Annotated in this window: 53 protein-coding genes (1 of these 53 only partly in view); 41 read left to right on the top strand and 12 right to left on the bottom strand. The window is 70.7% G+C overall.

Going from position 1 to position 57,671, the window contains the following annotated elements; all coding sequences use genetic code 11:
* Positions 1-25: 25 nt before the first annotated feature.
* Both pdxY and RWH43_RS14240 read right to left on the bottom strand, forming a co-directional pair.
* Positions 26-877 (bottom strand): pyridoxal kinase PdxY, encoded by an 852-nt coding sequence (pdxY, locus tag RWH43_RS14245; protein ID WP_144833516.1) that lies wholly within the window; start codon positions 875-877, stop codon positions 26-28.
* Positions 874-2,214: an aminotransferase class I/II-fold pyridoxal phosphate-dependent enzyme gene (locus RWH43_RS14240; protein WP_144833514.1), complete on the bottom strand. Its 1,341-nt coding sequence runs from the start codon at positions 2,212-2,214 to the stop codon at positions 874-876. The genes pdxY and RWH43_RS14240 overlap by 4 nt, the downstream gene beginning before the upstream one ends.
* 119 nt (positions 2,215-2,333) lie before the next feature.
* Between RWH43_RS14240 and pdxS the strand changes: the two genes are divergently transcribed.
* The 10 genes from pdxS (at position 2,334) to RWH43_RS14190 (ending at position 12,535) form a co-directional block, all read left to right on the top strand.
* Complete coding sequence (gene pdxS / locus RWH43_RS14235; RefSeq protein WP_316001787.1) at positions 2,334-3,218, top strand: pyridoxal 5'-phosphate synthase lyase subunit PdxS; 885 nt, start codon at positions 2,334-2,336, stop codon at positions 3,216-3,218.
* Positions 3,208-3,828 carry a pyridoxal 5'-phosphate synthase glutaminase subunit PdxT gene (gene pdxT, locus RWH43_RS14230; protein ID WP_316001786.1) on the top strand — a complete coding sequence of 207 codons (621 nt, stop codon included), beginning with the start codon at positions 3,208-3,210 and terminating at the stop codon, positions 3,826-3,828. Before pdxS ends, pdxT begins: the two co-directional genes overlap by 11 nt.
* A 10-nt stretch (positions 3,829-3,838) precedes the next feature.
* Complete coding sequence (locus RWH43_RS14225) at positions 3,839-4,597, top strand: YebC/PmpR family DNA-binding transcriptional regulator (RefSeq protein WP_144833508.1); 759 nt, start codon at positions 3,839-3,841, stop codon at positions 4,595-4,597.
* A gap of 48 nt (positions 4,598-4,645) precedes the next feature.
* On the top strand, positions 4,646-5,248 hold the full coding sequence (gene ruvC, locus RWH43_RS14220) for a crossover junction endodeoxyribonuclease RuvC (RefSeq protein ID WP_316001785.1): 603 nt from the start codon (positions 4,646-4,648) through the stop codon (positions 5,246-5,248).
* 9 nt (positions 5,249-5,257) lie between these two features.
* Entirely contained in the window at positions 5,258-5,878 is a 621-nt protein-coding gene (ruvA, locus tag RWH43_RS14215; protein WP_144833504.1) for a Holliday junction branch migration protein RuvA, read from the top strand.
* Positions 5,871-6,917, top strand: coding sequence for a Holliday junction branch migration DNA helicase RuvB (gene ruvB, locus RWH43_RS14210; RefSeq protein ID WP_144833502.1), 1,047 nt, complete (start codon positions 5,871-5,873; stop codon positions 6,915-6,917). The genes ruvA and ruvB overlap by 8 nt, the downstream gene beginning before the upstream one ends.
* 93 nt (positions 6,918-7,010) lie before the next feature.
* Entirely contained in the window at positions 7,011-7,466 is a 456-nt protein-coding gene (locus RWH43_RS14205) for a preprotein translocase subunit YajC (protein WP_144833501.1), read from the top strand.
* A 47-nt stretch (positions 7,467-7,513) separates the two neighbouring features.
* Positions 7,514-9,223: a protein translocase subunit SecD gene (secD, locus tag RWH43_RS14200; RefSeq protein ID WP_316001784.1), complete on the top strand. Its 1,710-nt coding sequence runs from the start codon at positions 7,514-7,516 to the stop codon at positions 9,221-9,223.
* Complete coding sequence (gene secF, locus RWH43_RS14195; RefSeq protein WP_144833497.1) at positions 9,223-10,209, top strand: protein translocase subunit SecF; 987 nt, start codon at positions 9,223-9,225, stop codon at positions 10,207-10,209. The genes secD and secF overlap by 1 nt, the downstream gene beginning before the upstream one ends.
* A gap of 76 nt (positions 10,210-10,285) precedes the next feature.
* Positions 10,286-12,535: a RelA/SpoT family protein gene (locus tag RWH43_RS14190; RefSeq protein WP_144833495.1), complete on the top strand. Its 2,250-nt coding sequence runs from the start codon at positions 10,286-10,288 to the stop codon at positions 12,533-12,535.
* A 99-nt stretch (positions 12,536-12,634) separates the two neighbouring features.
* Here RWH43_RS14190 and RWH43_RS14185 read toward each other — a convergent pair whose 3' ends face one another.
* From RWH43_RS14185 to RWH43_RS14175, 3 genes are all read right to left on the bottom strand, one after another.
* The gene (locus RWH43_RS14185) at positions 12,635-13,198 is read right to left on the bottom strand and encodes a type IV toxin-antitoxin system AbiEi family antitoxin (RefSeq protein WP_230704632.1); all 564 of its coding nucleotides are present in this window, start codon (positions 13,196-13,198) and stop codon (positions 12,635-12,637) included.
* A 78-nt stretch (positions 13,199-13,276) separates the two neighbouring features.
* Positions 13,277-14,986 carry a DUF349 domain-containing protein gene (locus RWH43_RS14180; protein ID WP_316001783.1) on the bottom strand — a complete coding sequence of 570 codons (1,710 nt, stop codon included), beginning with the start codon at positions 14,984-14,986 and terminating at the stop codon, positions 13,277-13,279.
* A gap of 81 nt (positions 14,987-15,067) precedes the next feature.
* Positions 15,068-15,361, bottom strand: a complete 294-nt coding sequence (locus tag RWH43_RS14175) for a dioxygenase (protein ID WP_437127392.1) — start codon at positions 15,359-15,361, stop codon at positions 15,068-15,070.
* Positions 15,362-15,487: 126 nt separating this feature from the next.
* On the opposite strand from RWH43_RS14175, the gene RWH43_RS14170 reads away from it, so the two are divergent.
* The 11 genes from RWH43_RS14170 to RWH43_RS14120 all read left to right on the top strand — a co-directional run bounded on the left by RWH43_RS14170 (position 15,488) and on the right by RWH43_RS14120 (position 27,961).
* Positions 15,488-16,903 carry a replication-associated recombination protein A gene (locus tag RWH43_RS14170; protein WP_230704631.1) on the top strand — a complete coding sequence of 472 codons (1,416 nt, stop codon included), beginning with the start codon at positions 15,488-15,490 and terminating at the stop codon, positions 16,901-16,903.
* A gap of 188 nt (positions 16,904-17,091) precedes the next feature.
* Positions 17,092-17,721 (top strand): 30S ribosomal protein S4, encoded by a 630-nt coding sequence (rpsD, locus tag RWH43_RS14165; protein ID WP_144833486.1) that lies wholly within the window; start codon positions 17,092-17,094, stop codon positions 17,719-17,721.
* A gap of 569 nt (positions 17,722-18,290) precedes the next feature.
* Positions 18,291-18,578, top strand: coding sequence for an ATPase (locus RWH43_RS14160; protein ID WP_230704630.1), 288 nt, complete (start codon positions 18,291-18,293; stop codon positions 18,576-18,578).
* A gap of 63 nt (positions 18,579-18,641) precedes the next feature.
* Positions 18,642-21,311: an alanine--tRNA ligase gene (alaS, locus tag RWH43_RS14155; protein WP_316001781.1), complete on the top strand. Its 2,670-nt coding sequence runs from the start codon at positions 18,642-18,644 to the stop codon at positions 21,309-21,311.
* Positions 21,308-21,781 (top strand): Holliday junction resolvase RuvX, encoded by a 474-nt coding sequence (gene ruvX / locus RWH43_RS14150; RefSeq protein WP_144833482.1) that lies wholly within the window; start codon positions 21,308-21,310, stop codon positions 21,779-21,781. The genes alaS and ruvX overlap by 4 nt, the downstream gene beginning before the upstream one ends.
* Before the next feature lie 2 nt (positions 21,782-21,783).
* Positions 21,784-23,595, top strand: a complete 1,812-nt coding sequence (gene mltG / locus RWH43_RS14145) for an endolytic transglycosylase MltG (RefSeq protein WP_316001780.1) — start codon at positions 21,784-21,786, stop codon at positions 23,593-23,595.
* Positions 23,589-24,425: a shikimate dehydrogenase gene (locus tag RWH43_RS14140; protein ID WP_316001779.1), complete on the top strand. Its 837-nt coding sequence runs from the start codon at positions 23,589-23,591 to the stop codon at positions 24,423-24,425. The genes mltG and RWH43_RS14140 overlap by 7 nt, the downstream gene beginning before the upstream one ends.
* Positions 24,426-24,429: 4 nt before the next feature.
* Positions 24,430-25,656 carry a chorismate synthase gene (gene aroC / locus RWH43_RS14135; RefSeq protein ID WP_316001778.1) on the top strand — a complete coding sequence of 409 codons (1,227 nt, stop codon included), beginning with the start codon at positions 24,430-24,432 and terminating at the stop codon, positions 25,654-25,656.
* A 172-nt stretch (positions 25,657-25,828) separates the two neighbouring features.
* A complete protein-coding gene (locus tag RWH43_RS14130) occupies positions 25,829-26,317 on the top strand; it encodes a shikimate kinase (RefSeq protein WP_144833783.1) in 489 nt (162 codons plus the stop codon).
* Positions 26,314-27,390 (top strand): 3-dehydroquinate synthase, encoded by a 1,077-nt coding sequence (gene aroB, locus RWH43_RS14125; protein ID WP_316001777.1) that lies wholly within the window; start codon positions 26,314-26,316, stop codon positions 27,388-27,390. Before RWH43_RS14130 ends, aroB begins: the two co-directional genes overlap by 4 nt.
* Before the next feature lie 34 nt (positions 27,391-27,424).
* Positions 27,425-27,961, top strand: coding sequence for a GNAT family N-acetyltransferase (locus tag RWH43_RS14120; protein WP_316001776.1), 537 nt, complete (start codon positions 27,425-27,427; stop codon positions 27,959-27,961).
* An 82-nt stretch (positions 27,962-28,043) separates the two neighbouring features.
* On the opposite strand, the gene RWH43_RS14115 is transcribed toward RWH43_RS14120, so the two are convergent.
* Both RWH43_RS14115 and RWH43_RS14110 read right to left on the bottom strand, forming a co-directional pair.
* Positions 28,044-29,363: an MFS transporter gene (locus RWH43_RS14115; RefSeq protein WP_144833470.1), complete on the bottom strand. Its 1,320-nt coding sequence runs from the start codon at positions 29,361-29,363 to the stop codon at positions 28,044-28,046.
* Positions 29,364-29,376: 13 nt separating this feature from the next.
* Positions 29,377-30,282, bottom strand: a complete 906-nt coding sequence (locus tag RWH43_RS14110; protein ID WP_230704625.1) for a shikimate dehydrogenase — start codon at positions 30,280-30,282, stop codon at positions 29,377-29,379.
* A gap of 121 nt (positions 30,283-30,403) precedes the next feature.
* Between RWH43_RS14110 and RWH43_RS14105 the strand changes: the two genes are divergently transcribed.
* Entirely contained in the window at positions 30,404-31,507 is a 1,104-nt protein-coding gene (locus RWH43_RS14105; protein WP_316001775.1) for a hypothetical protein, read from the top strand.
* A 24-nt stretch (positions 31,508-31,531) separates the two neighbouring features.
* Here RWH43_RS14105 and RWH43_RS14100 read toward each other — a convergent pair whose 3' ends face one another.
* Positions 31,532-32,164: a TetR/AcrR family transcriptional regulator gene (locus tag RWH43_RS14100; protein WP_154096656.1), complete on the bottom strand. Its 633-nt coding sequence runs from the start codon at positions 32,162-32,164 to the stop codon at positions 31,532-31,534.
* A gap of 63 nt (positions 32,165-32,227) precedes the next feature.
* Here RWH43_RS14100 and RWH43_RS14095 point away from each other — a divergent pair, with 63 nt between their 5' ends.
* From RWH43_RS14095 to RWH43_RS14075, 5 genes are all read left to right on the top strand, one after another.
* Positions 32,228-34,039 carry a sugar phosphate isomerase/epimerase and 4-hydroxyphenylpyruvate domain-containing protein gene (locus tag RWH43_RS14095; RefSeq protein ID WP_316001774.1) on the top strand — a complete coding sequence of 604 codons (1,812 nt, stop codon included), beginning with the start codon at positions 32,228-32,230 and terminating at the stop codon, positions 34,037-34,039.
* Positions 34,040-34,052: 13 nt separating this feature from the next.
* Positions 34,053-34,511: a type II 3-dehydroquinate dehydratase gene (locus RWH43_RS14090; protein WP_144833460.1), complete on the top strand. Its 459-nt coding sequence runs from the start codon at positions 34,053-34,055 to the stop codon at positions 34,509-34,511.
* A gap of 73 nt (positions 34,512-34,584) precedes the next feature.
* Positions 34,585-35,145: an elongation factor P gene (gene efp / locus RWH43_RS14085; protein ID WP_144833458.1), complete on the top strand. Its 561-nt coding sequence runs from the start codon at positions 34,585-34,587 to the stop codon at positions 35,143-35,145.
* Between the two features lie 2 nt (positions 35,146-35,147).
* The gene (gene nusB, locus RWH43_RS14080) at positions 35,148-35,558 is read left to right on the top strand and encodes a transcription antitermination factor NusB (RefSeq protein ID WP_144833456.1); all 411 of its coding nucleotides are present in this window, start codon (positions 35,148-35,150) and stop codon (positions 35,556-35,558) included.
* Positions 35,559-35,880: 322 nt separating this feature from the next.
* Entirely contained in the window at positions 35,881-38,826 is a 2,946-nt protein-coding gene (locus RWH43_RS14075) for a DEAD/DEAH box helicase (RefSeq protein WP_316001773.1), read from the top strand.
* Positions 38,827-38,839: 13 nt separating this feature from the next.
* On the opposite strand, the gene RWH43_RS14070 is transcribed toward RWH43_RS14075, so the two are convergent.
* From RWH43_RS14070 to RWH43_RS14060, 3 genes are all read right to left on the bottom strand, one after another.
* Complete coding sequence (locus RWH43_RS14070; protein ID WP_186325524.1) at positions 38,840-39,355, bottom strand: hypothetical protein; 516 nt, start codon at positions 39,353-39,355, stop codon at positions 38,840-38,842.
* Between the two features lie 36 nt (positions 39,356-39,391).
* Positions 39,392-39,838: a DUF2207 domain-containing protein gene (locus RWH43_RS14065; RefSeq protein WP_144833451.1), complete on the bottom strand. Its 447-nt coding sequence runs from the start codon at positions 39,836-39,838 to the stop codon at positions 39,392-39,394.
* A 207-nt stretch (positions 39,839-40,045) separates the two neighbouring features.
* Positions 40,046-40,441: a tautomerase family protein gene (locus tag RWH43_RS14060; protein ID WP_144833449.1), complete on the bottom strand. Its 396-nt coding sequence runs from the start codon at positions 40,439-40,441 to the stop codon at positions 40,046-40,048.
* A gap of 157 nt (positions 40,442-40,598) precedes the next feature.
* Here RWH43_RS14060 and RWH43_RS14055 point away from each other — a divergent pair, with 157 nt between their 5' ends.
* From RWH43_RS14055 to RWH43_RS14045, 3 genes are all read left to right on the top strand, one after another.
* Positions 40,599-42,161: a Rieske 2Fe-2S domain-containing protein gene (locus tag RWH43_RS14055; RefSeq protein WP_230704621.1), complete on the top strand. Its 1,563-nt coding sequence runs from the start codon at positions 40,599-40,601 to the stop codon at positions 42,159-42,161.
* Positions 42,162-42,164: 3 nt separating this feature from the next.
* Positions 42,165-42,560, top strand: a complete 396-nt coding sequence (locus RWH43_RS14050; RefSeq protein ID WP_316001772.1) for a VOC family protein — start codon at positions 42,165-42,167, stop codon at positions 42,558-42,560.
* A gap of 197 nt (positions 42,561-42,757) precedes the next feature.
* Entirely contained in the window at positions 42,758-43,195 is a 438-nt protein-coding gene (locus tag RWH43_RS14045; RefSeq protein WP_316001771.1) for a hypothetical protein, read from the top strand.
* 254 nt (positions 43,196-43,449) lie between these two features.
* Here the strand turns inward: RWH43_RS14045 and RWH43_RS14040 are convergent, their stop codons facing one another.
* On the bottom strand, positions 43,450-44,988 hold the full coding sequence (locus RWH43_RS14040; RefSeq protein ID WP_316001770.1) for an HNH endonuclease signature motif containing protein: 1,539 nt from the start codon (positions 44,986-44,988) through the stop codon (positions 43,450-43,452).
* 155 nt (positions 44,989-45,143) lie between these two features.
* Between RWH43_RS14040 and pyrR the strand changes: the two genes are divergently transcribed.
* From pyrR to RWH43_RS13985, 11 genes are all read left to right on the top strand, one after another.
* On the top strand, positions 45,144-45,674 hold the full coding sequence (gene pyrR, locus RWH43_RS14035; RefSeq protein ID WP_144784955.1) for a bifunctional pyr operon transcriptional regulator/uracil phosphoribosyltransferase PyrR: 531 nt from the start codon (positions 45,144-45,146) through the stop codon (positions 45,672-45,674).
* The gene (locus RWH43_RS14030; RefSeq protein ID WP_316001769.1) at positions 45,671-46,639 is read left to right on the top strand and encodes an aspartate carbamoyltransferase catalytic subunit; all 969 of its coding nucleotides are present in this window, start codon (positions 45,671-45,673) and stop codon (positions 46,637-46,639) included. The genes pyrR and RWH43_RS14030 overlap by 4 nt, the downstream gene beginning before the upstream one ends.
* Positions 46,636-47,958 (top strand): dihydroorotase, encoded by a 1,323-nt coding sequence (locus RWH43_RS14025; protein ID WP_316001768.1) that lies wholly within the window; start codon positions 46,636-46,638, stop codon positions 47,956-47,958. The genes RWH43_RS14030 and RWH43_RS14025 overlap by 4 nt, the downstream gene beginning before the upstream one ends.
* A complete protein-coding gene (locus RWH43_RS14020; RefSeq protein ID WP_186316624.1) occupies positions 47,955-48,455 on the top strand; it encodes a PH-like domain-containing protein in 501 nt (166 codons plus the stop codon). Before RWH43_RS14025 ends, RWH43_RS14020 begins: the two co-directional genes overlap by 4 nt.
* Positions 48,452-49,684 carry a glutamine-hydrolyzing carbamoyl-phosphate synthase small subunit gene (carA, locus tag RWH43_RS14015; protein ID WP_316001767.1) on the top strand — a complete coding sequence of 411 codons (1,233 nt, stop codon included), beginning with the start codon at positions 48,452-48,454 and terminating at the stop codon, positions 49,682-49,684. Before RWH43_RS14020 ends, carA begins: the two co-directional genes overlap by 4 nt.
* The gene (gene carB, locus RWH43_RS14010) at positions 49,677-52,964 is read left to right on the top strand and encodes a carbamoyl-phosphate synthase large subunit (RefSeq protein ID WP_316001766.1); all 3,288 of its coding nucleotides are present in this window, start codon (positions 49,677-49,679) and stop codon (positions 52,962-52,964) included. The genes carA and carB overlap by 8 nt, the downstream gene beginning before the upstream one ends.
* Positions 52,961-53,821 carry an orotidine-5'-phosphate decarboxylase gene (gene pyrF / locus RWH43_RS14005; RefSeq protein WP_144833428.1) on the top strand — a complete coding sequence of 287 codons (861 nt, stop codon included), beginning with the start codon at positions 52,961-52,963 and terminating at the stop codon, positions 53,819-53,821. Before carB ends, pyrF begins: the two co-directional genes overlap by 4 nt.
* Positions 53,814-54,719 (top strand): guanylate kinase, encoded by a 906-nt coding sequence (gene gmk, locus RWH43_RS14000; protein WP_230704615.1) that lies wholly within the window; start codon positions 53,814-53,816, stop codon positions 54,717-54,719. The genes pyrF and gmk overlap by 8 nt, the downstream gene beginning before the upstream one ends.
* A 236-nt stretch (positions 54,720-54,955) precedes the next feature.
* Positions 54,956-55,210, top strand: coding sequence for a DNA-directed RNA polymerase subunit omega (rpoZ, locus tag RWH43_RS13995; RefSeq protein WP_055837405.1), 255 nt, complete (start codon positions 54,956-54,958; stop codon positions 55,208-55,210).
* Between the two features lie 116 nt (positions 55,211-55,326).
* A complete protein-coding gene (gene metK, locus RWH43_RS13990; RefSeq protein ID WP_144833425.1) occupies positions 55,327-56,520 on the top strand; it encodes a methionine adenosyltransferase in 1,194 nt (397 codons plus the stop codon).
* Positions 56,521-56,580: 60 nt separating this feature from the next.
* Positions 56,581-57,671, top strand: the 5' portion of a protein-coding gene (locus tag RWH43_RS13985; protein WP_316001765.1) for a primosomal protein N' family DNA-binding protein. It continues 892 nt past the right edge of the window; the window shows 1,091 of its 1,983 coding nt (coding positions 1-1,091); the start codon lies at positions 56,581-56,583; the stop codon falls past the right edge of the window.

Raw genomic sequence — 57,671 nt, 5'->3', positions numbered from 1 at the left:
CCTGGGTTGCGCTCAGGGGCCCTGCTCAGCGCACCTGGCGCACGCCGAACTGCAGGCGCGGGTGGGCGTAGGCCTCCTGCGACTCGATGAGACGCAGTTCGCGCGACCCCGACTCGTAGGTGTTCGACAGCAGGTCGAACACGCTCGAGGCCGTGCGGGCGAGTGCGTCGGCGGCGTCGCCGGTGCGGCGGTAGTGCGCGGTGAACAGGGCCGCGGTGACGTCTCCCGAGCCGTTCGCCTTCATCGGAATCAGCGGGGTCTGCACGATCCAGGCCCCGGCGTCGTCGACGACCATCATCTCGATCGTGTCGGGCTCGCGGTCGGGGCGCTCGACGCTCGTGACGAGCACCGTCCGCGGGCCGCGGGCGCGCAGCATGTCGGCCGACTCGAGGGTCGAGTCGATGCTTCCGGGCTCGGTGTCGGTGAGGAAGCCGAGCTCGAACTGGTTCGGGGTCAGGATGTCGGCGACCGGGACGACGCGCTCGCGCAGCAGCACCGGGATCGCAGGCGCCACGAAGCACCCCGATTTGGCGTTGCCCATGACCGGGTCGCAGGCGTACACGGCATCCGGATTCGCCTTCTTCACCCGCGCGACGGCGTCGATGATGACGTCGGCGATGCCCTCGCCGCCCTGGTAGCCCGAGAGGACCACGTCGATCTCGGGGAAAACGCCGCGCTCTTCGATGCCCTGGATCACGGCCGCGACGTCGTCGGGCGCGATGAGCGGCCCGCGCCATGCTCCGTAGCCGGTGTGGTTCGAGAAGTTCACCGTGTACACCGGCAGCACCTCGACGCCGATGCGCTGCAGGGGGAAGACGGCGGCGGAGTTTCCGACGTGCCCGTACGCGACGGCGGACTGGATCGAGAGGACCTTCATGTCTCGATCCTCCCACTTCGTCCCGATCCGCGGAGCACGCCCGCGGCGGCGGCCAGGTCATCCGCGAGGGTCGTGGCCGAGGCCTCGTCGAGGTCGTGCACGGTGAGGCGCAGGAACGAGCCGTGGTCGCCGTCGCCGAGGAAGAAGGGGTCGCCCTCGCGCACCAGCCATCCGCGTCTCATGAGGTCTTCGCGCACTCCCGCCGCGGGCACCGGCAGCGGCACCCAGAGGTTGAGGCCGTCGCCCGGGCTGACCGGCAACCCGCGTGCGGTGAGCTGCGCGCAGAACGCGGCGTTGCGCGCGGCGTAGTGCACGGCCGCGCTCTCGATGCCCTCGCGGACCGCGTGATCGGTCACGAGGGCGAGGGTGAGGCGCTGGAGGATGTGGCTGACCCACGTGGTTCCGGGCGTCAGGCGCTGCCCGAGACCGTCGGCGGTGTCGGGATCGGATGCCGTGACGGCGAGGCACGTGTCGGGTCCGAGGAACTTCGACATCGAGCGGATGCGCGCCCAGCGACGCTGCGAGGCGCCGATGACCGAGTGCAGGGGAGCGCGGGACAGCAGCGAGAAGTGATCGTCTTCGATGACGAGAACGTACGGGTGCTCCGCGAGCACGGCGCGCAAGGCCGTCGCGCGATCCGCCGTGAGACTCGCGCCGGTCGGATTGTGGGCGCGGGGCGTGCAGATGACGGCGCGGACGCCGGCCTCGAGCGCGGCGCGGAGTCCGTCGACCGTCATGCCCTCGGCATCCACCGGCACGGGCACCGCCCGATACCCCCCGGTGCGCACCGTGTGCAGGGCGGAGAGGAAGCACGGGTCTTCCAAGGCCACCGCGTCGTCGCGCTGCAGCGCTTGGGCGAGGAGGCGTTCGATGGCGTCGCTCGCGCCGCTCGTGACGGTCAGACGCAGGTCGTCGTGGGGGAGTCCGTCCGCCATCCAGTCGCGCGCCCATTCCTCCAGGCCCGGGTCGATCACCGGCTCGCCGTACAGCACGGGGCGCGCCGACCGGGCGAGGGCCGCGGTCGGATCGGGGATGAGCGCCGGGTCGGGGTTGCCCGACCCCACGTCGCGCAGCACGGTGTCGGGCGCGTAGCCCTCCTGGGCGACGGCGGCGCGATCGGCGACGCGTGTGCCGCCGCGACCGCGCGCTTCGACGAGGCCCGCCTGCGCGAGCTGCCGGTACGCCGCGACGACGGTGTTGCGGTTGACGCCGAGGTCGGCCGCGACGGCGCGCACCGACGGCAGCAGGGTCCCCGGGGTCAGCTCTGCGCGTTCGATGCGCGTGCGCAGATCGGCGGCGATCTCGGATGCCGATCGGCCGGTGATGTCGATGCTCATGAGCCCCCCTGAGTCCCGAACAGCCTATGTCCTGAGCCATGCTACGGTTTGGCCTAAGCCAAAGAATCGCGCCCCGAAGCGCGGAACCACGCGCCGCATCGGCGCGGAACGGAGTGGACATGACCGACACCGGAACCTCCCGCGTCAAGCGCGGTCTCGCCGAGATGCTCAAGGGCGGCGTGATCATGGACGTCGTCACCGCCGAGCAGGCGCGCATCGCCGAAGACGCCGGCGCCGTCGCCGTCATGGCGCTCGAGCGCGTGCCCGCCGACATCCGCGCCCAGGGCGGCGTCGCGCGCATGAGCGACCCCGACCTCATCGACGACATCATCGCCACGGTGTCGATCCCCGTCATGGCGAAGGCCCGCATCGGTCACTTCGTCGAGGCGCAGATCCTGCAGGAGCTCGGCGTCGACTACATCGACGAGTCCGAGGTGCTCTCGCCCGCCGACTACGTCAACCACATCGACAAGTGGAACTTCACCGTCCCCTTCGTCTGCGGGGCGACCAACCTCGGCGAGGCCCTGCGCCGCATCACCGAGGGCGCGGCGATGATCCGCTCCAAGGGTGAGGCCGGCACGGGCGATGTCTCGGAGGCGACCAAGCACATCCGCACGATCCGCGCCGAGATCAACGCCCTGCGCGCCAAGACGAAGGACGAGCTCTACGTCGCGGCGAAGGAGCTGCAGGCGCCCTACGACCTCGTCGCCGAGATCGCCGAGACCGGCGAGCTGCCCGTCGTGCTCTTCACCGCCGGGGGAGTGGCCACCCCGGCCGACGCCGCGATGATGATGCAGCTCGGCGCCGACGGCGTGTTCGTCGGCTCCGGCATCTTCAAGTCGGGCAACCCCGCCCAGCGCGCAGCGGCCATCGTGAAGGCGACGACCTTCCACGACGACCCCAAGATCGTGACCGAGGCGTCGCGCGGACTCGGCGAGGCGATGGTGGGCATCAACGTCGCCGACCTCCCCGCCCCGCACCGCCTGGCCGAGCGTGGCTGGTAACACCCCGCGCGTCGGAGTGCTCGCGCTGCAAGGCGACGTGCGCGAGCACCTCGCCGTGCTGCGCGGGCTCGGCGCCGACGCGCAGCCCGTGCGTCGAGCCGAGGAGCTCGCCGCCGTGGAGGGCCTCGTGCTCCCCGGCGGCGAGTCGAGCGTGATCGACAAGCTCGCGCGCGCCTTCGGCCTGTTCGACCCGATCCGCGCCGCGATCGCCGACGGCATGCCGATGTACGGCACCTGCGCGGGGCTCATCCTGCTCGCCGACCGCATCGACGGGGCGATCACCGGCCAGCAGACGTTCGGCGGCATCGACGCGCGCGTGGCGCGCAACGTCTTCGGCAGCCAGACCGCGTCGTTCGAGACCGAGCTCGAGGTGCCCGTCCTGGGCGATCCACCGGTGCACGCGGTCTTCATCCGCGCGCCCGCGGTGGTGGAGTGGGGTCCGGATGCCGCGCCCCTGGCGACCCTCGCCGACGGACGCGTCGTCGCGATCGAGCAGGGCGCCCTGTTGGGGACCGCGTTTCACCCCGAATCGACGGGGGAGACGCGTTTCCACCGCCGCTTCCTCGATCACGTCGCGGCCAGACGCGGCATCCACGCCCCCGCGCTCTAGACTGGAAGCTATGTCCGGACACTCCAAATGGGCCACGACCAAGCACAAGAAGGCGGTCATCGACTCCCGTCGCGCCAAGTCGTGGGCCAAGCTCATCAAGAACATCGAGGTCGCGGCGAAGCTCGGTGGAGCCGACCTCCAGGGCAACCCCACCCTCTTCGACGCCGTGCTCAAGGCCAAGAAGACCTCGGTCCCCAAAGACAACATCGACCGCGCGATCAAGCGAGGTGCGGGCATCGGCGGCGAGGCTGTTGAATACGCCTCGATCATGTACGAGGGCTACGGCCCGAACGGCGTCGCGTTCCTCATCGAATGTCTGACCGACAACAAGAACCGCGCCGCGGCCGAGGTGCGCACCGCCCTCAGCCGTAACGGCGGAACACTCGCCGACCCGGGCAGCGTCGCCTACAACTTCAGCCGCAAGGGCGTCATCGTGGTTCCCTCCGAGGGCACCACCGAAGACGACGTCATGCTCGCGGTCCTCGAGGCCGGCGCCGAAGAGGTCGAGCCGCACGGCGAGGGCTTCGGCGTCATCACCGAGGCGAGCGACCTCGTGTCGGTGCGTTCTGCTCTGCAGGACGCCGGCATCGAGTACGACTCCGCCGACGTCGAGTTCGTGCCCTCGCTCAAGGTCGAGGTCGACGCCGACACGGCCCGCAAGGTGTTCCGCCTCATCGACGCGCTCGAAGACAGTGACGACGTGCAGAACGTCTACACCAACTTCGACATGACGCCCGAGGTGCAGGCCGAGCTCGAGAACGACGAGTAAGGGCGCGCCCTGAGCTCGACCACGACCCCTGCGCCTACCGTGGGGGTCGTGGCATCTTCCCTGCGCGTCCTCGGCATCGACCCCGGCCTCACGCGCTGCGGCATCGGCATCGTCGACGTCGCTCCCAACCGCACGGCCACCCTCGTGCACGTCGGGGTGGCGCGTTCGGCACCGACCGATCCGATCGAGAAACGTCTCGCGGCCATCGCCGCCGGCATCCGCGAAGTTCTCCTCGCCCACCAGCCGCACGTCGTCGCCGTCGAGCGCGTGTTCGCACAGAACAACCGCCATTCGGTGATGGGCACGGCCCAGGCCAGCGGCATCGCGCTGCTGCTCGCCGCCGAGCACGGTCTCACCGCCGCCACGCACACGCCCAGCGAGGTCAAGGCCGCGATCACCGGCTACGGCTCGGCCAACAAGCTGCAGGTGCAGACGATGGTCGCGCGCGTGCTGCGCCTCGACTCTCTTCCCCAGCCGGCGGATGCCGCGGACGCGCTGGCCATCGCGCTCTGCCACGCGTGGCGCGGGGGAGCAGCCGCAGCTCCCGGCGGCGCGGAGCTCACCCCCGCGCAGCGCGCCTGGCGCGACGCCGAGAAGCGACGGACACCGCCGACGCGTGTCGCTCGAACACATGTACGAACCGATGCGTAGGCTCGGAGCATGATCTCTTCGCTGCACGGGACGGCGGCCCACGTCGCCGACGACTCGCTCGTGATCGTGGTGGGCGGCGTCGGTTTCTCCGTCGCCGTCACCTCGCAACTCGCCCGCACCGTCCACGTCGGCGATGACGTGCACCTGCACACGAACCTCATCGTGCGCGAAGACGCCCTGTCGCTCTACGGCTTCGACACCCGCGAAGAGCTGACCGTGTTCACGCAGCTGATCAGCGTGACCGGCGTCGGACCGAAGTCGGCCCTCGGCGTGCTGTCGTCGCTCACCGTTCCGCAGATCGCCCAGGCCGTCGCCGACGACGACGACGCCCCCTTCCGCCGCGTGTCGGGCATCGGCCCCAAGACCGCGAAGCTCATCGTCGTGCAGCTCGCGGGCAAGCTCGCCGTGATTCCCGCCACCGCCCCCGCGGCCGTGTCGGCGCACGGACAGGTGCCCCTGCAGGTGACGCAGGCGCTCATCGGCCTCGGGTGGACCGAACGCACGGCGGCCGAGGCCGTGGCATCCGTCGCCGAGAACGCCTCCGACGCCGACCGCGCGTCGGTGCAGGCGCTGCTGCGACTGACGCTCGCGCTGCTCGGCCCCGCCCGCAAGGAGAGCGTGAGTGGCTGACGTCCGCGACGCCGGCACCCCCGACGACGAGGTCGAGCTCGCGATCGAGGGGGCGCTGCGCCCCACCTCGCTCGCCGAGTTCGTCGGCCAGCAGAAGGTGCGCGGTCAGTTGCAACTGCTGCTCGACGCCGCACGCATCCAGCAGCGCTCGCCCGACCACATCCTGCTGTCGGGCCCTCCCGGGCTCGGCAAGACCACGCTCGCCATGATCGTCGCGCACGAGAGCGGCCGCCCCCTGCGCCTGTCGAGCGGACCGGCGATCCAGCACGCGGGCGACCTCGCGGCCCTGCTGTCCTCCCTCACGCCGGGTGAAGTGCTCTTCATCGACGAGATCCACCGCATGGCGCGCTCGGCCGAAGAGATGCTGTACCTCGCGATGGAGGACTTCCGCATCGACATCATGGTCGGCAAGGGTGCGGGTGCCACCAGCATCCCCCTCGACCTCGCCCCCTTCACCCTCGTCGGCGCCACCACCCGGTCGGGCCTGCTGCCGAACCCGCTGCGCGACCGCTTCGGCTTCACCGCCCACCTCGAGTACTACGAGCCCGAAGAGCTCGAGCAGGTCGTCACGCGTTCGGCGTCGATGCTCGACGTCGGGCTGCCGGGCACCGCGCGCTCCGAGATCGCGCGCCGCTCGCGCGGAACCCCCCGCATCGCGAACCGCCTGCTGCGCCGCGTGCGCGACTACCTCGTGGTGCACGGGCCGTCCGCGGGCGCCGAACACGGCGACGCCGACGTGCGCACGGTCGGTGCCGCCCTCGACCTCTACGACGTCGACTCCATCGGCCTCGACCGCCTCGACCGCGCCGTGCTCGACGCGCTCGTGCGGCGCTTCCGCGGGGGACCGGTCGGACTCAGCACGCTCGCGGTCGCCGTCGGCGAAGAGCCCGAGACGATCGAGTCCGTCGTCGAGCCCTACCTCGTGCGCATCGGATTCATGGGCCGCACCCCCCGCGGCCGGGTCGCCACCCCGGAGGCGTACGACCACCTGGGCGCCCCTCACCCCGACGGCCTGCTCCGGTTCAGCCAGGGGTCATGACCTATACTCGGCGGGGGATTCCCCGACCCCCGCTCTACCCCCCGCTAGGCAGTGCCGCACGGCGCGCCTGACTTTGAAAGGTGCACCGCCTCGATGGATATCGCCCGGTTCTTCTCCGATTACGGCCTCATCATCCTGCTCATCGGCCTGCTGGTCTTCATGTTCTGGAGCTCGCGCCGCCGCATGCAGAAGCAGAAGGCCGAGCAGGAGAAGAAGGCCCGCGAGACCGTCGCCGGCGCCGAGGTCCTGCTGCAGGGCGGCCTGTACGGCACCATCGTCGAGTACGACGGTGAAGACCTCGACAAGCCCGCGCTGGTCGAGATCGCGCCCGGCGTGGTCATCAAGGTGCACAGCCAGGCCGTGCTCCGCATCGTCGACGCCGCCCAGGGCGCCGTCACCGAAGACGAGTTCATCGAGGCCGAGGAGTCCGAGGCCGAATACATCGCGGGCGTCGCCGACCACGACATCACCTCGATCAGCGACGACCAGCGCGCCGCCCGTCAGCACACCGAGGCCGAGCAGACCGACAAGGACCGCCCGCAGGCCTGACCTCCGCTCTTCCGCCGTACTCGCCCGCCGCACAGAAAGCCGACTCCGTGGCGCCCTCGACTCCTGTCCGTCATGCCTGGCGCGTGTTGACCGGACTGCTCGCCATCACCGGCGTGCTGTTCGGCATCAACGCGCTCGGCGTGTACACCTTCAACGCCAGTTCCTGGTCTCCCGAGCTCGCGCTCGACCTCCAGGGCGGCACGCAGATCATCCTGCAGGCCCAGACCACCGACGGCGCCGCGCCCGACAGCGATCAGCTGCAGCAGGCCGTGTCGATCATCCGCCAGCGCGTCGACGCCTCGGGCGTCGGCGAGGCCGACGTGGCCACCGAGGGCGGACAGAACATCGTCGTGCAGATCCCCGGCCAGGCCGACGAGGCCACCCGCCAGCGGATCCAGAGCGCCGCGCAGCTCCAGCTGCGTCCCGTGCTGTTCACGGGCTCGCCGGCCACGACGTTCGTCGGCGCCGACGGCAACTCCACGCCGTACCCGACGCCCGACCCGAGCCTGCCGGCCACGCCCACCGCGTCGCCGACCGACGCGAGCGACCCGGCGTACATCACCCCGGCTCTGCAGGCGCAGTTTCTCTCGTACGACTGCGCGAACCCGCCGAGCAACCCCGCGCAGGCCCCGGCAGACCAGCCGATGATCACGTGCGGGCTCCAGGACGGTACGAAGTACATCCTCGGACCCGTCGAGCTCGACGGAAACGACATCGTCGACGCCACGAACGGCCAGGAACAGAACACCGGCCGCTGGGCCGTCAACCTCGTCTTCAACGACCAGGGCACCCAGAAGTTCGGCGAGATCAGCCAGCGCCTTTACGGCAAGCAGGCACCCTTCAACCAGTTCGCGTTCGTGCTCGACGGTCAGGTGCTGTCGGCTCCCTCGATGAACGGCATCATCCTCGACGGCCGCCCCAGCATCACGGGCAGCTTCACGCAGGAGTCGTCGAAGGCCCTCGCCGACCAGCTGAAGTACGGCGCCCTGCCGCTGAGCTTCACCGTCGTCAGCAGTGACACCGTGTCGGCGACACTCGGTTCGCAGCAGCTGCAGGTCGGTCTGATCGCCGGCCTCATCGGCCTCGGCCTCGTCGCGATCTATTCGCTGATCGTCTACCGGGCCCTGGGCACGGTGATCATCGCGTCTCTCGCCGTGATGGCGGTGTTGACCTACGCCGCGATCTGCATCCTCGCGTGGCGCGCCGGCTTCCGCCTGTCGCTCGCCGGTGTCGCGGGTCTGATCGTCACGATCGGCTTCACCGCCGACTCGTTCATCGTGTACTTCGAACGCATCCGCGACGAGTTGCGCGACGGCAAGTCGATCACCGCGGCCGTCGAAGACGGATGGGGTCGCGCCAAGCGCACGATCTACATCTCGAAGTCGATCAACATCCTCGCCGCCGTCGTGCTGTACATCCTCGCGGATGCCACGGTGAAGGGCTTCGCGTTCACCCTGGGCCTGACCACGGCGATCGACATCCTGATCTTCATCCTGTTCACCCACCCGGTCATGCAGCTGTTGGCGCGAACGCGCTTCTTCGGCTCGGGCCACCCGCTCTCGGGGATGGACCCCAACGCGCTCGGGGCCGTCTACCGCGGTCGTGCGGAGTTCCGCGCCCCGGTCGTCGACAGCGGTCGCGCCAAGCGCTCGCGGGCCGAGGCCGCACGTCGGCAGACGATCGCCGAACGCAAGCAGGCCGAGCTCGCTGCCGCGTCCCGCGGCGATAGCCGCTCCACGAAGGAGGGAGACGACTGATGCGCTCCATGTCTCAGCTCGGAAACGACCTCTACTCCGGGAAGACCTCGTTCCCGTTCGTGCAGCGTCGTCGTCTGTGGTTCATCATCGCGGCGGTGCTCGTCATCGGCGCGGCGCTCGTGCCCTTCATCCGCCCCGTGCAGTTCTCGATCGAGTTCACGGGTGGGTCGCAGTTCACCGTGTCGAACCCCGCCAGCTTCGACCAGTCGCTCGCGACGAACGCGGTGACCTCGGTCGTGCCGGGCGCGCAGACGCGCGTCACCACGATCAGCGACCAGGCCGTCCGCGTGCAGACCGACCAGCTCGGCAGCGACCAGACGCAGGCCGTCTCGGCCGCGCTCGCGAGCGCGTACGACGTGCCCTCCGCCGAGGTGACCGACTCGTTCATCGGTCCCACCTGGGGCGCCGACGTCACGCGTCAGTCGCTGTGGGGTCTGGCGATCTTCCTCGCGCTGACCTTCCTCATCCTCGCGCTGTACTTCCGCACGTGGAAGATGTCGGTCGCCGCGATCATCGGCCTGGTCGACGTGCTCGTCATCACCATCGGCGTGTACGCGGTGTTCGGGTTCGAGATCTCGCCCGCGGCGGTGATCGGCTTCCTCACGATCCTCTCCTACGCCCTCTACGACACCACCGTCGTCTTCGACAAGGTGCGCGAGAACACGAGGGAAGACGGCGAGATCTCCGGCCGCACCTTCGCGGAGTCGGTCAACCTCGCCGCCAACCAGACGCTGATCCGCTCGATCAACACGACGGTCGTGGCCGTGCTCCCGGTCGGTGCGATCCTCTTCATCGGTGTTCCGCTCGGTGCCCGCACGCTGAGCGACATCTCACTGTCGATCTTCGTCGGCACGATCGTCGCGGCCTACTCGACCCTGTTCGTCGCCGTCCCGATGTACGCGCTGCTGCGCGAGTCGGAGAAGCCCATCGCCCAGCGCGACGCCCGCGTCGTCGCCGCGCGCGAGAAGGCGGGCGTCCCGGCCTGAGGCCGGGGCCCCGCCGCTCTCCGGGGCATCGCGCGGGGCGTAGACTTGATCGACTGGCCGTGAGGAAGGGGTGGCGATGACCGAGACCGCATCCTCCGCGCCGCCGCCGTCCTCGCTGCGACGCCTCGTGCCGCGCATCTTCTCGCGTGCCGCCCGCCGCGACGACGTCGACAAGTTGCTGCGAACGGTGCGCACGCATCACCCCAAGGGTGATCTCGCGATCATCGAGCGCGCCTACGCCGTCGCTGACAAGGCGCACGACGGGCAGAAGCGCCAGAGCGGCGAGCCGTACATCACGCACCCGCTCGCCGTCGCGCAGATCCTTGCCGAGCTGGGCCTGGGGCCGAAGGCCATCGCCGCGGCCCTCCTGCACGACACGGTCGAAGACACCGACTACCCGCTCGACGAGCTCGCCGCCGACTTCGGCGACGAGGTGGCGATGCTCGTCGACGGCGTCACCAAGCTCGACAAGGTCAAGTACGGCGACAGCGCGCAGGCCGAGACCGTCCGCAAGATGATCGTGGCGATGTCGAAAGACATCCGCGTGCTGCTGATCAAGCTCGCCGACCGCCTGCACAACGCGCGCACCTGGGGCTTCGTCCCGCCCCACAAGGCGGCCAAGAAGGCCACCGAGACGCTCGAGATCTACGCCCCGCTGGCTCACCGCCTCGGCATCCAGGCGATCAAGAGCGAGCTCGAAGACCTCTCGTTCGCGGTCATGCACCCCAAGCTCTACGCCGAGATCGAGAGCCTCGTCAAACAGCGCACCCCGCAGCGCGAGCAGTACGTGCAGAACGTGATCGACGCCGTCGACGCCGACCTGCGCGAGCTCCGCGTGCGCGGGCGCGTCATGGGTCGACCGAAGCAGCTGTACTCGGTGTACCAGAAGATGGTCGTGCGGGGCCGCGAGTTCGACGACATCTACGACCTCATCGGCATCCGCATCCTCGTCGGGACCGTGCGGGACTGCTACGCGGTGCTCGGCGCGATCCACGCGCGGTGGACACCGCTGCCCGGGCGGTTCAAGGACTACATCGCCACGCCCAAGTTCAACCTGTACCAGTCGCTGCACACGACGGTGATCGGCCCGGGCGGGCGCACGGTCGAGATCCAGATCCGCACGAACGAGATGCACCAGCAGGCCGAGTTCGGCGTGGCCGCGCACTGGAAGTACAAAGAGCGCATGGCCGGCGGCAAGACCGACGCGAAGGCGGTCGACGCCGACATGGCCTGGATCGCGCACATCTCCGACTGGCAGGCCGAGACCGCCGACCCGGGGGAGTTCCTCGACTCGCTGCGCTTCGAGATCGGCGCCAAAGAGGTCTACGTCTTCACGCCGAAGGGGCGCGTCGTGGGTCTTCCCACCGGCGCCACCCCCGTCGACTTCGCCTACGCCGTGCACACCGAGATCGGCCACCGCACGATGGGCGCCAAGGTCAACGGTCGCCTCGTGCCGCTGGAGTCGACGCTGCAGAGCGGCGACGTCGTCGAGGTCTTCACCTCGAAGAACCCCGATGCCGGCCCCAGCCAAGACTGGCTCGGCTTCGTCAAGAGCACCCGCGCGCGCAACAAGATCCGCGGGTGGTTCACCAAGGAGCGTCGCGAAGAGGCCATCGAGCAGGGCAAGGACTCCATCGCCCGCGCCATGCGCCGGCAGAATCTGCCGCTGCAGCGCCTGATGAACCAAGACTCGTTCACCGAGGTGGCACGGCAGTTCCACTACGAAGACGTCTCCGCCCTGTACGCCGCGGTCGGAGAAGGCCACGTCTCGACCCAGTCGGTCATCGAGAAGGTCACCGCGCTCGTCAGCGCCGAAGAGACCAACACCGGTCCCATCGACATCCCCGTCGGGCGCAGCCGCGCCCCGCGCGGCGGAGACTCCGGCGTCCTCGTGCGCGGAGCCCCCGACATCCTCGTCAAGCTCGCCAAGTGCTGCACGCCCGTGCCCGGCGACGAGATCGTCGGCTTCGTCACGCGCGGCAGCGGAGTCTCGGTGCACCGCGGCGACTGCACCAACGTGCGCTCGCTCAAGGAAGAACCCGACCGTCTCATCGAGGTCGAGTGGGCGCCGACGACCAAGAGCGTGTTCCTCGTGCAGATCCAGGTCGAGGCCCTCGACCGCTCGGGTCTGCTGAGCGACGTCACGCGCGTGCTCAGCGAGCATCACGTCAACATCCTCTCGGCGACCGTATCGACCACCAACGACCGCCTCGCCCTGAGCAAGTTCGTGTTCGAGATGGGCGACACCGTGCACCTCGACCGGGTGCTCAACGCCGTGCGCCGCATCGACGCCGTCTACGACGTGTACCGCGTCACCTCGTCGTAAGGCCGGCGTCTCGCGACCGAGGCCGCGTGCCGGTCTGCCCGTGCGCCGTCTCGCTCGATTCAATCGTGGATCGTCACGGCGGCCGGGGGATCCGACGCGTCAGCTCGTGGGCTGCGACTCGGACCGACCCGCCGCCGTCTGCGCGAGCACGTCGGCGGCGCGACGGGCGAAAGGGAATCGCGGATGCCGCGCGAGCCACTCGACCGCGTCATCCCGAGCTCCGGGATCATCGGCGGCCCACATGCGAGCGGCACGACGCTCGGTCTCGTCGTCGCTGCGCGCGAGGTCGACGAGGGTGCGTACGGGTGAGGTGACCGACACCCCCGCCACCTGCCGCACGTCGGCGGCCGCAAGGCGCACCTCGTGAGACACGACGCGCGCGTCGTGCGGCGCGCGGGCGCGGGTGGCCGCGACGCGCTGCACGTGGTGTCGATACGGTTCGGTCAGCACCCCGCCGTGGATCCACGCCGCGCTCAGGCGGATCGCCGCCCACCGCTCACCCACGAGCGGGGCGATGCTGCGCGCGCGCATCCACGGCGTCTCGACGGCATCGGCGGGGATGTAGCCCGCCCCGAGCGGGACCAGGATGCCGTCGAGGCACGCAGCGGTGAGCTCGGCGATCGACAGACGCTCACCGGGGAAGAACAGGAAGGGCGACACCATTCCGCCAGTGTGGCGGGAACGGTGTCGCCCCGTGACGGAAGTCCGTCAGCCTGTGGATAACCCGGTGGGTCGGCCTGTTCAGCCGCCGAGAGCGCGCAGCCAGGTGCGGCGCGCCTCGAGGGCCTCCTGCGCCTGGGCCACGGCGCGCTTGTCGCCCCTGGCCTCGGCGGCGGCGAGCTCGGCCTCGAGCTTGTCGATGGCGTCGGTGAGCTGACGCGTCATGTCGTTGGCGCGCGCCTTCTGCTCGGGGTCGTTGCGCTTCCAGTCGGCGTCCTCGCGGGTGCGCACGCTCTGCTCGATCTTGCGGAGCTCGTCGTCGAGGGCGCGCTCCTTGTCGCGGGGGAAGATGCGACCGATCTCGTCCCACTGACGCTGGATCGCGGTGAGCTTCTGGCGCGCCGTGGCGATGTTCTTCTCATCGACGATCGGAGCGGCCTCTTGCAGCAACACGCGCTTCTGCTCGATCTTCTCCTTCGACGCCTCGGCGTCGGCCGACTCGCGCTCGATGCGCGCGCCGTAGAGCGCGTCGCCAGCGGCCTTGAAGCGCGCCCACAGGGCGTCGTCGACCTTGCGGCCGGCGCGGCCGGTGGCCTTCCACGCGTCGAGCAGATCGCGGTACGCGCCGATGCCGTCTTCGCCACGGGGGGCGAGTGCCTCGGCACGCTCCACCAGGCGGGTCTTCGCCTCGCGCGCGGCCTTGTGGGTCTCGTCGAGCGACGAGAAGAACTCGCGGCGGTGGCGGTCGACCGTGGCGCGGGCGTCGCGGAAGCGGCGCCACAGCTGCTGGGCGGTCGACTTCGACAGGCGCGGACCGTTCTGCTGGTGGGCCTGCCACCGGTCGAACAACGCGGTCATGTCGGCCGTCATCTGCTTCCACTGCACCGTCTGCGGGTCGCGAGCGGCCAGGGCCTCGGCCTCTTCGACGATCGCGGTGCGCTCGCGCACGGCCTCTTCGGTGGCCTGCTTGGCGGCGACGGCCTCGGTCTCACTCGCCTCGGCGAGTTCGGAGGTGAGGGCGTCGACGCGGGTGATCAGAGCCGAGAGGTCGCCGACCGCTGCGGCACCGTCGAGCTTGCCGTGCAGCGCCTTGGCCGCGGCGCGCAGGTCGGACGCCGAGGCGCCACCGCGACGGTGACGGGTCTCGAGCAGCGTGACCTCGCCGGCGAGGTCGGCGAACTTGCGTTGGAAGTAGGCGAGGGCCTCGGCGGGGGTGCCGTCGGGGTACTGCCCGACGACGCGCCACTCGTCGCCCTCGCGGACCGACACGGTTCCTTCGTCATCGACGCGGCCCCAGGGCTCGGTCGACGAGGTGGAGGCCTTCTTGCCGGGCGGGGGACCGGGCACGCGCGCACCGGGGCGGGGGCCGGGGGCCGCCGGGGCGGCGGGGGCCTCATCGTTCGCGGACGCGTCCTCAGCAGGGGCGTCTTCGGCGGGAGCCTCAGCGGCGGCAGCGTCCTCAGCGGGGGCGTCCTCGACGGCGTCCGCGGCGCGAGCCTCGTCCGCAGGAGCACCCTCGGCGGGCGCGTCCTCCGCAGAGGCATCCTCGACGGAGGCCTCGTCAGCGGCGGGGGCGTCAGCCGCGGCCGCGTCTTCGACGGGGGATTCCTCGGCGGGAGCGTCCGACGTCTCATCGGCGGAGACCGGAGCCGTCAGGTCGTCGGAGGCCGCGGCATCCGGAGCCTCGACGGCCTCGGCCGTCTTGGCGCTGTCGGCCTGGGTGGTGTCGACCTCGACGTCGTTCGCGGCGTCGCGCGGGTCGGAGGACTCGGGGGTGGGGACGGAAGTCACGGGTAGCACCTCATCGCGGCAGAACCGCCTGGGGGAGAAGGACCCTCCGAGCCTAGTACGCGCGGCCCCCGCGAGACAGGATCAGGGCGTCGGCGTCGCCGCGGGAGCAGGCGCGGAGGGGGAGGTGTCGGGCGTCGACGCGGGCGTGGCGGGCGCCGACGGCGAGGGCGCGGGAGCACCGGGCCCGGCCACGAAGTACGCGGTCTGCACGCCGATGGCTCCGGCGATCACGACGAGACCGACCACGACGGCGAGCAGGTTGTCGCGCCGACGGCGTCGTCCCTGTCGCTCGTGCAGCTCGAGCCGCGCCTGGTAGGTGCGGGCGCGCTCGCGCTGCTCCCGCGTCTGCCGGTCTTTTCCGCGCGTCGCCACCATCGACTCCTCTCGCCCGTCACGGGCCCTTCGATCCTACAAAGCGGCGCCCGCGCGACACTCCCGCCCGCGCCCGTCGCGGTCCGCCCGCCCGGGCTCGATGTCGGAAGCCGCGGTTAGCCTGGAGGGGTGACCCCTTCCTCCGCCCTCTTCCAGGGCCAGACGCCGCTCGCCGTGCGCATGCGGCCGACCAGCCTCGACGAGGTCGCCGGCCAAGGGCACTTGCTGCGACCGGGATCGCCGTTGGTCACACTCGCGACGACCGACTCCTCGTCATCCGCGTCGGCGGCCTCGGTCATCCTCTGGGGCCCGCCCGGCACCGGCAAGACGACGCTCGCCCAGGCCATCGCCCGGTCGTCGGGGCGACGCTTCGTGGAGTTGTCGGCGATCACCGCGGGCGTCAAAGACGTGCGCGAGGTCATGCAAGAAGCCCTCACCCAGCGCGATCTGTACGGGCAGTCGACGATCCTGTTCCTCGACGAGATCCACCGCTTCACCAAGGCCCAGCAAGACGCGCTGCTCCCCGGCGTCGAGAACGGCTGGGTCGTGCTCATCGCCGCGACCACCGAGAACCCGTCGTTCTCGGTGATCTCGCCCCTGCTCTCGCGCTCGCTCCTGCTGACCCTGCGTCCCCTCGGCGACGACGACCTCGGAGCCCTGGTGGATCGCGCGGTGACCGACCCCCGCGGCCTCGCCGGACGCGTGGTGCTCGACGACGACGCCCGGGCGGCCCTGGTGCGCCTGGCCTCCGGCGACGCCCGACGCGCCCTCACCGCCCTCGAGGCGGCGGCCTCTGTCGCGGGCGACGATGCGGGGGCGACCGCACCGGCCGTCCGCGACGCCGAGGACGAAGACGACTCCGACGACGACGAGGATCCCGGTCCGTTCACCGGCGGAGGAGACGAGCTCCCCGTCATCACCGCCGACCACATCGCCCAGGCCGTCGACCGCGCCCTGCTCCGCTACGACCGCCAGGGCGACGAGCACTACGACGTCATCAGCGCCTTCATCAAGTCGGTGCGGGGGTCGGATCCGGATGCCGCGATCCACTACCTCGCGCGCATGATCGAGGCGGGCGAGGACCCCCGCTTCATCGCGCGGCGCCTGGTCATCTCGGCCGCGGAAGACATCGGCATGGCCGACCCGCAGGCCCTGCAGATCGCGGTCGCCGCGGCCGACGCGGTCGCGTTCATCGGCATGCCCGAGGGACGCATCCCCCTTGCCGAGGCGACCGTGTACCTCGCCACGACCGCCAAGTCGAACGCCGCCTACAACGCCATCAACGCCGCGATCGCCGACGTGCGCGCGGGCGGGTTCGGACGCGTGCCGATGCACCTGCGCGACGCGCACTATCCCGGCGCCAAGCGACTCGGGCACGGCAAGGGCTACAAGTACGCGCACGACAGCGACATCGGCATCGTCACGCAGCAATATCTGCCCGACGAGCTCGTCGGCAAGCGGTACTACGAACCCACCAGTCACGGTGCCGAACGCGACGTGTCGGCGCGTCTTGAGAAGATCCGCCGCATCCTCGAGGGGCGCTGACGCGGCATCCGGCATGCTCCCGGCGCGCTCTGATAGCATGAACCGGCTCGAAACAGGGTTTTCGGGCATCCCCTCCTTCCTGTGATCACCTTCCGGTGCGCCCCGGCGTGCGCTTCGGATCGGGCGGAAGGGGGCGATACGCCCGTGAGCCGTGAAAGGCGCGGCCACGTCATCGGAAGGAGAACTTCGTGACCACGAAGTCTCAGGACCGCCGCAAGGTGCGTCTGTCGCGCGCCCTCGGCGTCGCACTCACCCCCAAGGCCGCCCGCTACCTCGAGAAGCGTCCCTACGCTCCCGGTGAGCACGGCCGCACCAAGCGCAAGGCCGACAGCGACTACGCCGTCCGTCTCCGTGAGAAGCAGCGTCTGCGCGAGCAGTACGGCATCCGCGAGAAGCAGCTTCGCATCGCGTTCAACGAGGCCCGCCGCACCGACGGCCTGACCGGTGAGAACCTGGTCGAGCTGCTCGAGATGCGTCTGGACGCCCTCGTCGTGCGTTCGGGCTTCGCCCGCACCACCGCGCAGGCTCGCCAGCTCGTCGTGCACCGCCACATCATGGTCGACGGCCAGCTCGTGGACCGCCCGTCGTTCCGCGTCAAGCCGGGACAGCTGATCCACGTCAAGACCAAGAGCGAGGGCCTCGAGCCCTTCCAGGTCGCCGCCGCCGGTGGGCACGCCGAAGTGCTGCCCCCCGTTCCGGGCTACCTCGAGGTCGACCTCTCCACGCTGCAGGCGAAGCTTCTGCGCCGCCCCAAGCGCGCCGAGGTTCCCGTGACGTGTGAAGTTCAGCTCGTCGTCGAGTACTACGCCGCCCGCTGATCTCAGCGAGCAGAGAAGGGCGTCGGGTTCTCCCGGCGCCCTTCGTCGTTCCCGGGTCGCGCTGTCGCGCCGCCCTTCGTCCTTTCGGGGTCGCGCTCCCGCGTGGCCCTTCGTCGTTTCCGGGTCGCGCTCTCACGCGGCCCTGCGTCGTTCTCAGCCCGAGCACCGGCCTCCCCGGACACGACGCAGGAGATCCGCCGTCAACGGTCGGCAATCCGGGGGCAACGGGCGGATCCGCGTCCGATCTCCTGCGTTGTGTCCGCCCGGACTCCCTGCCGGCGCCGGGCACCCGTCGCGGGCGAGAGGGACGCAACGCAGTAGTCTCGGCGCCGCAGCCCTACGCACGCAGGGCCGCGAGCCACCGATGAGGCAGAACTCCTGCGTCGTGTCAGGACACGCGGCCGCTCCGACGCGGCAGCGCTCCGCGACGCGACGGCGGCGGGAAGCGCCCGCAGGCGGCTGGGGACGGGCCGACTCCACGGCATCCCGTCGGTGGACGCGCGCGCCGCGGGGGCCGTCGCTTACGATGAGGGATGCCGCGATCGCGGCGTCGTATCGAGGAAGAAGTGGTGATCGTGAAAAGCCTCGTCTGGTTCGCGTTGGGTATCGCCGGTGGTTTCGTCGCCGCCCACCTGGTCAACAAGGACCCGCGCGGGCAGGAGGTGCTCGCCCAGCTCGACTCGCGCATCGGCGAGTTCACCGACCGTATGAGCGACGCCTACCACCAGCAGGAGACCCGACTCTCCGAGATCATCGACGACGCCAAGGGCGTCGCCGCCGCCGCTGTCGACAAGACCGCGGATGCCGTGGGCGACGCCGCCGCCACGGCCACGAAGGCCGTTTCCTCCTCCGACTGACCTCCCTGCGGCATCCGTCCCCGAACACCGGGGCGGATCCGCACGCGCACGGAAAGACCCGCCATGAAAACCGCCGAGATCGCCCAGCGCTTCCTCGACTTCTTCGAGAAGAAGAACCACACGATCGTCCCCTCGGCCTCGCTCGTCACCGACGACCCGGCCCTGCTGTTCACCGTGGCGGGCATGGTGCCCTTCATCCCGTACCTCAGCGGTGTCGTGCCGCCGCCGTACCCCCGCGCGGCCGACGTGCAGAAGTGCATTCGCACCAACGACATCGAAGAGGTCGGCAAGACCCCGCGTCACGGCACCTTCTTCCAGATGCTCGGCAACTGGTCGTTCGGCGACTACTTCAAGGAAGACGCGATCCGCTTCGCGTGGGAGCTGCTCACCGCGCCCGAGTCGGAGGGCGGACTCGCCTTCGACCCGAAGGATCTGTGGGTCACCGTCTACGAAGAGGACGACGAGGCCCGCGACCTCTGGCTGAAGCTCAGCACCCTGCCTGACGAGCGCATCCAGCGCCTCGGCAAGGACACGAACTACTGGTCGACCGGCCTGCCGGGCCCCGCCGGCCCCTGCTCGGAGATCTTCTTCGACCGCGGTCCCGCATACGGCATCGACGGCGGTCCCGCGACCGACGACGACCGCTACGTCGAGATCTGGAACCTCGTGTTCATGCAGTACGAGATCACCAACGTGCGCTCGAAGTACGACTTCGACATCGTCGGCGAGCTGCCCGCGAAGAACATCGACACCGGCATGGGCCTCGAGCGCATCGCGTTCATCAAGCAGGGCGTCGACAACATGTACGAGACCGACCAGGTGCGCCCCGTGCTCGACCTGGCCGCGAAGCTCGCGGGCAAGTCGTACGGCCAGGAATCGCACGAAGACGACGTGCGCCTGCGCATCGTCGCCGACCACGTGCGCTCCTCGCTCATGCTGCTCGCCGACGGCGTGACCCCCTCGAACGAGGGACGCGGCTACATCCTGCGCCGCATCATGCGCCGCGCGATCCGCTCGATGCGCCTGCTGGGCGTCGAGGGCGCGACCTTCCCCGAGCTGTTCGCCGCCTCGCGCGACGCGATGAAGGAGTCGTATCCCGAGGTCGAGGCCGACTACGCGCGCCTCTCGGCCTACGCGATCGCCGAGGAGCAGACGTTCCTGCGCACGCTCGCGGCCGGGTCGGCGATCCTCGACCAGTCGGTCGTCGAGGCCAAGAACGGCGGCGGCACCACCCTGTCGGGCTCCGAGGCGTTCCTCCTGCACGACACCTACGGCTTCCCGATCGACCTGACGCTCGAGATCGCCGAAGAGGCGGGCTTGTCGGTCGACCGTGCCGCGTTCGACACGCTCATGCTCGAGCAGCGCACGCGCGCCAAGGCCGATGCCCGCGCCCGCAAGGGAGCGATCGCCGACCAGAGCGCGTACCGCGAGTTCCGCGCGCTGGGCGAGACCGTGTTCACCGGCTACACCGAGATGCAGACCGAGTCGAAGATCCTCGGCATCCTCGTGCAGGGCCAGGGCACCGACCGCGCGTCGGAGGGCCAGATCGCCGAGGTCATCCTCGCCGAGACCGCCCTGTACGCCGAGTCGGGCGGCCAGGTCGCCGACAAGGGCGTCATCGTCGGCCCGGGCTACGAGCTCGAGGTGCTCGACGTGCAGCGCCCCGTTCCGGGCCTGGTCAGCCACACCGTCGAGGTCACCACCGGCGAGGTGTCGGTCGGCGCCCCCGCGACGACCGTGGTCGACGCGCTCAACCGCCACGCGGCTCAACAGGCGCACACCGCGACGCACCTCGTGCACGCGGCGATCCGCGACACGCTCGGCAAGAGCGCGACGCAGACCGGTTCGCTCAACCGCGCCGGGTACATGCGCTTCGACTTCAGCTGGGGCTCGGCGCTGTCGCCCGAGACCCGCACCGAGATCGAGGACATCGCCAACAACGCCGTCCGCGACAACCTCGAGGTCACCACGCGCGTGATGTCGCTCGACGAGGCGAAGGCCGCCGGCGCCATGGCGCTGTTCGGCGAGAAGTACGGCGACACCGTGCGCATGGTCGACATCGGCGGCCCCTGGTCGCGTGAGCTGTGCGGTGGCACCCACGTCGCCCGCAGCGCTGAAATCGGCCTGGTCAACCTCGTCGGCGAGCAGTCGGTCGGCGCCTCCAACCGCCGTGTCGAGGCCCTCGTCGGTCTCGACGCCTTCCGCGACCTCGCCGCCGAGCGCGCGATCGTCTCGCAGCTCAGCTCGAGCCTGAAGACGCCGCGCGAGCAGCTGCCCACGCGCATCGCCGAGCTCGCCGCCAACCTCAAGGCCGCCGAGAAGAAGATCGCGGCCTTCGAGGCGCAGGCCCTGACCGGTCGCCTGCCGCAGCTGGTCGAGTCGGCCGTCGCGGTCGGCACGGTGCGCGTCGTCGCACAGAGCCTGGGGGAGGGCGCGTCGGCCGACGACCTTCGCTCGCTCGCGCTGCAGGTGCGCGACCGCCTGGGCACCGACCCGGCCGTGGTGGCGCTCGCGACCGTCGCGGGTGGGCGTGCCACCGTCGTCGTCGTCACCAACGACGCGGCGCGCGAGCGCGGTCTCGCCGCGGGCGCCCTGGCCAAGAACGCCGCCGGTGTGCTCGGCGGCGGAGGCGGCGGACGCCCCGATGTCGCGCAGGGCGGTGGAACGGATGCCGCGGCCCTCCCGCAGGCGCTCGACGGCATCGTCGCCGACGTGCGGGCGACCACCGCGTGACGGAGTTCCGCCGCGGTATCCGCCTCGGCATCGATGTGGGGCGCGCCCGCGTGGGCGTGGCGCGCTCCGACCCCGACGGTGTGCTCGCCGTTCCGGTCGAGACGGTCCAACGCAAGAAGGAGCCGGTGCGACGCATCGTCGCCCTCGCCGCCGAGTACGAGGCGTTCGAGGTGCTCGTCGGTCTGCCGCTGAACCTGCGCGGCGACGACACGCCCTCGACCACCGACGCGCGGGCGTTCGCCCAAGCCCTCGCCGACGCCCTGCCGATGCCGGTGCGCCTGGTCGACGAGCGTCTGAGCACGGTGTCGGCGCACGGCGTCTTGCGGGAAGCAGGACGTTCCCAGCGCGATTCTCGTAGCATTGTGGATCAAGTCGCCGCTGTGGTCCTGCTGCAGCAGGCGCTCGACGTGGAGCGACAGTCCGGCGAGCCGGCCGGACCCGCCGTCACACCGGGACAGGAGCCCGCCTGACAATGCCCGAGAACCAGCCCCCCGAGAACGATCCGTTCGCCGACCTGTACGGCCGTCTGCCCGACCCCCGCCGGGCCGCGCGGTCTTCATCCGGCGACGACGCCGCACCCCCGTCGCGCCGTGCCGCGCGCGAGGCCCGGCGCACGTCGACGGGTCCGACCCCCACCCCCGAGTCGTCCGACGCCCCGACGCCCGACGCCGCCCCGCGCTTCGATGCGGCCCGCCGTGCCCCCGAAGACACCCCCGCGGCTCCGCCAGTCGAGACCGCGCGCCCCACCGCGCAGGACACCCCAGCCCCCGCGCCCGCCCCGCGCGCGGCCGACGACGGCCCCACCGTCGTGCCGACGGCCGTCCCGGCCGCGGAGGTTCCGGATGCCGCGCCCCGGCGCACGGCATCCGCCCCCGCTCTCCGCGGAGACGACCTGGCCCAGCCCGGCCCGGTCCGCCGAGGCACGGACGGCCCCGCCCTCTCGTCCGACGCCGCGCGCCGCGCCGCCGCCGCCGCTCCCGCTCCCGCAGCCCCCTCCGGCCCGTCAGCGGCCGCTTCGCCCCCGGTCGAGCCCGCGCGCGACGAGGTGCGCGAGCCCGTGCTCGTCGGCGCCGGAGCCGCCGCCGCAGGCTCCTCGGCATCCGGTGCTCGTTCCGCCGCCTCGGGGTCGCTCGAAGACCTCTTCACCGGCCAGACGACCACGCACGACATCGGCGAGCACGCCCCGCGCGCGGCGAAGAAGCGCAACCGGATCGCCGGGTGGATCGCCCTCGCGATCGTGCTCGTCATCGTCGGTGGCATCGGCGCCGGCGGCCTGTACGTGTGGAACACGTACGGCGACCGTGTGCGCGAGTTCCTCGGCACGAGCGAACCGATCGAGTACGCGGCCGGCGAGGCCACCGGCGAAGCCCGCGTGACGATCGTCGCGGGTGACACCGGCGAATCGGTCTCTCCCAAGCTCTTCGACGCGGGCGTGACCAAGGCGTCGAACTCGCTGTACAAGTACATGGTCGACAACGCCGTGGGCTTCACCTTCCAGCCCGGCGTCTACAAGCTGCAGCAGAAGATGACCTCCGAGGCGGTCATCGCGGCGCTGAAAGACCCGGCCACCCGACTGAACTACTCGGTGCAGCTGCGCGAGGGCCTGACCCTCAACCAGTCGCTCGACCTCATCGCGGAGGAGCTCAAGATCCCGCGCGCCGACCTCGACGCCGCGACCGCCGATCCCTCGCAGTACGGGGTTCCGGCCTCGACGCTCGAGGGCTGGATCTTCCCGGCCACGTACGACTTCGACGAGGGCGTCACCGCGCAGCAGGTCATCCAGACCATGGTGCAGCGCACCGTGCAGTCGCTCGACAAGGCCGGAGTGCCCGAGGGCGATCGCGAGCGGATCCTCATCATCGCCTCGATCATCGAGCGCGAGGCACGCAGCAGCGAGGACTTCTACAAGGTCTCGCGCGTGATCGAGAACCGCCTGCAGCCCGACAACACCGAGACGCACGGCCTGCTGCAGATGGACTCCACGGCCCAGTACGGCGCGAACGAACTCGACGCCGGTTCGTCGTCGTCGAGCGAGAACGCGCTCACGAGCGACAACCCGTGGAACACCTACATCCGCCCGGGGCTCCCCGTCGGACCGATCGCGAATGCCGGCGACCTCGCCATCGATGCGGCCATGCACCCCGTCGACGGCACCTGGTACTACTTCACGACCGTCAACCTGGCCACCGGTGAGACGGTGTTCTCGACCACCTACGCCGACCAGTTGAAGGCCGTCGACCAGTTCCAGGCCTGGTGCCGCGAGAACCCCGACGGCGGATGCTGACCGGCCCGACCCGGCTGGCCGTCTGGGGCGACCCGATCGCACACTCGCGGTCGCCCCGGCTGCACGCCGCGGCCTACGGCGTGCTCGGGCTCGACTGGGAGTACGACCGACGCCAGGTCGACGACGCCTCGTTCATCGGTGAGATCGAGGCCCTCGACGCGACCTGGCGGGGGCTGTCGCTCACGATGCCGCTCAAGCAGGTCGCTGCGGCCCGCGCGGCGACCCTCGACGACGACGCGCGCCTGACCGGCGCGGTCAACACGTACCTGCTGACCGCCGACGGACCGCACGGGTTCAACACCGACGTCGGCGGCCTCGCTCGCGCCCTGGACGAGTACGGCGTGCGCGAGCCGCGGCTGGTGCGGGTGCTCGGCGCGGGGGCGACGGCGACCTCCGCGGTCGTCGCGGCGGCCCGCGCCGGAGCCTCGACGATCGAGGTGCGCGCCCGGCGCCCCGAAGCGGCCGCACGGCTCACGGACCTCGGGGCGGCACTGCAGGTCGAGGTGCGGGCGCGATCGCTGGACGATCCGCATCTCGCGTCGGCGGATGCCACGATCGCGGCGCTCCCGGGCGGGATCGACCTCGGCCCGGTCGGCGACGCCCTGGCATCCGGCTCCGGCCCCCTCGTCGACGTGGTCTACGGCGGGTGGCCGACCCCGCTCGCCCTCGCGTGGGAGCGGGCGGCCGTCGCCGCGCACGACGGCCTCGGGATGCTGCTGCACCAGGCCCTGCTGCAGGTGCGGGTGTTCGTGGCGGAGGACCCGGCTCGCCCCCTCTCGCGCGAGCCCGAGGTGCTGGCCGCAATGCGCATCGCGCTCATGGGAGACTAGGGACATGCTTCGCGTCTTCACCGCCGGCGAGTCCCACGGCCCCGAATTGATCGCCCTCATGGAGGGGATGCCGGCCGGCGTTCCCGTCTCGTCGGCGCAGATCCGCGCCGAGCTGGCGCGTCGGCGCCTGGGCTACGGCCGCGGCTCGCGTATGAAGTTCGAAGAAGACGAGCTCACGCTCTCGACCGGCATCGTGCACGGCTTCACCATCGGCAGCCCCATCGCGCTGCGCATCGGCAACACCGAGTGGCCGAAGTGGACCGAGGTGATGAGCCCCGAGCCCGTCGAGCTCTCCGACCGCTCCCGCGGCCGCGGCGCCGCCCTCACGCGCCCGCGACCCGGTCACGCCGACCTCGTCGGCATGCAGAAGTACGGCTTCGACGAAGCGCGACCCATCCTCGAGCGGGCCTCGGCCCGCGAGACCGCCGCGCGCGTGGCCCTCGGCGCCATCGCCCGCTCGTTCCTGAACGAACTCGGCATCCGCCTCGTCAGCCACACCCTCTCGATCGGCCCCGTTCGCGTTCCCGACGACGCGGAGTTCCCGACGCCCGATGACGTCGACCGCCTCGACGCCGATCCGCTCCGCTGCTTCCACGCCGAGACGAGTGCCGCGATGGTCGCCGAGGTCGACGACGCCAAGAAGTCGGGCGACACCCTCGGCGGTGTCGTCGAGGTGCTCGCCTACGGCCTGCCCCCGGGGCTCGGTTCGCACGTGCAGTGGGACCGCCGCCTCGACGCGAGGCTCGCGCAGGCGCTCATGAGCATCCAGGCGATCAAGGGCGTCGAGGTCGGCGACGGCTTCCTCACCACGACCCGCCGGGGCTCGCAGGCCCACGACGAGCTGTTCGCCACCGACGGCGGCATCACCCGCTCGTCCGACCGCGCGGGCGGCACCGAGGGCGGCATGTCGACCGGCACCGTGCTGCGCGTGCGCGCGGGCATGAAGCCGATCGCCACGATCCCCAAGGCGCTGCGCACCGTCGACGTCGCCACCGGCGACACGGCCGCGGCCCACCACCAGCGTTCCGACGTCTGCGCCGTGCCCGCCGCGGGCGTGGTTGCCGAGGCCATGGTCGCCGTGACCCTCGCCGACGCGGTGCTCGAGAAGTTCGGGGGCGACAACGTCGCCGAGACGCGCCGCAACCTCGAGTCGTACCTGGCGAACCTGCCCGAAACGCTGCGCACGAGCGACGCGTCCGACGCGGCGCTGCTCGCGCATGACCTCGCCTGAGCGGGTGCCCGCCGACGAATCGCACGCCGGGGCGCCCGGGCTTCCGGGGGCTGCCGGCAGCGCGGCGGCATCCGGTGTCTCCGGCGCACCCGGTGTCTCCGGCGCACCCGGTAGCGCGGCGACACCCGGGCCCGACGGTGCGCCCGGTCCCGCCGTCGTGCTCATCGGTCCGATGGGCGCCGGCAAGACGAGCGTCGGTCGTCGCGTCGCGCGTGCGCTCGGCACGACCTTCACCGACACCGACAAGCTCGTCGTGCGCGACCACGGACCCATCCGCGACCTGTTCCTCGCCCACGGCGAGCCGCACTTCCGCGCCCTCGAGCGCGAGGCCGTCGTCGAGGCCCTCGGGCGCGGCGGAGTCGTCGCCCTCGGTGGGGGAGCCGTGCTCGACCCGCTCACCCGCGAACGCCTCACCGCGCATCGTGTCGTTCTGCTGACGGTGTCGCCGCACGTGGTGGCTTCGCGCATCCACGGCGACGAGCGTCCCCTGCTCGGCGGCGAAGACCCGGCCGAACGCTGGCTGCGCATCTTCGAGGAGCGCCGGCCCATCTACGAATCCACCGCCCACATCGCGTTCGACACGTCATCGGGGCCGTTGTCCCGCGTGGTCGACGACATCGTGGCCTGGGCGCAGAGCGTCCCGGCCCAGGAGGCACCATGAGCGACACCACGACCATCTCCGTCGCCGGCGACCCCGGTTACGACATCACCGTCGGCCGCGGGCTGCTCGCGACCCTGGGCGAGAAGCTGCCCGCCGGAGCGCAGAAGGTGCTCATCGTGCACCCGCCGACCCTCGCGAAGCAGGCCGAGGCGCTGCGCGCGCAACTCGTCGGCGACCGCCAGGTGCTGCTGGCCGAGATCCCGGATGCCGAGCAGGGCAAGCGCGTCGAAGTGGCGGCGTTCTGCTGGCAGGTCATGGGACAGGCCGACTTCACCCGCACCGACGTCGTGATCGGCTTCGGCGGGGGAGCGGTCACCGACCTCGCCGGCTTCGTCGCCGCGACCTGGCTCCGCGGCGTCGCGCTCGTGCAGGTGCCCACCACGGTGCTCGGCATGGTGGACGCCGCCGTCGGCGGCAAGACGGGCATCAACACCGCCGAGGGCAAGAACCTCGTCGGTGCGTTCTGGCCTCCGTTCGCCGTGGTCTGCGACCTCGACCTTCTCGACACGCTGTCGAAGAACGAGGCCACCGCGGGGTTCGCCGAAGTGGTCAAGGCGGGCTTCATCTGGCATCCGGAGATCCTCGACCTCATCGAGGCCGACCCGACGGGCATCGTCGACCCGCGCGGTGACGCGTTCCGTCGCTGCGTCGAGCTCGCGATCGACATGAAGGCCCGCGTCGTCGGCGAAGACCTGCGCGAGGCAGGGCTCCGCGAAGTGCTGAACTACGGCCACACCCTCGGCCACGCGATCGAGCACGCCGAGCGCTACCGCTGGCGCCACGGCGCGGCCATCTCGGTCGGCATGGTGTTCGCCGCCGAGCTGTCGCGTCTGGCCGGTCGTCTGTCCGACGACGTCGCTCAGCGTCACCGCACGGTGCTGGAGTCGCTGGGCCTTCCGACGACCTACCGCGCCGGCGCGTTCCAGACGCTCAAGGCCACCATGCAGCGCGACAAGAAGAGCCGCGGCAGCATGCTGCGCTTCATCGTGCTCGACGACCTCGCGCGCCCGACCGTGCTGCAGGCTCCGGACGAGTCGCTGCTGTTCGCGGCGTACCAGGAGGTCGGTGCGTGAGCACCGCACGGTGCCGTGTGGAGAAGGCGCGCGCGTGAGCGTCACCGTGCGCCGCGTGCGCGCGGGGGAGGGCGACCGCGTCCGCACGCTGCGCCTGCGCGCGGTGAGCGACCCGGCGGCATCCATCGCCTTCCTCACCACCCTCGAGCAGGAGCGCACGCGCGCGCAGGAGTTCTGGGACGACCGCGCCTCGGCCGCCGCCGCGGGTGAGGCGGCGGCGATGTTCATCGCGGAGCGCGACGACGCGTGGCTCGGTTCGGTGACGGTGCTCGTGCGTCGCGGGGGCGAGGTCGACCACACCGGTCGTCGCATCAGCGACGCGCGCGCCGACGTGGTCGGGGTGTACGTCGCGCCCGAACTCCGCGGCACGGGGGCGATCGACGCACTGCTCGACGCCGCCGCCCGCTGGACCCGCGAGCAGGGCTTCGACACGCTCGCCCTCGACGTGCACGCGGACAACGCCCGCGCCCAGGCCGCCTATCGCCGCGCCGGGTTCGTCGCGACGGGCGAGGAGTTCACCGGCCCGATCGGCCCCGAGCTCGCGATGAGCCGCTCGCTGCGCACGCTCTGACGCGCGGGTCTCGCCGCGCACGCAGAACCCCGCCTACGCGAAAGCCCCGCCTCACGGAGAGACGGGGCTTTCGCGTCAGGGGTCAGACCGTGGCGGGAACGCGGCGCTCGGCGGCGAGACCCAGCTGATCGGTGGGCACGTCCTTCGTCTCGCGAGCGGTCAGGGCGCTCACCGAGGCGATGACCGCGATGATCGCGGTGAAGACGCTGATCACGACCCAGCCGCCGGCCGACCCGCCACCGAGGGCGGCGACGATGCTGGGCGCGAAGCCGGCCATGAGGAAACCGAGCTGCGTGCCGATCGCCATGCCCGAGAAGCGCACGCGCGTGCTGAACATCTCGCCGTAGAACGAGGGCCACACGGCGTTGGCGGCGGCGTATCCGCACGAGAAGGTGAGGATCGCGAGACCGAAGGTCAGCAGGTCGTTCCCCGCGCCCATCGACAGCATGTAGAACGGCATGAACACCGCCGACGACAGCGCGCCGTAGATGAACACCGGCTTGCGTCCGACGCGGTCGGCGAGCTTGCCGAACAGCGGCTGCGTGAACAGCGCGACGACGTTGGCGACCACGACGAGCCACAGGGTGACGCTGGCCGCGAGGCCCTGCTCCTTGCCGTAGGCGATCGCGAGCGTGCCGAACACGGTCGAGACGGCGGCGATGAACGCACAGCAGATCACGCGCAGCACGTCGCGCCAGTGGTTCTTCAGCAGGGGGATCAGGGGCATGCGGGCGATCTGGCCGGTGGCCTTGGCCTGCTCGAACTCGGGCGTCTCGTGCAGGCTGCGGCGGATGAAGAACGCCACGATCACGACGACGGCGCTGAGCCAGAACGGGATGCGCCAGCCCCACGAGAACTTGATGTCGTCGGGCAGCGCGACCACCGGAATGAAGATGAGCGCGGCGAGGATCTGACCGCCCTGCGTGCCGGTGAGGGTCCACGAGGTGAAGAACGACCGACGCCCGTCGGGGGCGTGCTCGAGGGTGAGCGACGAGGCGCCCGCCTGCTCCCCGGCGGCCGAGAGTCCCTGCGCGAGGCGGCAGAGCACGAGCAGCACCGGAGCGAACCAGCCGATCTGGGCGAAGCCCGGCAGGCAGCCGATGATGAAGGTCGACAGACCCATCAGCACGAGCGTGAACATCAGCACCTTCTGGCGACCGATGCGGTCTCCGAAGTGGCCGAGGATCACGGCGCCCACGGGACGCGCGATGTAGGCGAACCCGAAGGTCGCGAACGACATCACGAGGGCCGCCTGGTCGCCCGACGGGAAGAACACCGTCGGGAAGATGAGGGCGGCGGCCGAGCCGAACAGGAAGAAGTCGTAGTACTCCACGGCGCTTCCCATGAAGCTGGCGGTGGCCGCCTTCACGGGAGTCTTCCGCGTCGTTGCGGTGGTGGTCATGGACGAGTGCTCCTTAGCGGGAGAGGGCCGGACCGACGGGGACGTCGGTGGTCGAGCCGGGGGTGACGAGGTCGAGGAAGTGGGCGGTCATGCGGTCGGGATCGGGTCGCGTCCCGGTGATGAGGGCGAAGGCGTCGACGGCCTGGTGGACCGCCATGCGTCCGCCGCTGAGGGTGCGGCATCCGCGCTCGCGCGCGGTGACGAGGAGTTCGGTATCGAGGGGGCGGTAGACGATGTCGGCGACCCACAACTCGGGGCGCAAAAGGTCGGCGTCGAGGGGGAGTCCCGGGTGCTCCGCCATGCCGACCGGGGTGCAGTGCACGAGGCCGTCGGCATCGGCGAGCACGGCGGGGAGGTCGGCGGGGGAGGAGGTGTCGACGACGGCGAGCGGATGCCGTGCCGCGAGGTCGTCCGCGAGGCCCTGCGCCCGCGCCGGGTCGAGGTCGACGATGCTCAGCCGGGCGGTACCCAGGCGCAGCAGCGCGTCGGCGACGGCCGACCCCGCCCCGCCGGCGCCGAGCTGGACGACGTGCCGGGTCTCGGCATCCGGGAGCCCGTCGGTGAACGCCGCGGCGAAGCCCGTCGTATCGGTGTTGTGGCCGACGCGGCCGGTGGGGGTGAAGAGCACGGTGTTGACCGCGCCGAGGGCGGCGGCGACCGGGTCGATGCGGTCGAGGTGCGCGAGCACGTTCTGCTTGCAGGGGTGGGTGACGTTGACGGCGTCGTAGCCGAGGCGTTCGGCCCAGGCGAGCACGTCGCCGATGCGGTCGGGATCGATGCCGAGAGCCGTCAGGTCGAGCGGACGGTAGACGTAGGTGAGCCCGAGCGCACGCGCCTCGGCCATGTGCATGGGCGGCGTCAGCGACGGGAGCACGCCCGTGCCGATGAGGCCCACGAGATAGGGGTGCGAGTCGATCACGGTACTCCTTCGTCTCCGCGACACCGGCTTATGTACTAACCGGTACGTTCAGAGGAAACCACGCTCGCGTCGCGGTGTCAACGACGAGATCGCGGATGCCGCGGACCCGGGGCCCACGCGCGTGTCCGGTGGCTTCGACAGGCTCAGCCACCTGCGAACCGAGGTCCCCGAGCTCGTCGAAGGGCCCGGGGCCAGCGGGGTGTCCGATGGCTTCGACAGGCTCAGCCACCCGCGAACCGAGGTCCCTGAGCTCGTCGAAGGGCCCGGGGCCCGCGGGATGCCCGGTGGCTTCGACAGGCTCAGCCACCTGCGAACCGAGGTCCCTGAGCTCGTCGAAGGGCCCGGGGCCAGCGGGGTGTCCGGTGGCTTCGACAGGCTCAGCCACCTGCGAACCGAGGTCCCTGAGCTCGTCGAAGGGCCCGGGGCCCGCGGGGTGTCCGGTGGCTTCGACAGGCTCAGCCACCTGCGAACCGAGGTCCCTGAGCTTGCCGAAGGGCCCGGGGCCCGCGGGATGCCCGGTGGCTTCGACAGGCTCAGCCACCTGCGAACCGAGGTCCCTGAGCCTGTCGAAGGGCCCGGGGCCCGCGGGATGCCCGGTGGCTTCGACAGGCTCAGCCACCTGCGAACTGAGGTCCCTGAGCTTGTCGAAGGGCCCGAGGCCAGCGGGGTGTCCGGTGGCTTCGACAGGCTCAGCCACCTGCGAACCGAGGTCCTGAGCTTGTCGAAGGGCCCGAGGCCAGCGCAGGTGTCCGGTGGCTTCGACAGGCTCAGCCACCTGCGAACCGAGGTCCTGAGCTTGTCGAAGGGCCCGAGGCCAGCGCAGGTGACCGGTGGCTTCGACAGGCTCAGCCACCTGCGAACCGAGGTCCCTGAGCTCGTCGAAGGGCCCGGGGCCCGCGGGATGCCCGGTGGCTTCGACAAGCTCAGCCACCTGCGAACCGAGGTCCCTGAGCTTGCCGAAGGGCCCGGGGCCCGCGGGATGCCCGGTGACTTCGACAAGCTCAGCCACCTGCGAACCGAGGTCCCTGAGCTCGTCGAAGGGCCCGGGGCCCGCGGGATGCCCGGTGACTTCGACAGGCTCAGCCACCTGCGAACCGAGGGCCCTGAGCTTGCCGAAGGGCCCGAGCCCACGCGGGTATCCGGTGGCTTCGACAGGCTCAGCGACCTGCGAACCGAGGTCCCTGAGCTTGCCGAAGGGCCCGGGGCCAGCGCAGGTGACCGGTGACTTCGACAGGCTCAGCCACCGGCCTCAGCGCGCGGGGGCCGTGAGCCAGCCGACCACCACGTCGCCGATCACCGCGCGCAGGTGCGGGCGACGGTCGGGGGAGGCGAGGTCAACGTCGAACAGGTGCCCGAACGTGTACTGGTTGGCGACCTGGAACACGCAGTACGCGCTGATCACCAAGTGCACGTCGATCGCGTCGACGTCGGCGCGGAAGAGGCCGTCGGCGCGACCGCGCTCGAGGATCTCGTCGAGCAGACCCTTGGCCGGCTGCGACAGGGTGCGCAGTCCCTCGATCTGACGGATGAAGGTGCCGCGGTGGATGTTCTCGATCGCGACGAGACGGATGAACGCGTCATGCCCGACGTGATGGTCGTAGGTCAGCTCGGCGAGGGCGCGGATCGCATCGACGGGGTCGGCGTGATCGACGTCGATCGCGCGTTCGGCCTCGCGGATCCCGCGGTACGCCTCCTCGAGGACGGCCCGGTAGAGCCCCTCTTTGCTGCCGAAGTAGTAGTAGATCATGCGCTTCGTGGTGCGCGTGCGGGCGGCGATCTCGTCGACGCGGGCACCCGAGAACCCGTCCTCGGCGAACACCTCGGTCGCCACCGCGAGCAGTTCGGAACGCGTGCGTTCGGCGTCTCGACGTGCCTCGGCCATGGCTTCAACCTACTGGACGGGGGGAGTGGACCCCGTTTGTACTAACTGGTACATTCAGCCGCCATGAAGACCTCGATGGCGACCGTCTGCATCAGCGGCACCCTGGCCGACAAGCTCCACGCGTGCGCGGCGGCCGGATTCGACGGCGTCGAGATCTTCGAGCCCGACCTGCTCGCCGCCCCCGAGAGCCCCGAGGAGATCGCCGCGATCGCCGCACGCCTCGGCCTCACGCTCGACCTCTACCAGCCCATGCGCGACGTCGAGGGCGTCGACGAAGACGCGTTCGCCGCCGTCCTGCACCGCGCCGAGGCGAAGTTCCGGCTGATGAACCGCCTCGGCATCGACCTCGTGCTGTGCTGCAGCAACGTGGCCACCGCGAGCATCGACGACGACGACGTCTCGGCGGGGCAGTTGCGCCGGCTCGGCGATCTCGCTCAGGGCTACGGCATCCGGATCGCCTTCGAAGCCCTCGCGTGGGGGAAGTACATCGACGACTACCGCAGCGCGTGGCGCGTCGTCGAACGCGCCGACCACCCCGCGGTCGGGGTGTGCCTCGACTCGTTCCACATCCTCTCGCGCGGGCACGACCTCGCCGATATCGCCCTGATCCCGGGGGAGAAGATCTTCTTCGTGCAGCTCGCCGACGCCCCGCGGCTCAGCATGGACGTGCTGTCGTGGAGCCGGCACCACCGCCTGTTCCCCGGCGAAGGCGACTTCGACCTGGCCGACTTCACCGCGCGCATCGTGGACGCCGGATACACCGGCCCACTGTCGCTCGAGGTGTTCAACGACACGTTCCGCCAGACCGATCCCCGCCGCACCGCCCTGCACGCGCGGCGATCCCTGCGCTGGCTCGAGGACGCCGTCGCGCGCACCCTCGCCGAGGTCCCGGCCGACCTGCGGATGCTGCCCGACTCCGCCGCTCCGTCGGGCGTGGACTTCGTGGAGATCAAGGCCGAGGACACCTCCGCCATCGAGGAGCTGCTGCACCAGCTCGGCTTCACCTCGCGCGGCCGGCACCGCACCAAGCCCGTGACCCTGTGGACCGCTGCCGACGCCCGCATCGTGCTCAACGAGCAGCACGCGCGCGGGTGGGAGCCGCGTCTGGCCGCGATCGGGCTCGAGGTCGACGATGCCGAGGCCGTCGACCTGCGCATGCACGAACTGCGCGTTCCCCGCGCCTACCGTCGCACCTACGCCACCGAGGAGCGGCTCGACGGCGCGGTCGCCCCCGACGGCACCGAGGTGTACTGGGCGCAGGCCGCCGACGAGGGAGAACCCGCGTGGGTCGCGGAGTTCGAGCACGGCGAGCCCGAGACCCCCACCACCGTCGCCCGCGTCGATCACGTCAGCCTCTCGCAGCCGTGGCAGGCGATCGAAGAAGCGACCCTGTTCTACACCGCCGGTTTCGCGCTGCGCGTCGACAGCAGCACGGAGGTCCCGGGGCCGCAGGGCCTCGTCGCCAGTCGCGTGCTCGGCTCCCCGGGCGGCGAGGTGCGCCTGCCGCTGAACGTGGCACCGCCGATCCTCGCCGACCAGCGCGCCGGGGCCGCCCTGCCCCAGCACGTCGCGTTCGCGTGCACCGACGTGCGCGCGCTCGCCCGCGCCGCCCGGGAGCGCGGCTTCATTCCGCTCGCGATGCCCGGCAACTACTACGACGACCTCGCCGCGCGATTCGAGATGACGGATGCCGCGGTCGACGAGCTGCGCGAGCTGCACCTCGGCTACGACCGCGACGCCGCGGGGGAGTACCTGCACTTCTACACGCGCACGATCGGCGAGGTGTTCCTGGAGTTCGTCGAGCGCGTCGACGCCTACGCCGGATACGGCGCGGGCACCGCCCCCGTACGCCTGAGCGCGCAGGGCCGGCGCTGATAGCGTGCCGACCATGACCACGCCCCGTCGCCTGCTGCTCGTCAACGGTCCGAACCTCAACCTGCTCGGCACCCGGCAACCCGAGATCTACGGTCGCGAAACCCTCGCCGACGTCGAGCGGATCACCTCCGACGCCGCCGCGCGGTTCGGGCTCGAGGTACGCGCGATCCAGAGCAACCACGAGGGCGTGCTGATCGACGCGATCCACGCCGCCCGACTCGACTGCGCCGGCATCGTGATCAACGCCGGAGGGCTCACGCACACGTCCGTGTCGTTGCGCGACGCCCTGGCATCCGTCGACCTCCCCGTCGCCGAAGTGCACATCTCGAACATCCGCGAGCGCGAGAGCTTCCGGCACTTCTCGTACATCGAAGACGTCGCCGTCGTGCACGTCATCGGCGAGGGTGTGCCGGGCTACGCACGTGCGGTCGAACGCCTCATCGAGGTCATCTCGGGCCGCGCCGACGGCTGACGGCGCGCATCACGTAGACTCTGACGTCGGGCTCTCGCCCCACATCGACTCACGAAACGGAATATCGGCACTCATGGCATCCACCGCAGACATCAAGAACGGCGTCGTCCTGAACATCGACGGTCAGCTCTGGAGCGTCGTTGAGTTCCAGCACGTCAAGCCCGGAAAGGGCGGCGCGTTCGTCCGCACGAAGCTCAAGAACGTCATGAGCGGCAAGGTCGTCGACCGCACGTTCAACGCCGGCGCCAAGATCGACCTCGAGAACGTCGACCGCCGCGACTTCACCTACCTGTACAACGACGGTGAAGGTTTCGTCTTCATGGACGTCGCCGACTACGACCAGATCACCGTCGGTTCCGCCACCGTGGGCGACGCCGCGAACTTCCTGCTCGAGAACCAGCAGGTGCAGATCGCGCTGAACAACGGCAACCCGCTCTACATCGAGCTTCCGCCGTCCGTCATCCTCGAGGTGACCTACACCGAGCCCGGCCTGCAGGGCGACCGCTCCTCGGCCGGCACCAAGCCCGCCACCGTCGAGACCGGCTACGAGATGCAGGTTCCGCTGTTCCTCGAGACCGGCACGAAGATCAAGGTCGACACTCGCACCGGCGAGTACCTCGGCCGCATCAGCTGACCTTGAGCGCCCGTACCAAGGCGCGCAAGCGCGCCCTCGACATCCTGTTCCAGGCCGACGTGCGCGGCGAAGAGCTCGCGATCATGCTCGCGACCGAAGCCAAGCGCGCCGCCTCCGAGCCCGCTCGCGAGGCCTCGTGGCTCTACGCGCGCGACATCGTCGACGGAGTGATCGACAACCGCGACGCGATCGACGAGCAGATCACGACGTTCTCGAAGGACTGGTCGCTGCAGCGCATGCCCGCCGTCGACCGCGCCCTGCTGCGCATCGGCACGTGGGAGATCCTCTACAACGACGATGTGCCGACGGCCGTCGCGATCGACGAGGCCGTGGAGCTCGCGAAGGAGTTCTCCACCGACGACTCCGGTTCATTCGTGCACGGCGTGCTCGCGCGGATCGCGCGCTCGTCCTGAGCAGTCCCGACGTGGTGCGACGCGGCCCCGACCCCCGGTCGGCGGTCGCGTCGCGTCGTTTCACGAGCGGGGCGGATGCCGCGTGCGCGCAGGTCGACGGACCGGTATCGGGTCGCGCCGAGTCGAGGCATGGCGCGGCGGATGCCGCGTGCCCGCCGCCCGGCCTGCCTTCGACGGGTCGCATCGTCCGGCCCCGCGGCGGATACTCACGCATGAACGGTGTCGGCGCGCAGGAACGTGAACTGCACGCGTTCATGCGCGCGGAAAGCGTTCATGGGTGGCCGCGCGCGTCCCTGTCGGAGGTCCACGGAAGGATCGCCGCGTGACGTCGTGGCGAGAACTCATCCCCTCCGGCGGCGCTGCGTCGTACGAGGCGCTCGCGCTGGGCGTCGAGCTGCGTCAGCGCGAGGCGTACGACCCGGGCCGGTGGGAGGCGCGCGCCGTCGTGCCGGTGACCCCGCGCCTGCTCGCGCAGCGCCAGGACGACCTGCAACTCGCGGCCCGTCCCCTCGTGCGGGGGTCTCGTGAGGCCTGGATCAAGGCGGATGCCACGTGGGAGACGGTCCGCCGCTCGCCCGCTCGCTTCGACCCCGCTCACGTCCACTGGTTCGCCGAGCTGTTCGCTCTCGCTCAGGCCTTCCGCACGACCGGCCCCTTCGCGCCCGTCGGCGACACGATCGCGCTCGACACCGTCACCTCGCCCCTGCTGTGGCCGCACCTGGCGGCGGCGGAGCGGCTCGGCATCCCGCTCGTGACGATGAACCCCCAGCAGAACGTGCGCCTCGCGAGCTCGGCGATCGCGCGGGTGGCGCTCGACGCCGTGGGCGGGGGAGCGCTGCGGATCTCGGCCGACCTCACGCTCGACGGCGACACCGTCGACGCGACGCGAGCGCGCGCGATCGGCGCGTCGGGGCTGTTCGCGTTCGAACTCGATCGCGACCCGGTGCCGATCGTGCTCGCTCCGGTCGCGTTGCCCGAGCCCCTGCCGACGCTCCTCGGCACCGCGGGGGTCGACGTACCCCGCGGCGAGGCCGACGAGTTCGTCGCCGAGGTGTACCCCCGGCTCGCGCGTCGCGCGCCGCTGTCGGTGGGCGCGGGGGTCCCGACCCCGCCGCCGGATCGTCCGATCCTCGAGGTCGCGGTGGCCTACGCCGATGACGACGTCGCCTACCGGCTCGAGTGGGTCTACCCCGGTGCTCGTCGCGTGGCCTACGACGCGGCGGACGACGCCGAGCGCGACCTCCGCGCCGAGGCGCAGATCGGCGAGCGATTCGAGACGGCGTGGATGGCGGCATCCGACCTCCCCGTGATGCCCCGCGCGAACCTGCACGACGCGGATGCCGCCGTGTTCGCGACCCGGGTGCTCCCCGCGATCGACGTGCTCGACGAGGTGCGGGTGCGCACGACCGGCACGGCGCCGACGTTCCGCGAGCTGAGGGGCGACCCGTCGCTGCGGATCACGGCGGTCGAGTCGCTCGATCGCGACTGGTTCGACCTCGGCATCGTCGTGACGATCGAGGGGCGCCTGATTCCGTTCGGCACGCTGTTCTCGGCGCTCTCGCGCGGGCGCACGCGCATCAAGCTCTCGGACGGCGCGTGGTTCTCGCTCGCCCATCCGGCTCTGCAGCGGCTTCGCGACTTGCTCGAAGAAACGGCGGCGCTCGATGAGTGGGAGACCGGTCCGCGGCTTCCGCGCACGCACCTCACCTTGTGGGCGGAGTTCGAAGACCTCGCCGACCAGTCCGAGGCTGCCGTCGAGTGGCGCGGCCTGGCACGCGCGTTGCGGGATGTCTCCGAGGTGCCGGAGGTGCCGACGCCATCCGGGTTCCGCGCCGAGCTGCGCCCGTACCAGCGCGCGGGGCTGTCGTGGCTCGCGCTGCTGCACCGGCACCGGCTCGGCGGGATCCTCGCCGACGACATGGGACTCGGCAAGACCCTGCAGCTGCTCGCCCTCATCGCCCACGCGAAGGCGTCGGGGGAGCAGCGGCCCTGGCTGGTGGTGGCACCCACCTCGGTGCTGCCGACGTGGCGCGACGAGGCGGCGCGCTTCGCCCCCGACCTGCGGGTCGCGGTGGTCGAGGCGACGGCCGTTCGCCGTGCGTCCGCGATCACCGACATCGCCAGGGGTGTCGACATCGTCGTGGCCCCCTACGGGGTCGTGCGGGCGGATGCCGCGGAGTTCGGCGCCGTGCACTGGGCCGGCGTCGTGCTCGATGAGGCGCAGTTCGTGAAGAACCCCGCGACGCGGATCCATCGCGCGATCGCGGCGTTGCAGACCGACGCGGTGTTCGCCGCCACGGGGACGCCGATCGAGAACGGTCTCGACGACCTGTGGGCACTGCTCTCGCTCACCGCTCCGGGGCTGTTCCCCTCGATCCGGCAGTTCCGCGAGGACTACACCCGCGCGATCGAGCAGCTGCCCTCCGACGCCCCGACGGCCCTGTCGGCGGCCGCGGCGAGCGCGCACCGCGAGAAGACGCTGGATCGACTACGCCGTCGGGTGCGGCCGTTCCTGCTGCGGCGCACGAAGGACGTCGTGGCATCCGACCTCCCTCCCAAGCAGGAGCAGGAGATCGCGGTTCCTCTCGGTCCCGCGCATCAGGAGCTGTACGACCGTGTGCTGCAGCGCGAGCGGCAGAAGGTGCTCGGGTTGCTCGACGATCTCGATCGGCAGCGCTTCATCGTGTTCCGGTCGCTCACCTTGCTGCGCATGCTGGCCCTCGCGCCGGGGCTCGTTGACGAGCGCGATGCGCATCTGGGGTCGGCGAAGCTCGACGTGCTGCTCGACCGTCTCGTCGAGGTGGCCGCCGAGGGACACCGTGCCCTGGTGTTCAGTCAGTTCACGTCGTTCCTCGATCTGGCGGCCGAGCGACTGGATGCCGCCGGTCTCGCGTACGCGCATCTCGACGGGTCGACGGCTCGTCGGGGGGATGTGATCGACGGGTTCCGCGAGGGGGATGCTCCGGTGTTCCTCATCAGCCTGAAGGCGGGTGGTTTCGGTCTGACCCTCACCGAGGCGGAATACGTGTTCCTGCTCGACCCGTGGTGGAATCCCGCCGCCGAGAATCAGGCGATCGACCGGGTGCACCGCATCGGTCAGACCAAGAGCGTGTTCGTGTACCGCCTCATCGCGGCGGGCACCGTCGAAGAGAAGGTGCGGGCGCTGCAGCATCGCAAGGCGGCGCTGTTCGACGCGGTGATCGATGACGACGACGCGTTCGCCGCAGCCCTCGACGCGGACGACATCCGGGGGTTGCTCGGGCCGTGATCCGCTCCTCGGCTCAGGAGAGCAATCCGTCGACGATCGCTCCCGCGGCGTCGAGGAGGTGGTCGGCGCCGGCAGCGATGTTCAGCACCCCGTTCACGAGGGCGTCGGCATCCATCACCTGCAGGAGCCCCTCCCCGATCTGGCCGATGACATCCTCCGACGTCTCACCGAGCTCATCGAAGTCGGCTCCGAGAGTGGCGAGCCACGCCTTCTCGACCCCGAAGATCACGGCGTAGGGGAGCAGCCGCTCGTTGAGCGCGAAACGCGACGCGGTGTCGCCGGGTTGCTGGAGTGACCCGGTCGGAGACTGCAGGGCGCGCAGACGCTCGGCCTCGGCGACGAGGAGATATCGACGGATGCCGTCGAGGTGCATGCGCCGTTCGGTCGCGGCCGGCGCGAACCGGCGGGATCGGCCCGGCGGAACGACGATGAGTGCCGCAGCGAGAAGAGCCCCGGCGCATAAGGACACGGCGAACGGCGCCGGGGGCGGGGGCGTGGCGAGGAAGACCCCCACGGCGAGGACGAGCAATGCGGTCGCCCAGCGGATGAGGGACCGACCGGAATATCACCCGCTCAGCAACCCCTCCGTGGTGAGGGCGAGTGACCGGGCGTCGACCAGTCTCCGCGCGCGTCGAGCGGTCCGTCGTCGGTCGCGGGAGAGTCGCCGTGAGAGGCGGCTCGGGGTCGCTTCACCGCAGATCGTGTCGAGCAGTCGGCGTTCTTCGTCGGTCAGGACCGCGCCGGCGATGAGTTGGACCGCGATCCCCGCGCGTGCGGTGCCGCTCTCGGTCAGAAGGCGCACTCGTCGGCGGACCGCGAGATCGACGAGTCCCGCCGCGAGGGCGCGCCGATCTCGACCGGCGAGGATCGCGTCCTCGATGACCGACGCACCCGCCAGCGGCGAGAACTGCACGACCAGCGAGCGCGGAAGGCGTCCCGCGTTCGCTCGCGCGACGATGGCGCACGACAGCAGCACTCCCGCAATGATCAGAAGGGTCGTTGCTGCAGCCATGTCGCGACGGTAGGGGGACCCTCGCCGTCGTCTCGCGATCCGCGCGTCGCCCCGGGAGCGGGTGATGTCAGCGCCGGTGGGTCGACGTCCCTCAGGTGTTCGGCGCCGCTCGCCGGAGTCGTCGCCGAACATGCCGCGGATGCTTTTCACCCACGCCCGTTGTTCGTGGGCCCCCGTTCGGACTCCGACGAAGCGGCATCCGGGATCTCAGCCGAGCTCGCCCGTCACGAACTGCGCGGTGCCGTGACCGAACGACCAGTCGGCGTCGCCGTTCTCCGTGATGCTCACGACGAGGTCTTCTCCGCCGATGTCGAGGCGGTCCTTCAGGTTGCGGGCGAGGGCGCGGTACAGAGCGACCTTGGCGTCTTCCGTGCGCGCCTTCGATGCGAACCGCACGATGACGAGTCGCTCGCTGCGGGTGATCCCGAGACCGGTGTCGAGGGCCACGAGCTCGAACGGTTCGTGCTGGGTGAGGATCTGGTACCGGTCGGTGTCCGGGACGTCGAACGCTTCGACGACGGCATCCTGCACGGCATCCATCAGCGTGCGCAGCTGCGTCTCGTCGTACTGTCCGCGGATGGTGTCGATCATGGCAAGGGGCATTCGGGGGTCCTTTCGTCGGTACGCCCGGCACGGTACTCGCGCCCGGTATGTGGGGGAGTGGCTTGACGGGGACTTCTCGACACCGGCGCACTCCCCCGGGCTCTCGCAGTCCGCCCCGCGTAGACTCGACGGGTTCCGCCCACGACACAGGAGCGTTATGAAGATCACCGGCCTCGGCCACGCGGGAATGTTCATCGAGACGCGCGGCGGCAGCATCATCTGCGACCCCGTCATCGGTCCGAGCTTCTTCGGCTCGTGGTTTCCGTTCCCCGACAACCGCGCCCTCGACTGGGAGCGGTTCGGCAAGGCGGACTTCCTCTACATCTCGCACCGCCACCGCGATCACTTCGATCCGGCGATGCTCGAGCGGTACGTGTCGAAAGACATCAAGGTGCTGCTCCCCGAGTACCCCACCGATGACCTCGAGCAGGACCTCCTCGCGCTCGGCTACACCAACCTCGTGCGCACCGAGGCGGGTGTTCCCCTGCAGTTCGGTGACCTGAAGCTCATGGTGACGCCGCTGCGCGCGCCCTCCGATGGTCCGATCGGCGACTCGTCGCTGTCGCTCGACGACGGAACCGCCTCGATCCTGAACCAGAACGACTCGCACCCGCTCGATCTCGACAAGCTGTTCGACTTCGGCAAGCCCGACGCGTACTTCACCCAGGTGTCGGGTGCGATCTGGTGGCCCATGGTCTACGACCTGCCGCAGGACGCGAAGCAGAACTTCGCCAAGCTCAAGCGCGATGCGCAGAACAAGCGCGCGATGTACTACATCGACAAGGTCGACGCCGAACACGTGTTCCCGATGGCCGGTCCGCCGATGTTCCTGCGCGAGGAGCTCTTCCGCTACAACGGCACCGGCATGGACGACGACTCGATCTTCACCGACCAGCGCGAGTTCCTCGCCCACATGAAGGAGCAGCGTCCCGACCAGAAGGGGTACCTGTTCCTCCCGGGCACCGAGGTCGAGGTGCAGGGGTCGGATGTCACGGTCACCCAGACTCTGTACACGGATGCCGAGATCGAACGCGTCTTCGGCGACAAGTGGAACTACCTGGCCGAGCAGCGCGACAGCCGCCAGGCCGAGGTTCAGGCGGAGGAGGCGACGCGCGCCGAGATCATCCCGCCGGCCGAGATGCTCGCCGCGCTGAAGGAGTGGTGGGAGCCGCTGCTGCGTCGCGCCCGGGTGATCCGCAATGGCGTGGGCGGCATGGTGCGGTTCCGCATCGGCGAGCTCGACATGGTCGTGGACTTCCCGAAGGCGAAGCTCCGCGAGTACGCCGGTGAGGAGTGCATCTACTGGTACACGATCCCCGCCGACCTCGTGTCGACGAACATCCGCGATCACGAGATCGACTGGTCGAACTCGATCTTCCTGTCGATGCAGTTCGAGGTGGGTCGTTCGGGCAAGTTCAATGAGTTCCTCACGACGTTCCTGAAGTGCTTGTCGCGCGACCGGATCGAGTACGTCGAGAACTGGTACGCCGAGCAGTCGGACCAGACCGAGGATGCCGAGATCGACGGCTGGACCGTTCAGCGTCGCTGCCCGCACCTGCGTGCCGACCTGACGAAGACCGGCAAGATCGAGGACGGTGTGCTGACCTGTTCGCTGCACGACTGGAAGTGGGATCTGGCGTCGGGTCGGTGCCTGACGACGACCGGTCACCCGATCCGTTCGACCCGTGCCGCCGAGCCGGCCGAGGTCGCCGCGAGCTGACCTGTGCCGGGGTTCCATCACGTCGAGGTGTGGGTCGCCGACCTGGCTTCGGCGCGTGCCGAGTGGGGATGGCTGCTCACCGCGGTCGGGTTCGAACGGACCGGCCAGTGGTCCGAGGGCGAGACGTGGAGTGCGGGGGACGGCCCGTACCTGACCCTGACGACGTCGCCGAACCTGTCGGGACCCGAGCATGATCGGCGCGCTCCCGGCGTGAACCATCTGGCGTTCCTCGGTGGTTCTCGGGCGCAGGTGGATGCCGCGATGGCCGCGGCGAGCGCTCATGGGTGGCGGCCGCTGTACCAGGAGCGCTATCCCTTCGCCGGTGGTCCTTCGCACTACGCGGGGTGGCTGGAGAACTCCGCGGGGTTCAAGGCGGAGATCGTCGCAGACGAGGACTGACCCGAGCACGCGCGTTCGTGTCACGACGGGCGAGCGGGCGGTCCACGGCGCGAGGCGCGACGGACGGGGCTGCGGTGAGGGCCACGGGTGACGTAGTCGAAACGGGAAAGGCGAGCGCGGCAGCACCGACGGCGACGGCGGGCACCCAGGGCGTGTCTGAGGAATGCGGCCCCAGCGCATCCGGTCACACTGGACAGGTGCAGCCGGAGCAGATCGTGGTGAAATCCGACGACCCGCGGTGCGTGGAGCTCGAGGCCGCCGGGTGGGTGGTCGTTTCACGATCATGGGCTGCGCAGGTGACGGCATCGAGCGTCGACATCGACGTGCTCTCGGGCGCGGTTCGGCGCGGCCGTCGTCCCGGTGACGTGCGGGAGATCGAAGACGGCGACCTCGAGTCCGTTCTCCTGCTGGACTACATGACGCTGGCCGACTATCTGGGCGGGGTCGCGACTGAGCATGATCCGCTGACGACATCGACCGCTCGCGTGAAACACACGAGGCGAGGCTTCGGCGCCTTCGATGGCGGCGGCCGGGCTTTCGCGATCACCTACGTCGACGTCGACGGTCGCGCCGCCGAGACCGACTTCACGTCGTCGCTGCAGAACTTCGCGGGTTGGGCATCGGCACGGCGGTGAAGGCGGCCTCCCTGCTGGCGCCTCTACGCGACGGTGTCGAAGTGTTCCGAACCGGGGGCGCCGAAGAGAACCGCGCCACTCTCGACTCGAACCGGAGCCTCGGATACGTGGTCGACGAGGAATGGATCACTCTTTCCCCTCGGCACGACGCCGAGATCAGGTGACGACGGCGTTCGCCGCGGACCGCCCGCGCCGACCGAGCCACGACAACGAGCTCTCTCCCACGTGGGCGATCCGTACCGTCGAATCCTCGGTCACGCCGCGTCGAAGCGACGCGGAGACCTCGATCGCAGCAGCGTGGGCGGGCGCATCTCCCCCGTACGCGGATCAGGCGGGGCGTGCAACCAGTACGAGTCCCGCCCGGTCACGGGATCCCGCTCGCGCACGATCTTCTCGCCCCGATTGTGCAGACCCAGGTGATGGTTCCGGCAGAGGGGGACGCCGTCGTCGACGTCGGTTCTGCCCCGATCCGCCGCCCAATGGTCGATGTGATGCATCTCGCACTGCGAGATGGGGGCACGGCATCCGATACCGACGCACCCGCCGTCGCGCACCGCGATCGCGATCCGCTGGGCACGGGTGAACAGCCGCTGGTGTCGACCGACGTCGAGCGGCCGCCCCGCGTCGCCCACGGAGACCGGCACGGCGCCCGCATCGCACAGGTAGCTCTCGACAACCCCGCCGGGGAGGGCGGACCCGCCGTCTTCGAGGTGTCCGACTCCGCGCACGGTGGTCACGACACCCATCGCCTCGGCGCCAGGGGACTCGCCCTCCACCAGCGACGGAGCCTCCACCAGCGACGGAGCCTCCACCAGCGCCGACGCCTCCGCCAGCGCCGACGCCTCCAGCACGATCCGCACGCCGGGTTGCCGGTCGCCGAACGCCTGCGCCGGATCGGCGGCGGCGCCCGTCCGCATGACGGCCATCAGCGTGTCGTAGGCGATCTGCTCGCCCGACCGCTCGTCGGGTGCGTCGGCGACCACGGCATCCGGATCCACGAACCGCGGACCCCGTCGCGGACGCAACGCCGCCTGGAGGATCGCATCGACCCAGGCCGCCGCATCGTCGTCGAACACGAACCGTCCGTGCCGCTGCCCGTGCTCGTCGACCCATGAACGATACGATCGGGCGGCGAAGCGCTCCTCGAACCGCAGGGTCACCCCGACCGGGTCGAGACGGTCCCGCGCGATCCGCGCGGACGCCCGCAACTCCTCGACCGGCAGGTGCGGCGCTTCGGCGATGAGCCGCTCGACGGCCGCCACCCAAGCGCGGGGGAGGAAGTCCGGATCGAGCTCGGGATACCTCTCGACCGGCGGCTCACCCAACCCCACGCGGATCGCCTGGAACTGAGCGTGACTGAGCGCCCCGTCACGCAGCGCCCCGCCGGCCCGTTCGAGCCATTCGCCACCCGCCGACGACACCGGCGATGCCGTGTCGCGAGGCCCGTCGTCACCCACGACGCCTACGGCATCGAGCAGGTCGCCCCCGGTCTTGACCGACCGCGTCACCTCGCGCCTGCTCCGCCCGGTCAGCGTCTGCAGCAACTCGGTCGCGTTGCGGTGCCCCTGTCGTTGGGCCAGCCCCGCCCCACCAAGCTCTCGCGCCGACCGTGCGTCGATCACCCGGGCCGCACACGCCGCCAACACGTCGAGGGCGTTCCGCGCCGCGGTGATCTCTGCCATGACCCCGACGATCTCGCGATCATCGAGGGCGGAGAGCTCCCGCCCCGCGATCAGGCCGACGACGCGCTCGCTCGCCACCCGAAGGCGGTCGACCGGCGCGCTCACTTCCATAGAACAAATGTACGAATGAACCACTCGAGCCGCCAGCGGCCAACCGCGACACCACCCGTAACCGCTCGAGGTTCACCCGCCCGCACCCGCTAGACTCGACGAAGAACCACAGCAACCTTTAACCCCGTCCCGTGAGGCGGAGAAGGGAGCGGCGGATGAATACGCGCACCGTCATGCACGATGCCGATATCGCCCGCGCTTTGACGCGCATATCGCACGAGATCCTGGAGTCCAACAAAGGACCGGAAGGACTCGTCCTCCTCGGCATCCCGACCCGCGGCGTCACGCTCGCGAACCGGATCGGCCCCCTCGTCAGCGAGTTCGGCGGCACATCCGTCCCGGTCGGATCGCTCGATGTGACGATGTACCGCGACGATCTGCACCGCAACCCCACGCGGGCCCCGCGTCGCACCGAGATCCCCGCCGGTGGCATCGACGGCAAGGTCGTCGTGCTCATCGACGACGTGCTGTTCTCGGGCCGCAGCATCCGCGCCGCCCTCGACGCGCTGCAGGACATCGGCCGCCCCGCCGCCGTGCGCCTCGCGACGCTGATCGACCGCGGCCACCGCGAGCTGCCGATCCGCCCCGACTTCGTGGGCAAGAACCTCCCCAGCGCCCGCGACGAACGCGTCAACGTGCGCCTCGCCGAGATCGACGGCATCGAAGAGGTGACGATCGAATCATGAGGCACCTCCTCGACACCCAGCATCTGTCTCGCGAAGACGCGCTCGAGATCCTCGACGTCGCCGAGGACATGGCCGACACTCAGCGTCGCGAGGTCAAGAAGCTCCCGACGCTGCGCGGCAAGACGGTGGTCAACCTCTTCTTCGAGGACTCCACCCGCACGCGCATCTCGTTCGAAGCCGCCGCCAAGCGCCTCTCCGCCGACGTCATCAACTTCTCGGCGAAGGGCTCCAGCGTCAGCAAGGGCGAGTCGCTGCAGGACACGGCGCAGACGCTCCAGGCGATGGGGGCGGATGCCGTGGTCATCCGCCACGGCGCGTCCGGCGCCCCGCGCACCCTCGCCACCTCCGACTGGATCAGCGCCGGCGTGGTGAACGCGGGCGACGGCACCCACGAGCACCCCACGCAGGCCCTCCTCGACGCCTTCACGATCCGCAAGCGCTTGTTCGGTGATGACAGCCGCGGCCGCGGGCTCGACGGCATCCGGGTCACGATCGTCGGAGACGTGCTGCACTCGCGGGTCGCGCGGTCGAACGTGTGGCTCCTTCACACCCTGGGCGCGCACGTGACGTTGGTGGCTCCGCCGACGCTGGTGCCGCAGGATGTCAGCCGCTGGCCGGTCGATGTCGACTACGACCTCGACCACGCGATCGCCGCCGGTCCCGACGCGCTGATGATGCTGCGCATCCAGCTCGAGCGGATGTCAGCGGCGTATTTCCCGACTGAACGGGAGTATTCCCGCCGGTACGGGCTCGACGCGCGACGTTTGCAGGCGCTTCCGGGCGGTAGCATCGTTCTACACCCCGGTCCGATGAACCGAGGTCTGGAGATCTCCGCCGAAGCCGCCGATTCGCCTCGCTCGACGGTGCTCGAGCAGGTCACGAACGGCGTCTCCGTGCGGATGGCCGTGCTGTACCTGCTGCTGGCGGGCGAGCGGCCCGACACCGAGAAAGAGGACCTCCGATGAGCCACGCCCCCGCACAGACCCTTCTGGTGCGCGGCGCGCGCGTCGAGGGTCACGACGCCACCGACCTGCTCGTGCGCGACGGCGTCATCGTCGAGACCGGCTCCGGCCTCTCGCACCAGGGCGCGACGGTCGTGGATGCCGACGGTCTCGTCGCCCTGCCGGGTCTCGTCGACCTGCACGTGCACCTGCGCGAGCCCGGGTACGAGGCATCCGAGACGATCCTCACCGGTTCGCGGGCCGCCGCCGCCGGTGGATTCACCACCGTCTTCGCCATGCCGAACACCTCTCCGGTCGCCGACACGGCGGGCGTGGTCGAGCAAGAACTCGCCCTCGGCGAGGCCGCCGGCTACGTGCACGTGCAGCCGATCGGCGCCGTGACCGTGGGGCAGAAGGGCGAGCGCCTCGCCGAGCTCGGCGCGATGGCCGACTCCCGCGCCCGCGTCCGCGTGTTCAGCGACGACGGCTTCTGCGTGTTCGACCCGCTGATCATGCGGCGAGCGCTGGAGTACGTGAAGGCGTTCGACGGCGTCATCGCGCAGCACGCGCAGGACCCGCGCCTGACCGAGGGCGCGCAGATGAACGAGGGCGCCGTCTCGGCCGAGCTGGGTCTCACCGGCTGGCCGGCGGTCGCCGAGGAGTCGATCATCGCGCGCGACGTGCTGCTCGCCGAGCACGTCGGCTCGCGCCTGCACGTGTGCCATCTGAGCACCGCGGGCTCGGTCGACATCATCCGCTGGGCCAAGAAGCGCGGCGTCAACGTCACCGCCGAGGTCACCCCGCACCACCTGCTGCTGACCGACGAGCTCGTGCGCGACTATGACGCGCGGTTCAAGGTGAACCCGCCGCTGCGCCGCGAAGAAGACGTGATGGCCGTGCGCGAGGGCCTGGCCGACGGCACGATCGACATCGTCGCCACCGACCACGCCCCGCACCCCGCCGAGGCGAAGGCCTGCGAGTGGGCGGCCGCCGCGAACGGCATGGTGGGTCTCGAGAGCGCCCTGCGCGTCGTGCACCACGCCATGGTCGAGACCGGCCTGCTCGACTGGGCCGACGTCGCCCGCGTGATGTCGGCGAACCCGGCCCGCATCGGACGCCTCGACGGACACGGCGCGCCCGTCGCCGCGGGGCAGCCGGCGACCTTCACGCTGTACGACCCGCGCCCCTCGCGCACGTTCGGTCTCGGCGACCTGCGTGGGCGCAGCACCAACTCGCCCTACCTCGGCCGGGAGCTGCCGGGCGAGGTGCGCTGGACCGTGCGCGCCGGCATCCCGACCGTCGTCGACGGCGCCGTGCTCGACGCTCCCGGGGTGCTCGCATGAGCCGCGAGGGCGCCCTCGTCGTGATGATCGGTGTAGCCCTCGTGCTGCTGGCCGTGCTCGCCTGGGCCTGGGTGCGACGAACGCGGCGCGATGCGCGCTACACGGCCCCGGTGGGGGAGCTGCCCGCAGACGCCGTCGAAACGGCGGTGTTCTCGGGCCTCTACGTCGCCACGACCCGACACGACGAGCCGCTCGAGCGTCTCGCCATCAAGGGCCTCGGCTTCCGCTCCCGCGTCGACGTCACGGTCACCTCGGCCGGCGTCGCCCTCGACCTGCAGGGCCAGCCCCGCATCGCGCTCACCCGCGACCGCCTCGTCGACGCCTCTCAGGCCACGGTCGCCATCGACCGCGTGGTCGAGCGCGACGGCCTGACGCGCGTCAGCTGGCGCATCGACGACGACACGATCGTCGACACCTACCTCCGTCCTCAGGACGCCTCGGCCAAAGCTCTGGCCGACGCCATCCGCCCCCTCACCTCGACAGGAAGCGACGCATGACCGCCCTGATCCCTTCCTCGCGCCTTTCGCGCGACCCGGCCGTCCTCGTACTCGAAGACGGCACCCGCTACACCGGCCGCGCCTACGGCGCACGCGGCGAGACCCTCGGCGAGGTCGTCTTCGCCACCGGCATGACCGGCTACCAGGAGACGATCACCGACCCCTCGTACGCGGGCCAGATCGTGCTGCAGACCGCCCCCCACATCGGCAACACCGGCGTGAACGACGAAGACCCCGAGTCGCGTCGCATCTGGGTCGCCGGCTACGTCGTGCGCGACCCCTCGCGCATGGTGTCGAACTGGCGCGCGAACCGCTCGCTCGACGACGCTCTCGTCGAAGACGGCATCGTCGGCATCTCCGGCATCGACACCCGCGCCGTCACCCGCCGCATCCGCTCCGAGGGCAGCATGCGCGGCGGCGTCTTCTCGGGCGAGGCCGCCGACCTGGATGCCGAGGAGCAGCTGCGCCGCGTGCGCGAGGCTCCGGGCATGGCGGGCCGCAACCTCTCCGCCGAGGTGTCGGTCAGCGAGGTCGAGGTGACCCCCGCGACCGCCGAGCGCATCGGCAACCTCGCCGTGCTCGACCTGGGTGTGAAACAGTCCACGATCGACAACCTCGCCGCGCGCGGTTTCGACGTGCACGTGTTCCCGCAGTCCGCGACGATCGACGAGATCCGCGCGATCGAGCCGGTCGCGGCGTTCTACTCGAACGGCCCCGGCGACCCCGCGGCATCCGACCAGCACGTCGAACTGCTGCGCGCCGTGCTCGGCGACGGGCTGCCCTTCTTCGGCATCTGCTTCGGCAACCAGCTGCTGGGCCGCGCGCTCGGCTTCGGCACCTACAAGCTGCCGTTCGGCCACCGCGGCATCAACCAGCCCGTGCTCGACAAGACCACCGGCCGCGTCGAGATCACCTCGCAGAACCACGGCTTCGCGGTCGACGCGCCGCTCGATGAGATCGTCGACAGCCCCGCCGGCTTCGGCCGCGTCGAGGTCAGCCACATCGGCCTGAACGACAACGTGGTGGAGGGCCTGCGCGCCCTCGACATTCCGGCGTTCAGCGTGCAGTACCACCCCGAAGCCGCCGCCGGCCCGCACGACGCCAACTACCTGTTCGACCGCTTCCGCGACATGGTGATCGCGAACCTTCGACAGGCTCAGGGACCGGATGCCGCGGCTCTGGCCCCCTCCGACGCTCAGGACTCGACCCAGGAAGACAACAATGCCTAAGCGCGACGACATCCACTCCGTCCTGGTCATCGGCTCCGGCCCGATCGTCATCGGTCAGGCCTGCGAGTTCGATTACTCCGGCACCCAGGCGTGCCGCGTGCTGCGCGAAGAGGGCGTGCGCGTCATCCTCGTCAACTCCAACCCGGCGACGATCATGACCGACCCCGACTTCGCCGACGCGACCTACATCGAGCCGATCACCCCCGAGGTCATCGAGTCGATCATCGCCAAAGAGAAGCCGGATGCCGTTCTCCCCACCCTCGGCGGGCAGACCGCGCTGAACGCGGCGATCCAGCTGCACAAGCGCGGCATCCTCGAGAAGTACGACGTCGAGCTCATCGGCGCCGACTTCGACGCGATCAACCGCGGTGAGGACCGTCAGATCTTCAAGGAGCTCGTGCTCGAGGCGGGCGCCGATGTCGCGGCATCCGTCATCTGCCACTCGATGGACGAACTGCTCGCCGGCGCCGAGAAGCTCGGCTACCCGCTGGTCGTGCGTCCGTCATTCACCATGGGAGGCCTGGGCTCGGGCTTCGCGTACGACGAGGCCGACCTCCGCCGCATCGGCGGCGCGGGCCTGCACGACTCGCCCACCAACGAGGTGCTGCTCGAGGAGTCGATCCTCGGGTGGAAGGAGTACGAGCTCGAGCTCATGCGCGACACCGCCGACAACACGGTGGTCGTCTGCTCGATCGAGAACGTCGACCCGGTCGGCGTGCACACCGGCGACTCGATCACGGTGGCGCCCGCGCTGACCCTGACCGACCGCGAGTACCAGAAGCTGCGCGACATCGGCATCGACATCATCCGCGCGGTGGGCGTCGACACGGGTGGCTGCAACATCCAGTTCGCGGTCGACCCGGCGACGGGCCGCATCATCGTCATCGAGATGAACCCGCGCGTCTCGCGCTCCTCGGCGCTCGCGTCGAAGGCCACCGGCTTCCCGATCGCCAAGATCGCCGCGAAGCTCGCGATCGGCTACCGGCTCGACGAGATCCCGAACGACATCACCAAGGTGACCCCGGCGAGCTTCGAGCCCACTCTCGACTACGTCGTGGTGAAGGTGCCGCGGTTCAACTTCGAGAAGTTCCCGGCCGCCGACACCACCCTGACCACCACCATGAAGTCGGTCGGCGAGGCCATGGCGATCGGCCGCAATTACACCACGGCCCTGCAGAAGGCGCTGCGCTCGCTCGAGAAGCGCGGGTCGAGCTTCCACTGGGGCGAGGAGTCGCGCTCGGTGGAGCAGCTGCTCGAGATCTCGAAGACCCCGACCGACGGCCGCATCGTGGTGCTGCAGCAGGCCCTGCGCAAGGGCGCCACGCCCGAGCAGGCGTTCGATGCGACGGCCATCGACCCCTGGTTCATCGACCAGATCGTGCTGATCAACGAGGTCGCTGAGTTCATCGGCGACGCCGAGAACCTGGATGCCGACACCCTCCGCCTCGCGAAGGAGCACGGTTTCAGCGACGCCCAGATCGCGCAGATCCGCGGGCTCGACGAGGCGGAGGTGCGTGAGAGCCGCTACGCGCTCGACGTGCGCCCGGTCTACAAGACCGTCGACACCTGCGCGGGGGAGTTCCCGGCTCTCACGCCGTACCACTACTCCTCGTACGACGCCGAGACCGAGGTCACCCCCTCCGACCGCACGAAGGTCGTCATCATCGGCTCGGGCCCCAACCGCATCGGTCAGGGCGTCGAGTTCGACTACTCGTGCGTGCACGCCTCGTTCGCGCTGTCGGACGCCGGCTACGAGACCGTCATGGTCAACTGCAACCCCGAGACCGTGTCGACCGACTACGACACCTCCGACCGCCTGTACTTCGAGCCGCTGACGCTCGAAGACGTGCTCGAGGTGCTGCACGCCGAGGCGCAGTCGGGCACGATCCTCGGTGTCGTCTGCCAGCTCGGCGGACAGACGCCGCTGGGCCTCGCGAAGGGCATCGAGGCCGCCGGGTACACGATCCTCGGCACGAGTCCCGAGGCGATCGACCTCGCCGAGGAGCGCGAGCTGTTCTCGCGCCTGCTCGACGAGGCCGGACTCGTGGCCCCGCGCAGCGGCACCGCGATCGACGTCGAAGGCGCCGTGACCGTGGCCGAGGAGATCGGCTACCCCGTGCTGGTGCGCCCGAGCTTCGTGCTCGGCGGTCGCGGCATGGAGATCGTCTACTCGACCGACGCGCTGCGCGACTACTTCGTGCGCGTCGCCGACCAGGCGATCATCGGCCCCGGCCTCCCGCTGCTCGTCGACCGCTTCCTCGACGACGCGATCGAGCTCGACGTCGACGCGCTGTTCGACGGCACCGACCTGTACATCGGCGGCGTCATGGAGCACCTCGAAGAAGCCGGCATCCACTCCGGTGACTCCTCGTGCACCCTCCCGCCCGTGTCGCTCGGTCGCACCGAGGTCGACCGCGTGCGCGAAGCGACCCTCGCCATCGCGAAGGGCGTGGGCGTGCGGGGTCTGCTGAACGTGCAGTTCGCGATCTCGGCGGGCGTCCTTTACGTCATCGAGGCGAACCCGCGCGCGAGCCGCACGGTGCCGTTCGTGTCGAAGGCGCTGGGCATCCCTCTCGCCAAGGCCGCCAGCCGCATCATGGCCGGCAACACCATCGCCGAGCTCATCGCCGAGGGTCTCCTGCCCGAGCAGGACGGCTCGCGCGTGCCGCTCGATGCCCCCGTCGCCGTCAAGGAGGCCGTGCTGCCGTTCAAGCGCTTCCGCACCGCCGACGGGCACACGGTCGACTCGGTCCTCGGACCCGAGATGCGCTCGACCGGTGAGGTCATGGGCATTGACCGCGACTTCCCGACCGCGTTCGCGAAGTCGCAGGAGGCCGCGTACGGCGGCATGCCGACCTCGGGAACCGTGTTCATCTCGGTCGCCGACGCCGACAAGCGCGCCGTGATCCTGCCCGCCCACCGTCTGCAGGAGCTCGGTTTCTCGTTGCTCGCGACCGAGGGCACCGCGGAGATCCTCGCGCGCAACGGCATCCGGGTGAAGGTCGTCGAGAAGTACTCCGAGACGCAGGGGTCGGACCAGCAGAACGTGGTCGACCTGATCAACGCGGGTGAGATCGACATGATCGTCAACACCCCCTCGGGTGGCACGGCACGAGCCGACGGCTACGAGATCCGCGCGGCGGCTGTGGCCGCCGACAAGGCCCTGTTCACCACGATGGCCGTGCTCGGCGCCGCGGTGAGCGCCCTGGGTGCGATGAAGGACGGCTTCGAGGTCCGCAGCCTGCAGGAGTACGCCGTGGATCGCGCGGCGCGCCTGTGAGCGAGACGTTCGGTCAGCGACTCTCCGCCGCCCTCGACCTGCACGGCGCCCTGTGCGTCGGCATCGACCCCCACGCCGCCCTGTTATCGGCGTGGGGGCTGGATGCCACGGCCGAGGGCGCGCGGGAGTTCGGCCTGCGCACCGTCGAGGCCGCCCACGGGCGGGTCGGCGTGGTCAAGCCGCAGGTGGCGTTCTACGAGCGCTACGGCTCCCGCGGGTTCGCCGCCCTCGAAGACGTGATGGCCGCCGCGCGCGACGCGGGGCTCCTCGTGATCGCCGACGCCAAGCGCGGCGACATCGGCACGACGATGGAGGGCTACGCGCACGCCTGGCTCGCGCCCGGTTCTCCTCTCGAGGCGGATGCCGTGACCCTGTCGCCGTACCTCGGCGCCGACTCGCTGCGCGAGGCGTTGGCGCTGGCGGTGCACCACGGCAAGGGCGCGTTCGTGCTGACCGCGACGAGCAACCCCGAGGCGCGTGCGCTGCAGAGCGCGATCGTCGACGACGCCCTCGCGGTGGGCGATCGCGAGCACGTCGCGGCCCGTGTGGCGCACGACGTGAACCAGGCGAACATCGGCGCCCCCGGAGCCCTCGGCCCGGTCGGCGTCGTGGTCGGCGCGACCGTCGACCGCTCGGCGTTCGGGCTGGGCGACGTGGCGCTGGCGGGCATGCCGATCCTCGCTCCCGGCTTCGGTGCGCAGGGGGCCGCGCCCGCCGACCTGCGCCGCTTGTTCGGCTACGTGGCATCCGCCGTCGTCGCGAACGAGAGCCGCAGCATCCTCGCGGTCGGACCCGACCGTCTCGCCGCCCGCATCGACGAGCGCGCCGCGCTCTACCGGGAGTCCCTGCATGGCTGAAACCCGTCGTCCGCCCGAGGTCGACCGCGCCGCCGCCTCGCGCCGCGCCGTCGAGGCTCGTCGCGAGCGCGCCGCGCTCAAGCGCGACGTGTCGACCCGCGTGATCTCTCCGCAGGAGCTGCTGCGCCGTGGCCTCGCCGACCCGCTGTCGGCGGCCGGGGCGATGCGCGTGACCGAGTTCCTCACGGCGATCCCCGCGATCGGCGAGAGCAAGCGCGACCGCATCCTCGCTTCGCTCGGCATCTCGCCGGTGAAGCGTCTGGGCGGTCTGGGCTCGCGTCAGCGCGACGCGCTGCGCTCCTACCTCGACACGCGCTGGCCCGAGCCCGGTCCCCGCGAGGGACGCAGCCGCCTCATCGTGCTCGCCGGCCCCACGGCCGTCGGCAAGGGCACCGTCGCCGCGCACATCAAGGAGCACTACCCCGAGATCCACCTCTCGGTCTCGGCGACCACGCGCAGCGCCCGCCCGGGAGAGGTCGAGGGCGAACACTACTACTTCGTCGACGACGCCGAGTTCGACCGTCTGGTCGAGGCGGGGGAGTTGCTGGAGTGGGCCGTCGTGCACAACAAGAACCGCTACGGCACGCCGCGCGCTCCGATCGAGCGCGTTCTCGCCGAGGGCGGCACCGCCCTGCTCGAGATCGACCTGCAGGGCGCCCGTCAGGTGCGCGCGGCCGATCCGTCGGCCACCCTGGTGTTCCTCCTGCCCCCGAGCTGGGACGAGCTCGTGCAGCGCCTGGTCGGGCGTGGGACCGAGGATGCCGAGGAGCGGGCCCGTCGCCTGCGCACGGCGCGCGTCGAGCTCGCCGCGCAGAACGAGTTCGACTACCGCGTCGTGAACGACGAGGTGGCCCACGCGGCCGCCCAGGTCGTCGAGCTCGCGTCGGCGCAGCACTGAGCCGACCCGCCCGGGCCGCAGCGCTCGCATCTGCACAGAGCGTCCGGTTCGGGGCGCGATCTGTGCTTCGGGGCGGAATTTTCTCGCCCCGATGTGCGGAATCCGCCCCGAACCCGCTCCGCCCGACCCACCCGACGCCCCTCGGCACAGCCCGCGCCGGCGTCGGCTAGAATAAGAGGATGCTTCGGCGCTCGAGCGCCGCATCCACCCCATCCCGCCGAACCAGGAGGTTCCCCATGGCCGGACGTGACAAGGGCATCATCGACCCGCCCATCGACGCTCTGCTCGACAAGGTCGACTCGAAGTACCAGCTCGTGATCTACGCGTCCAAGCGCGCGCGCCAGATCAACGACTACTACTCCGACCTGCACGAGGGAAACCTCTTCGACAACGTGGGACCGCTGGTCGACTCCACCGTCGAAGACAAGCCCCTCACGATCGCGCTGCACGAGATCCACGAAGACAAGCTGCGCCTGCGCGCTGCGGAGTGATCCACAGCCGACGCATTTCGTGATCTGTTCACAGATGTGACGATGCCCCGGGCGGCCCACCGCCGCCCGGGGCATACTTGTGCCCGTCCCCAGCCCTCAACTTTTTCGGAGTCGTCTTGACCGACCTGCGCCTGTTCACGTCCGAGTCCGTCACCGAAGGACACCCCGACAAGATCTGCGACCAGATCTCCGACAGCATCCTCGACGCGATCCTCACCGACGACCCCACCGGTCGCGTGGCCGTCGAGACGCTGGTCACCACGGGGCTCGTGCACGTGGCCGGCGAGGTCTCCACGAGCGCCTACGTCGAGATCCCCGCGATCGTGCGCAACGTGGTCAACCGCATCGGCTACACCTCGAGCGACACCGGCTTCGACGGCGAGTCGTGCGGCGTGAGCGTGTCGATCGGCGCGCAGTCGTCCGACATCGCCGCGGGCGTCAACAAGGCGTTCGAGCAGCGCGAGCGCGGCTCCGTCGATCCCCGCGACCTGCAGGGTGCGGGCGACCAGGGCATCATGTTCGGTTTCGCGACCAACGAGACGCCGCAGCTCATGCCCATGGCCGCCTGGACCGCTCACCGCATCGCCGAGCGCCTGGCATCCGTGCGCAAAGACGGCTCGCTGCCGTTCCTGCGTCCCGACGGCAAGACCCAGGTCACGCTCGGCTACGACGGGCACGTGCCGCGCACGGTCGACTCGGTCGTGCTGTCGACGCAGCACCACCCCGACATCTCGCAGGAAGACCTGCGCGCCGAGGTGCAGGCCGCGGTCATCGACCCGGTGCTCGCCGAGACCGGTCTCGCCCTGCCCGACGTGAAGTACTACATCAACCCGGCAGGTCCCTTCGTCATCGGCGGACCGAAGGGCGATGCGGGCCTGACCGGCCGCAAGATCATCATCGACACTTACGGCGGCGCCTCGCGTCACGGCGGCGGTGCGTTCAGCGGCAAAGACCCGTCGAAAGTCGACCGCTCGGCCGCCTACGCCATGCGCTGGGTCGCGAAGAACGCCGTCGCCGCGGGTCTCGCCGACCGCCTCGAGGTGCAGATCGCCTACGCGATCGGCAAGGCCAACCCCGTGGGCCTGTACGTCGAGTCGTTCGGCACGGCGCACGTGGCCGACGACGTGATCGTGAAGGCGATCCGCGATGTGTTCGACCTGCGCCCGGCCGCGATCGTCGAGCAGCTCGACCTGCTGCGCCCGATCTACGCGAAGACGGCGACCTACGGCCACTTCGGCCGCGAACTGCCCGACTTCACGTGGGAGCGCACCGACCGCGTCGACGAGCTCCGCACCGCCGCCGGACTCTGAGAGTGCGTGGGGGAGTGCGCCCCGGCTCGATGATCGACGCAGCCCCCGGGGACCGATCTCGTGAGTGAGCGGCGCGTCGCGCGCGTGCAGCTCGAGTCGCCCGTGCCCCAGCTCGACCGACTGTTCGACTACGCCGTTCCGCACCCGCTCGTCGCCGATGTCGCTTCGGGCGTGCGGGTGAAGGTGCCGTTGCGCTCGGCCGGTCGCATGATGGACGCTTTCGTCATCGAGGTGGTCGCCGACGACGGCACCGAGCGACCCCTGTCGGCGGTCGAGGCGGTCGTCTCGCCCATGCCGGTGCTGCCCGAGCGGCTGTACACGCTGGCCCGACGGGTCGCCGACCGCGCGGCGGGCTCGGTGAGCGACGTGCTGCGCTTGGCGGTGCCCAAGCGCATGGTCCGCGCCGAGAAGGCGTGGGCCGCAGCCCCGGCTCCCGAGACGCCCGAGGTGGTGCCCGCGGCCCGAGAGCGCGCCACGGCCCTGCTGCAGCCCTACCCGGGGCTCGCCGACGCCCTCGACGCGGGGGAGCGACTCGCCGTCGACGCCCCGCCGCATCCGCATCCGGAACTCCCGCGCGGCGCGTGGGCCGACCTGCTCGCCGCGGCCGCCGTGCACACGCTCGCGCGGGGGCGCAGCGCCGTGCTCGTCGTGCCCGACTATCGCGATCAGGCGCAGGTGCTGGCTGCTCTGGCCGAGCTCGTGACTCCGGATGCCGTGGTGCGCGACGACTCCGACCAGTCCGGTCCCGCGCGCTACGCCCAGTACCTGCGCGCCCTCGCGCCGGTGCCCTGCATCGTCGTGGGCCGCCGCTCGGCCGTCTACGCCCCCGCGCACGACACCGGCCTCGTCGCGATCTGGGACGACGGCGACACCCTGCTCGCCGAGCCCCTGTCGCCCGGCGTGCACGCCCGCGACGCCGCCCTCGTGCGGCAGGAGCTCGAGGGATCGGCGCTGCTGTTCGCCGGCCACACCCGCACCACTGACGTGCAGCGCCTCGTCGAGGTCGGCTACGTGCGCGAGGTTCCGCAGGCGCGTCGCCAGAGCCCGCGGGTCGTCCTCAGCGCCACGCGCGAGGGCGAGCAGCGGCAGTCGCGCGTTCCGTCGTCGGCGTTCGCGGCGGCGCGCGAGGCTCTTCAGCACGGCCCCGTGCT

The organism is Microbacterium algihabitans (genome assembly GCF_032464975.1).
Classification (GTDB): domain Bacteria; phylum Actinomycetota; class Actinomycetes; order Actinomycetales; family Microbacteriaceae; genus Microbacterium; species Microbacterium algihabitans.
This window is presented reverse-complemented; position numbering and strand designations above follow the sequence as displayed.

Bases quoted from the DNA above. Each gene is read 5' to 3' on its own strand.
- RWH43_RS14030 (WP_316001769.1), top strand. From the start codon at position 45,671: ATGAGGCACCTCCTCGACACCCAGCATCTGTCTCGCGAAGACGCGCTC.
- RWH43_RS14190 (WP_144833495.1), top strand. From the start codon at position 10,286: ATGACCGAGACCGCATCCTCCGCGCCGCCGCCGTCCTCGCTGCGACGC.
- pdxS (WP_316001787.1), top strand. From the start codon at position 2,334: ATGACCGACACCGGAACCTCCCGCGTCAAGCGCGGTCTCGCCGAGATG.
- gmk (WP_230704615.1), top strand. From the start codon at position 53,814: ATGGCTGAAACCCGTCGTCCGCCCGAGGTCGACCGCGCCGCCGCCTCG.
- RWH43_RS14175 (WP_437127392.1), bottom strand. From the start codon at position 15,361: ATGGTGGCGACGCGCGGAAAAGACCGGCAGACGCGGGAGCAGCGCGAG.
- RWH43_RS14130 (WP_144833783.1), top strand. From the start codon at position 25,829: ATGGGCGCCGGCAAGACGAGCGTCGGTCGTCGCGTCGCGCGTGCGCTC.
- RWH43_RS14100 (WP_154096656.1), bottom strand. From the start codon at position 32,164: ATGGCCGAGGCACGTCGAGACGCCGAACGCACGCGTTCCGAACTGCTC.
- RWH43_RS14090 (WP_144833460.1), top strand. From the start codon at position 34,053: ATGACCACGCCCCGTCGCCTGCTGCTCGTCAACGGTCCGAACCTCAAC.
- RWH43_RS14115 (WP_144833470.1), bottom strand. From the start codon at position 29,363: ATGACCACCACCGCAACGACGCGGAAGACTCCCGTGAAGGCGGCCACC.
- RWH43_RS14205 (WP_144833501.1), top strand. From the start codon at position 7,011: ATGGATATCGCCCGGTTCTTCTCCGATTACGGCCTCATCATCCTGCTC.
- RWH43_RS14185 (WP_230704632.1), bottom strand. From the start codon at position 13,198: ATGGTGTCGCCCTTCCTGTTCTTCCCCGGTGAGCGTCTGTCGATCGCC.
- ruvA (WP_144833504.1), top strand. From the start codon at position 5,258: ATGATCTCTTCGCTGCACGGGACGGCGGCCCACGTCGCCGACGACTCG.
- RWH43_RS14140 (WP_316001779.1), top strand. From the start codon at position 23,589: ATGCTGACCGGCCCGACCCGGCTGGCCGTCTGGGGCGACCCGATCGCA.
- RWH43_RS14020 (WP_186316624.1), top strand. From the start codon at position 47,955: ATGAGCCGCGAGGGCGCCCTCGTCGTGATGATCGGTGTAGCCCTCGTG.
- pyrR (WP_144784955.1), top strand. From the start codon at position 45,144: ATGAATACGCGCACCGTCATGCACGATGCCGATATCGCCCGCGCTTTG.
- RWH43_RS14065 (WP_144833451.1), bottom strand. From the start codon at position 39,838: ATGGCTGCAGCAACGACCCTTCTGATCATTGCGGGAGTGCTGCTGTCG.
- RWH43_RS14025 (WP_316001768.1), top strand. From the start codon at position 46,636: ATGAGCCACGCCCCCGCACAGACCCTTCTGGTGCGCGGCGCGCGCGTC.
- RWH43_RS14040 (WP_316001770.1), bottom strand. From the start codon at position 44,988: ATGGAAGTGAGCGCGCCGGTCGACCGCCTTCGGGTGGCGAGCGAGCGC.
- mltG (WP_316001780.1), top strand. From the start codon at position 21,784: ATGCCCGAGAACCAGCCCCCCGAGAACGATCCGTTCGCCGACCTGTAC.
- aroC (WP_316001778.1), top strand. From the start codon at position 24,430: ATGCTTCGCGTCTTCACCGCCGGCGAGTCCCACGGCCCCGAATTGATC.
- efp (WP_144833458.1), top strand. From the start codon at position 34,585: ATGGCATCCACCGCAGACATCAAGAACGGCGTCGTCCTGAACATCGAC.
- RWH43_RS14055 (WP_230704621.1), top strand. From the start codon at position 40,599: ATGAAGATCACCGGCCTCGGCCACGCGGGAATGTTCATCGAGACGCGC.
- alaS (WP_316001781.1), top strand. From the start codon at position 18,642: ATGAAAACCGCCGAGATCGCCCAGCGCTTCCTCGACTTCTTCGAGAAG.
- RWH43_RS14060 (WP_144833449.1), bottom strand. From the start codon at position 40,441: ATGCCCCTTGCCATGATCGACACCATCCGCGGACAGTACGACGAGACG.
- pdxY (WP_144833516.1), bottom strand. From the start codon at position 877: ATGAAGGTCCTCTCGATCCAGTCCGCCGTCGCGTACGGGCACGTCGGA.
- aroB (WP_316001777.1), top strand. From the start codon at position 26,314: ATGAGCGACACCACGACCATCTCCGTCGCCGGCGACCCCGGTTACGAC.
- RWH43_RS14095 (WP_316001774.1), top strand. From the start codon at position 32,228: ATGAAGACCTCGATGGCGACCGTCTGCATCAGCGGCACCCTGGCCGAC.
- rpoZ (WP_055837405.1), top strand. From the start codon at position 54,956: ATGGCCGGACGTGACAAGGGCATCATCGACCCGCCCATCGACGCTCTG.
- carA (WP_316001767.1), top strand. From the start codon at position 48,452: ATGACCGCCCTGATCCCTTCCTCGCGCCTTTCGCGCGACCCGGCCGTC.
- secF (WP_144833497.1), top strand. From the start codon at position 9,223: ATGCGCTCCATGTCTCAGCTCGGAAACGACCTCTACTCCGGGAAGACC.
- RWH43_RS14240 (WP_144833514.1), bottom strand. From the start codon at position 2,214: ATGAGCATCGACATCACCGGCCGATCGGCATCCGAGATCGCCGCCGAT.
- carB (WP_316001766.1), top strand. From the start codon at position 49,677: ATGCCTAAGCGCGACGACATCCACTCCGTCCTGGTCATCGGCTCCGGC.
- RWH43_RS14225 (WP_144833508.1), top strand. From the start codon at position 3,839: ATGTCCGGACACTCCAAATGGGCCACGACCAAGCACAAGAAGGCGGTC.